At 67.4% G+C, this 55,753-nt stretch carries 58 protein-coding genes and 1 tRNA gene (2 of these 59 cut by a window edge); 23 read left to right on the forward strand and 36 right to left on the reverse strand.

Annotated features, from left to right (window positions below; translation table 11 throughout):
* The 3 genes in view from AC3WS6_RS11895 to AC3WS6_RS11905 are tightly spaced (at most 31 nt apart) and all read right to left on the reverse strand, a layout consistent with a single transcriptional unit that may run on beyond the window.
* On the reverse strand, nt 1-333 hold the 5' portion of the coding sequence (locus AC3WS6_RS11895; protein ID WP_492501210.1) for a cupin domain-containing protein. The gene continues 102 nt to the left of window position 1, outside the view; 333 of the gene's 435 nt are visible here — the first part of the coding sequence; the start codon lies at nt 331-333; the stop codon falls past the left edge of the window.
* Nucleotides 330-947 carry a pyridoxamine 5'-phosphate oxidase family protein gene (locus tag AC3WS6_RS11900; protein ID WP_492501211.1) on the reverse strand — a complete coding sequence of 206 codons (618 nt, stop codon included), beginning with the start codon at nt 945-947 and terminating at the stop codon, nt 330-332. Before AC3WS6_RS11900 ends, AC3WS6_RS11895 begins: the two co-directional genes overlap by 4 nt.
* 31 nt (nt 948-978) lie before the next feature.
* Nucleotides 979-2,577, reverse strand: a complete 1,599-nt coding sequence (locus tag AC3WS6_RS11905; RefSeq protein WP_492501212.1) for an ABC-F family ATP-binding cassette domain-containing protein — start codon at nt 2,575-2,577, stop codon at nt 979-981.
* 187 nt (nt 2,578-2,764) lie between these two features.
* Between AC3WS6_RS11905 and AC3WS6_RS11910 the strand changes: the two genes are divergently transcribed.
* The 4 genes from AC3WS6_RS11910 (at nt 2,765) to AC3WS6_RS11925 (ending at nt 6,742) form a co-directional block, all read left to right on the forward strand.
* A complete protein-coding gene (locus tag AC3WS6_RS11910) occupies nt 2,765-3,385 on the forward strand; it encodes a DedA family protein (RefSeq protein ID WP_492501213.1) in 621 nt (206 codons plus the stop codon).
* The gene (locus AC3WS6_RS11915; protein ID WP_492501214.1) at nt 3,382-4,647 is read left to right on the forward strand and encodes a sensor histidine kinase; all 1,266 of its coding nucleotides are present in this window, start codon (nt 3,382-3,384) and stop codon (nt 4,645-4,647) included. Before AC3WS6_RS11910 ends, AC3WS6_RS11915 begins: the two co-directional genes overlap by 4 nt.
* Entirely contained in the window at nt 4,644-5,315 is a 672-nt protein-coding gene (locus AC3WS6_RS11920; RefSeq protein ID WP_492501215.1) for a response regulator, read from the forward strand. The genes AC3WS6_RS11915 and AC3WS6_RS11920 overlap by 4 nt, the downstream gene beginning before the upstream one ends.
* A 110-nt stretch (nt 5,316-5,425) precedes the next feature.
* A complete protein-coding gene (locus AC3WS6_RS11925; protein ID WP_492501216.1) occupies nt 5,426-6,742 on the forward strand; it encodes an acyltransferase family protein in 1,317 nt (438 codons plus the stop codon).
* Here AC3WS6_RS11925 and AC3WS6_RS11930 read toward each other — a convergent pair.
* Genes AC3WS6_RS11930 through AC3WS6_RS11940 form a run of 3 tightly spaced genes read right to left on the reverse strand, consistent with a single transcriptional unit; the run spans nt 6,689 to nt 8,548 of the window.
* A complete protein-coding gene (locus AC3WS6_RS11930) occupies nt 6,689-7,282 on the reverse strand; it encodes an energy-coupling factor transporter transmembrane component T family protein (RefSeq protein WP_492501217.1) in 594 nt (197 codons plus the stop codon). The genes AC3WS6_RS11925 and AC3WS6_RS11930 overlap by 54 nt on opposite strands.
* Nucleotides 7,279-7,971: an energy-coupling factor ABC transporter ATP-binding protein gene (locus AC3WS6_RS11935; protein ID WP_492501218.1), complete on the reverse strand. Its 693-nt coding sequence runs from the start codon at nt 7,969-7,971 to the stop codon at nt 7,279-7,281. Before AC3WS6_RS11935 ends, AC3WS6_RS11930 begins: the two co-directional genes overlap by 4 nt.
* On the reverse strand, nt 7,961-8,548 hold the full coding sequence (locus AC3WS6_RS11940; RefSeq protein ID WP_492501219.1) for a biotin transporter BioY: 588 nt from the start codon (nt 8,546-8,548) through the stop codon (nt 7,961-7,963). The genes AC3WS6_RS11935 and AC3WS6_RS11940 overlap by 11 nt, the downstream gene beginning before the upstream one ends.
* 57 nt (nt 8,549-8,605) lie before the next feature.
* Between AC3WS6_RS11940 and AC3WS6_RS11945 the strand changes: the two genes are divergently transcribed.
* Nucleotides 8,606-9,220: a TetR family transcriptional regulator gene (locus tag AC3WS6_RS11945; protein ID WP_492501220.1), complete on the forward strand. Its 615-nt coding sequence runs from the start codon at nt 8,606-8,608 to the stop codon at nt 9,218-9,220.
* On the opposite strand, the gene AC3WS6_RS11950 is transcribed toward AC3WS6_RS11945, so the two are convergent.
* From AC3WS6_RS11950 to sufB, 7 genes are read right to left on the reverse strand one after another with little or no spacing between them, the layout of a single operon-like run.
* Nucleotides 9,175-10,563 carry an MFS transporter gene (locus tag AC3WS6_RS11950; protein WP_492501221.1) on the reverse strand — a complete coding sequence of 463 codons (1,389 nt, stop codon included), beginning with the start codon at nt 10,561-10,563 and terminating at the stop codon, nt 9,175-9,177. The genes AC3WS6_RS11945 and AC3WS6_RS11950 overlap by 46 nt on opposite strands.
* Nucleotides 10,560-11,714, reverse strand: a complete 1,155-nt coding sequence (locus AC3WS6_RS11955; RefSeq protein WP_492501222.1) for a MalY/PatB family protein — start codon at nt 11,712-11,714, stop codon at nt 10,560-10,562. The genes AC3WS6_RS11950 and AC3WS6_RS11955 overlap by 4 nt, the downstream gene beginning before the upstream one ends.
* 2 nt (nt 11,715-11,716) lie before the next feature.
* Nucleotides 11,717-12,046, reverse strand: a complete 330-nt coding sequence (locus tag AC3WS6_RS11960) for a metal-sulfur cluster assembly factor (protein ID WP_201469981.1) — start codon at nt 12,044-12,046, stop codon at nt 11,717-11,719.
* A 10-nt stretch (nt 12,047-12,056) separates the two neighbouring features.
* Nucleotides 12,057-12,827, reverse strand: a complete 771-nt coding sequence (gene sufC / locus AC3WS6_RS11965) for a Fe-S cluster assembly ATPase SufC (RefSeq protein WP_053096451.1) — start codon at nt 12,825-12,827, stop codon at nt 12,057-12,059.
* Entirely contained in the window at nt 12,828-13,154 is a 327-nt protein-coding gene (locus AC3WS6_RS11970) for a non-heme iron oxygenase ferredoxin subunit (protein ID WP_053096453.1), read from the reverse strand.
* Nucleotides 13,151-14,356, reverse strand: coding sequence for a Fe-S cluster assembly protein SufD (sufD, locus tag AC3WS6_RS11975; RefSeq protein WP_492501223.1), 1,206 nt, complete (start codon nt 14,354-14,356; stop codon nt 13,151-13,153). Before sufD ends, AC3WS6_RS11970 begins: the two co-directional genes overlap by 4 nt.
* The gene (sufB, locus tag AC3WS6_RS11980; RefSeq protein ID WP_201469984.1) at nt 14,357-15,775 is read right to left on the reverse strand and encodes a Fe-S cluster assembly protein SufB; all 1,419 of its coding nucleotides are present in this window, start codon (nt 15,773-15,775) and stop codon (nt 14,357-14,359) included. It abuts the gene before it with no gap.
* Nucleotides 15,776-16,006: 231 nt separating this feature from the next.
* On the opposite strand from sufB, the gene AC3WS6_RS11985 reads away from it, so the two are divergent.
* Together AC3WS6_RS11985 and AC3WS6_RS11990 are read left to right on the forward strand one after the other, a co-directional pair.
* Nucleotides 16,007-17,116, forward strand: a complete 1,110-nt coding sequence (locus AC3WS6_RS11985; protein ID WP_492501224.1) for a COX15/CtaA family protein — start codon at nt 16,007-16,009, stop codon at nt 17,114-17,116.
* Between the two features lie 106 nt (nt 17,117-17,222).
* Nucleotides 17,223-17,669: a hypothetical protein gene (locus AC3WS6_RS11990; protein ID WP_492501225.1), complete on the forward strand. Its 447-nt coding sequence runs from the start codon at nt 17,223-17,225 to the stop codon at nt 17,667-17,669.
* Here the strand turns inward: AC3WS6_RS11990 and AC3WS6_RS11995 are convergent.
* A complete protein-coding gene (locus AC3WS6_RS11995) occupies nt 17,615-18,520 on the reverse strand; it encodes a heme o synthase (RefSeq protein ID WP_492501493.1) in 906 nt (301 codons plus the stop codon). The two genes, AC3WS6_RS11990 and AC3WS6_RS11995, sit on opposite strands and share 55 nt — an antisense overlap.
* Nucleotides 18,521-18,639: 119 nt before the next feature.
* Here AC3WS6_RS11995 and AC3WS6_RS12000 point away from each other — a divergent pair, with 119 nt between their 5' ends.
* The 8 genes from AC3WS6_RS12000 (at nt 18,640) to pgl (ending at nt 28,372) form a co-directional block, all read left to right on the forward strand.
* The gene (locus AC3WS6_RS12000; RefSeq protein WP_492501226.1) at nt 18,640-19,176 is read left to right on the forward strand and encodes a hypothetical protein; all 537 of its coding nucleotides are present in this window, start codon (nt 18,640-18,642) and stop codon (nt 19,174-19,176) included.
* A gap of 29 nt (nt 19,177-19,205) precedes the next feature.
* Nucleotides 19,206-20,012 carry a hypothetical protein gene (locus AC3WS6_RS12005; RefSeq protein WP_492501227.1) on the forward strand — a complete coding sequence of 269 codons (807 nt, stop codon included), beginning with the start codon at nt 19,206-19,208 and terminating at the stop codon, nt 20,010-20,012.
* A 260-nt stretch (nt 20,013-20,272) separates the two neighbouring features.
* Nucleotides 20,273-22,369: a transketolase gene (gene tkt / locus AC3WS6_RS12010; protein WP_492501228.1), complete on the forward strand. Its 2,097-nt coding sequence runs from the start codon at nt 20,273-20,275 to the stop codon at nt 22,367-22,369.
* Nucleotides 22,366-23,478, forward strand: a complete 1,113-nt coding sequence (tal, locus tag AC3WS6_RS12015) for a transaldolase (RefSeq protein WP_492501229.1) — start codon at nt 22,366-22,368, stop codon at nt 23,476-23,478. The genes tkt and tal overlap by 4 nt, the downstream gene beginning before the upstream one ends.
* Nucleotides 23,475-25,082, forward strand: coding sequence for a phosphoglucose isomerase-related protein (locus AC3WS6_RS12020; protein WP_492501230.1), 1,608 nt, complete (start codon nt 23,475-23,477; stop codon nt 25,080-25,082). Before tal ends, AC3WS6_RS12020 begins: the two co-directional genes overlap by 4 nt.
* 22 nt (nt 25,083-25,104) lie before the next feature.
* Nucleotides 25,105-26,655 carry a glucose-6-phosphate dehydrogenase gene (zwf, locus tag AC3WS6_RS12025; protein ID WP_492501231.1) on the forward strand — a complete coding sequence of 517 codons (1,551 nt, stop codon included), beginning with the start codon at nt 25,105-25,107 and terminating at the stop codon, nt 26,653-26,655.
* On the forward strand, nt 26,652-27,587 hold the full coding sequence (locus AC3WS6_RS12030) for a glucose-6-phosphate dehydrogenase assembly protein OpcA (RefSeq protein WP_492501232.1): 936 nt from the start codon (nt 26,652-26,654) through the stop codon (nt 27,585-27,587). The genes zwf and AC3WS6_RS12030 overlap by 4 nt, the downstream gene beginning before the upstream one ends.
* Entirely contained in the window at nt 27,587-28,372 is a 786-nt protein-coding gene (pgl, locus tag AC3WS6_RS12035) for a 6-phosphogluconolactonase (RefSeq protein ID WP_492501233.1), read from the forward strand. Before AC3WS6_RS12030 ends, pgl begins: the two co-directional genes overlap by 1 nt.
* A 63-nt stretch (nt 28,373-28,435) precedes the next feature.
* Here pgl and AC3WS6_RS12040 read toward each other — a convergent pair whose 3' ends face one another.
* Nucleotides 28,436-29,452: a DMT family transporter gene (locus AC3WS6_RS12040; RefSeq protein WP_492501234.1), complete on the reverse strand. Its 1,017-nt coding sequence runs from the start codon at nt 29,450-29,452 to the stop codon at nt 28,436-28,438.
* A gap of 43 nt (nt 29,453-29,495) precedes the next feature.
* Here AC3WS6_RS12040 and def point away from each other — a divergent pair, with 43 nt between their 5' ends.
* The gene (gene def / locus AC3WS6_RS12045; protein ID WP_492501235.1) at nt 29,496-30,062 is read left to right on the forward strand and encodes a peptide deformylase; all 567 of its coding nucleotides are present in this window, start codon (nt 29,496-29,498) and stop codon (nt 30,060-30,062) included.
* 120 nt (nt 30,063-30,182) lie between these two features.
* Nucleotides 30,183-30,698 carry a septum formation family protein gene (locus AC3WS6_RS12050; RefSeq protein WP_492501236.1) on the forward strand — a complete coding sequence of 172 codons (516 nt, stop codon included), beginning with the start codon at nt 30,183-30,185 and terminating at the stop codon, nt 30,696-30,698.
* 169 nt (nt 30,699-30,867) lie between these two features.
* Here the strand turns inward: AC3WS6_RS12050 and AC3WS6_RS12055 are convergent.
* The 5 genes from AC3WS6_RS12055 to dusB form a co-directional block, all read right to left on the reverse strand.
* A tRNA-Asn gene (locus AC3WS6_RS12055) sits at nt 30,868-30,943 on the reverse strand.
* Between the two features lie 97 nt (nt 30,944-31,040).
* Nucleotides 31,041-31,814: an ATP-binding cassette domain-containing protein gene (locus tag AC3WS6_RS12060; RefSeq protein WP_492501237.1), complete on the reverse strand. Its 774-nt coding sequence runs from the start codon at nt 31,812-31,814 to the stop codon at nt 31,041-31,043.
* Between the two features lie 36 nt (nt 31,815-31,850).
* Nucleotides 31,851-33,725: a DNA primase gene (dnaG, locus tag AC3WS6_RS12065; RefSeq protein ID WP_492501238.1), complete on the reverse strand. Its 1,875-nt coding sequence runs from the start codon at nt 33,723-33,725 to the stop codon at nt 31,851-31,853.
* The gene (locus AC3WS6_RS12070) at nt 33,725-35,119 is read right to left on the reverse strand and encodes a deoxyguanosinetriphosphate triphosphohydrolase (RefSeq protein ID WP_492501239.1); all 1,395 of its coding nucleotides are present in this window, start codon (nt 35,117-35,119) and stop codon (nt 33,725-33,727) included. Before AC3WS6_RS12070 ends, dnaG begins: the two co-directional genes overlap by 1 nt.
* A complete protein-coding gene (gene dusB, locus AC3WS6_RS12075; protein WP_492501240.1) occupies nt 35,109-36,263 on the reverse strand; it encodes a tRNA dihydrouridine synthase DusB in 1,155 nt (384 codons plus the stop codon). Before dusB ends, AC3WS6_RS12070 begins: the two co-directional genes overlap by 11 nt.
* Before the next feature lie 59 nt (nt 36,264-36,322).
* On the opposite strand from dusB, the gene AC3WS6_RS12080 reads away from it, so the two are divergent.
* Both AC3WS6_RS12080 and AC3WS6_RS12085 read left to right on the forward strand, forming a co-directional pair.
* Nucleotides 36,323-36,817: a glutathione peroxidase gene (locus AC3WS6_RS12080; protein ID WP_492501241.1), complete on the forward strand. Its 495-nt coding sequence runs from the start codon at nt 36,323-36,325 to the stop codon at nt 36,815-36,817.
* A gap of 36 nt (nt 36,818-36,853) precedes the next feature.
* Complete coding sequence (locus AC3WS6_RS12085; RefSeq protein ID WP_492501242.1) at nt 36,854-37,603, forward strand: phosphotransferase; 750 nt, start codon at nt 36,854-36,856, stop codon at nt 37,601-37,603.
* On the opposite strand, the gene AC3WS6_RS12090 is transcribed toward AC3WS6_RS12085, so the two are convergent.
* A complete protein-coding gene (locus tag AC3WS6_RS12090) occupies nt 37,600-38,298 on the reverse strand; it encodes a DsbA family oxidoreductase (RefSeq protein WP_492501243.1) in 699 nt (232 codons plus the stop codon). The two genes, AC3WS6_RS12085 and AC3WS6_RS12090, sit on opposite strands and share 4 nt — an antisense overlap.
* A gap of 53 nt (nt 38,299-38,351) precedes the next feature.
* Here AC3WS6_RS12090 and AC3WS6_RS12095 point away from each other — a divergent pair, with 53 nt between their 5' ends.
* Nucleotides 38,352-38,963: a P-loop NTPase family protein gene (locus tag AC3WS6_RS12095; RefSeq protein ID WP_492501244.1), complete on the forward strand. Its 612-nt coding sequence runs from the start codon at nt 38,352-38,354 to the stop codon at nt 38,961-38,963.
* Here AC3WS6_RS12095 and AC3WS6_RS12100 read toward each other — a convergent pair.
* Nucleotides 38,903-39,706: an isoprenyl transferase gene (locus AC3WS6_RS12100; protein ID WP_492501245.1), complete on the reverse strand. Its 804-nt coding sequence runs from the start codon at nt 39,704-39,706 to the stop codon at nt 38,903-38,905. The genes AC3WS6_RS12095 and AC3WS6_RS12100 overlap by 61 nt on opposite strands.
* Nucleotides 39,703-40,449: a DNA repair protein RecO gene (gene recO / locus AC3WS6_RS12105; protein WP_492501246.1), complete on the reverse strand. Its 747-nt coding sequence runs from the start codon at nt 40,447-40,449 to the stop codon at nt 39,703-39,705. The genes AC3WS6_RS12100 and recO overlap by 4 nt, the downstream gene beginning before the upstream one ends.
* Nucleotides 40,450-40,483: 34 nt before the next feature.
* On the opposite strand from recO, the gene AC3WS6_RS12110 reads away from it, so the two are divergent.
* Complete coding sequence (locus AC3WS6_RS12110) at nt 40,484-41,170, forward strand: trimeric intracellular cation channel family protein (RefSeq protein ID WP_492501247.1); 687 nt, start codon at nt 40,484-40,486, stop codon at nt 41,168-41,170.
* A gap of 340 nt (nt 41,171-41,510) precedes the next feature.
* Here AC3WS6_RS12110 and leuA read toward each other — a convergent pair whose 3' ends face one another.
* Nucleotides 41,511-43,265 (reverse strand): 2-isopropylmalate synthase, encoded by a 1,755-nt coding sequence (leuA, locus tag AC3WS6_RS12115; RefSeq protein ID WP_492501248.1) that lies wholly within the window; start codon nt 43,263-43,265, stop codon nt 41,511-41,513.
* Nucleotides 43,266-43,458: 193 nt separating this feature from the next.
* On the opposite strand from leuA, the gene AC3WS6_RS12120 reads away from it, so the two are divergent.
* Nucleotides 43,459-44,103: a hypothetical protein gene (locus AC3WS6_RS12120; protein WP_492501249.1), complete on the forward strand. Its 645-nt coding sequence runs from the start codon at nt 43,459-43,461 to the stop codon at nt 44,101-44,103.
* Nucleotides 44,104-44,109: 6 nt separating this feature from the next.
* Here the strand turns inward: AC3WS6_RS12120 and AC3WS6_RS12125 are convergent, their stop codons facing one another.
* Genes AC3WS6_RS12125 through hrcA form a run of 11 tightly spaced genes read right to left on the reverse strand, consistent with a single transcriptional unit; the run spans nt 44,110 to nt 53,194 of the window.
* On the reverse strand, nt 44,110-44,589 hold the full coding sequence (locus AC3WS6_RS12125) for a hypothetical protein (protein ID WP_492501250.1): 480 nt from the start codon (nt 44,587-44,589) through the stop codon (nt 44,110-44,112).
* Complete coding sequence (locus tag AC3WS6_RS12130; protein WP_492501494.1) at nt 44,586-45,566, reverse strand: hypothetical protein; 981 nt, start codon at nt 45,564-45,566, stop codon at nt 44,586-44,588. The genes AC3WS6_RS12125 and AC3WS6_RS12130 overlap by 4 nt, the downstream gene beginning before the upstream one ends.
* A 5-nt stretch (nt 45,567-45,571) precedes the next feature.
* Nucleotides 45,572-46,087: an RNA polymerase sigma factor gene (locus AC3WS6_RS12135; RefSeq protein ID WP_492501251.1), complete on the reverse strand. Its 516-nt coding sequence runs from the start codon at nt 46,085-46,087 to the stop codon at nt 45,572-45,574.
* Nucleotides 46,088-46,138: 51 nt separating this feature from the next.
* Nucleotides 46,139-47,035 carry a GTPase Era gene (gene era / locus AC3WS6_RS12140; protein WP_492501252.1) on the reverse strand — a complete coding sequence of 299 codons (897 nt, stop codon included), beginning with the start codon at nt 47,033-47,035 and terminating at the stop codon, nt 46,139-46,141.
* Complete coding sequence (locus AC3WS6_RS12145; RefSeq protein WP_492501253.1) at nt 47,028-48,323, reverse strand: hemolysin family protein; 1,296 nt, start codon at nt 48,321-48,323, stop codon at nt 47,028-47,030. Before AC3WS6_RS12145 ends, era begins: the two co-directional genes overlap by 8 nt.
* Entirely contained in the window at nt 48,320-48,778 is a 459-nt protein-coding gene (gene ybeY, locus AC3WS6_RS12150; RefSeq protein WP_492501254.1) for an rRNA maturation RNase YbeY, read from the reverse strand. The genes AC3WS6_RS12145 and ybeY overlap by 4 nt, the downstream gene beginning before the upstream one ends.
* Nucleotides 48,779-48,794: 16 nt before the next feature.
* A complete protein-coding gene (locus tag AC3WS6_RS12155; RefSeq protein ID WP_492501495.1) occupies nt 48,795-49,820 on the reverse strand; it encodes a PhoH family protein in 1,026 nt (341 codons plus the stop codon).
* Between the two features lie 46 nt (nt 49,821-49,866).
* A complete protein-coding gene (locus tag AC3WS6_RS12160) occupies nt 49,867-50,214 on the reverse strand; it encodes an HIT domain-containing protein (RefSeq protein ID WP_492501255.1) in 348 nt (115 codons plus the stop codon).
* Nucleotides 50,215-50,271: 57 nt separating this feature from the next.
* Nucleotides 50,272-51,000 (reverse strand): 16S rRNA (uracil(1498)-N(3))-methyltransferase, encoded by a 729-nt coding sequence (locus AC3WS6_RS12165; RefSeq protein ID WP_492501256.1) that lies wholly within the window; start codon nt 50,998-51,000, stop codon nt 50,272-50,274.
* 10 nt (nt 51,001-51,010) lie between these two features.
* On the reverse strand, nt 51,011-52,126 hold the full coding sequence (gene dnaJ / locus AC3WS6_RS12170; RefSeq protein ID WP_492501257.1) for a molecular chaperone DnaJ: 1,116 nt from the start codon (nt 52,124-52,126) through the stop codon (nt 51,011-51,013).
* A gap of 36 nt (nt 52,127-52,162) precedes the next feature.
* A complete protein-coding gene (hrcA, locus tag AC3WS6_RS12175; RefSeq protein WP_492501258.1) occupies nt 52,163-53,194 on the reverse strand; it encodes a heat-inducible transcriptional repressor HrcA in 1,032 nt (343 codons plus the stop codon).
* 91 nt (nt 53,195-53,285) lie between these two features.
* Between hrcA and AC3WS6_RS12180 the strand changes: the two genes are divergently transcribed.
* The gene (locus AC3WS6_RS12180) at nt 53,286-54,701 is read left to right on the forward strand and encodes a carboxylesterase/lipase family protein (RefSeq protein ID WP_492501259.1); all 1,416 of its coding nucleotides are present in this window, start codon (nt 53,286-53,288) and stop codon (nt 54,699-54,701) included.
* A gap of 15 nt (nt 54,702-54,716) precedes the next feature.
* Here the strand turns inward: AC3WS6_RS12180 and hemW are convergent, their stop codons facing one another.
* Nucleotides 54,717-55,753 carry the 3' portion of a radical SAM family heme chaperone HemW gene (hemW, locus tag AC3WS6_RS12185; protein ID WP_492501260.1) on the reverse strand. It continues 181 nt past the right edge of the window, so the window shows 1,037 of its 1,218 coding nt (coding positions 182-1,218); its start codon lies off the right edge, out of view; the stop codon is at nt 54,717-54,719.

Genomic DNA, 55,753 nt, shown 5'->3' on the forward strand with positions numbered 1-55,753 from the left:
TCCCGCGCTGTCGGGACGGCAGCGCCAGGTGCGGGCCACTCCCTGACCGACTCGGATCACCGTGCCCGGCCCGACCTCCACGACCTGGTCATCGAGCCCCATCTGACCGCGTCCGTCGAGGAACACGTAGAGCTCCTCGACGCGCGAATGGGTATGCCAATACCCCGCCTCCTCACCAGGGACGAGTGCATTCGCGGTGAGACCGATGTACTGCATCGTCAGCTCGTGGTCGACGACCCGACGCCCATCACGCGAGCGCGCCGCATCGAAGCCGCCATGGTGCTCGCGCCACTCGTCGAGGGCGCCGATCTCGACGATCTCGAAGGCGCTCATGACGTGCCCCCGACACCGGTCAAGTCGGCAGCTCTGCCGCTGATCGTGTGCGTCCAGCCATCGACAGCGGCCTCGTAGACGAGACGGGTATGACGTCGATCACGCTCGCCCTGCCAGAACTCGATGCGGGACGGGATGACTCGCCACAACACCCAGTCCCCGTCTGCGACGCCTGCCCGCGCAGCGGCCGAACGGGCAGCGAGATCGGCGGCGCTCTCCGCTGCTGTCGCCTCCTCCACGCGGCCGCGCACTCGGACAGCGCGAACCTGCGGCTGCCACCAGAAGTTCAGCGCCGCCGCCGGAGACTGGGCGAGCTGCTCGCCTTTGCGCGACGACCTCGTACTGGCGAATCCCCATCCGCGATCGTCGATCCTCTTCAGGATGAGCGTGCGCGCATCCGGGATACCGTCGGCGCCCACGGTCGCCAGGGTCGCCGTGTGCGGCTCGGCCACTCCCGCCGCAGCTGCCTCGCCCACCCACCGGGCGAAGAGATCGGCAGGATCGTCCGGCAGAGCGCGGGTGTCCCACTCAGGGGCTGTCCCGGTCAGGGCATGCCGCCCTCTCAGCCAGTCGTTGAGGTGGGCAAGGTCGAGATCTGAGTCTTCATGCGTCACACCGTCGACTATGCCACGAGAGCTCCGCGGGTCAGGCGAGCTCGATCAGGTCCTGATACTCCTGGCTCCAGATGTCCTCGACTCCGTCGGGCAGGATGAGCACGCGCTCGGGGTTGAGGGACTGCACGGCGCCCGGGTCGTGCGAGACGAGCACGACGGCCCCCTCGTAGTGTGCGAGTGCCCCGAGGATCTCTTCTCGCGATGCGGGATCGAGGTTGTTCGTCGGCTCATCGAGCAGCAGCAGGTTGGCCGAGGACACGACGAGCGTCGCGAGCGAGAGACGCGTCTTCTCGCCACCCGACAGCACACCCGCCGGCTTCAGGACATCGTCACCGGTGAACAGGAACGAGCCGAGCACCTTGCGCGCTTCCATCTCGGTGATGTGCGGCGCCGCCGACACCATGTTCTCGAGCACCGAGCGGTTGACGTCGAGGTTCTCGTGCTCCTGCGCGTAGTATCCGACCTTGAGCCCGTGTCCCGGCTCGAGCTGCCCCGTGTCGGGCTGGTCGACGCCGGCGAGCATCCGAAGCAGAGTCGTCTTTCCCGCACCGTTCAGACCGAGCACGACGACCTTGGATCCTCGGTCGATCGCGAGATCGACATCCGTGAAGATCTCGAGCGAGCCGTACGACTTCGAGAGTCCCGTCGCCATCATCGGCGTCTTCCCGCACGGCGCCGGCTTCGGGAAGCGCAGCTTCGCCACCCGGTCTTCCTGGCGCACGTCGTCGAGACCGGCGAGCAGCTTCTCGGCACGAGCGATCATCTGGTGAGCGGCTGCGGCCTTCGAGGCCTTCGCGCCGAAGCGGGCTGCCTGCAGCTGCAGGGTCGTCGCCTTCTTCTCAGCGTTGGCGCGCTCCTTCTTGCGGCGCTCCTCATCTGCCACCCGCTGGCGCAGATAGTTCTTCCAGTTCATGTTGTACGTGTCGATGATCTGGCGATTGGCGTCGAGGTAGAACACACGGTTCACGGTCTCGCCGACGAGCTCGACATCGTGGCTGATCACGATCAGCCCGCCCTTGTAGTTCTTGAGGAACTCGCGCAGCCACACGACGCTGTCGGCGTCGAGGTGGTTGGTCGGCTCATCGAGGATCATCGTCTCGGCGTCGGAGAACAGGATGCGCGCGAGCTCGATACGCCGACGCTGACCTCCGGAAAGGGTCGAGAGCGGCTGGTCGAGAATGCGGTCAGGCAGCGACAGGTTGTTGGCGATGGATGCTGCCTCGGCCTCAGCGGCATAGCCTCCCTGCGCTTCGAACTCCTCGGTGAGACGCGCGTAGCGCTTCATCGCCTTCTCAGCCACCGCGGGGTCGTCCGAGCCCATGGCCATCGAGGCCTCGGTCATCCCCAGGTTGAGCTGGCCGAGCCCACGCGCGTCGAGGATGCGCGTGCGCGCGAGATCCTCGGGGTTCCCGGACCGCGGATCCTGCGGCAGGTAACCGAGCTCTCCGGACCGCGTGACGCTGCCGCCGGAGGGAAGGACATCGCCGGCGAGCACCTTCGTGAGGGTGGTCTTGCCTGCACCGTTGCGTCCGACGAGACCGATCTTGTCTCCGTCGCTCACACGGAACGACACGTTCTCCATCAGGAGGCGTGCGCCCACGCGGATCTCGAGTTCGTGCACGGCAAGCACAGGCGGGATGTCCGTTCTTTCAAGGGGATTCGGGCCGAGGGGCCAAACTCCCAGTATAGATCGCCCGGCTGGGTGTTCAGTCGACGTGCGGGCCCCGGGGGCGATCCGCGCATCTACCTCTGCGGGGGGATGCGTTCGATACCTCAGGGTGATGCCCCACGGGCGCTCGACTTTCTAGCCTTCTGGGGTGGATGTCATCAACGAGCTCATCATGCAGACCGTCGCCTCGCCCTGGCTCTATCTCGTGCTGCTCGCGGTGACGGTCATCGACGGGTTCTTCCCACCGATTCCGAGCGAGACCGTGCTGGTGGCGGCCGCAGCGGTGCTGGCCTCTTCCGGTGATCTCTGGACGCTTGTTCCTCTCGGGCTCGTCGCCGCCGTCGGTGCGACGATCGGCGACAACATCGCCTTCGTGCTCGGGCGTCGGCTCGGCACCACTCGCTGGTCCTGGATGCGTCGCCCTCGCATCGCCTCGGCGTTCGACCACGCCGAACGCGCGCTCGCTCAGCGCAGCGCGGTGCTCATCCTCGGCGCTCGCTACATTCCTGTGGGTCGTGTCGCCGTGAACATGTCGGCCGGCGCGCTGGGCTTCCCCTGGCGGCGTTTCGTTCCTCTGAGCATCGTCGCGGGTCTCAGCTGGAGCGCACTGAGCCTGGCGATCGGAGGTCTCGCCGGGTCCTGGATCTCAGATCAGCCGCTCGTCAGCGCCGGAATCGGCATCGGAGTCGCGCTGCTCATGGGCCTCGTCATCGATCGCGTCGCCGCCGCCCGGCGTCGACGCGCCCCAGTCGTGCAACTGGCAGGATGACAGTCATGGTACGTCGTCGGCCGCGCACGGCGCGCGCTCCCCGCATCAGCCGTCGCACGGCCGCCCTGGCGGTCGTCGGTGTGGTGAGCGTCACACTCTTCGCCGTGCTCGTCCCGGTCCAGACCGCGCTGTACGGCACCGCATTGCCGTTGTCGTTCATCCTGGGAGCCGCTCTGTGCACCGCGCCGATGCTCTCGCTCCGGCATCCGCGGTGGGCGATCGCGGTGTTCTGCGCAGCCGCGTTCGCTCTCCCTCTGCTGGTCGTCTCGGACCAGGCGACCGAGGCGCCGTGGCCGTGGTCGGTACCGGCGCTTCTCACCTTCGTGCTCTTCGTCGGAATCGTGACCTTCGTGCATGGCGCACGTCTGGGCGCGGTCCCGCTCGCCATCGGCGCGCTGCTCTCACTCACGGCTCCGCTGCTGCGCCCCGAGATCGTCTCCACTCCCCCTACCGCAAGCAGCGCCACCGCCGACCTGATCGTGACGACATCGGTGGCCGCCGCCATGTTCCTCGTCGCCGTGCTGGTCGCAGGACGGGTGAGGGTCTCGGCGGAGCTCACGAAGGAACGCGAGCACTCTGCGCTCGAGGAATCCCGCCGAGTGCTCGTCGAGGAGCGCACCCGAATCGCCCGCGAACTGCACGACGTGATCGCCCACAGCATGTCGGTGATCCAGGTGCAGGCGTCGACCGCTCGCTATCGACTCCCCGAGATCGGCGACGCCGCGACTTCGGAGTTCGAGAGCATCGCGGCCACCGCACGGGAATCCCTGACCGAGATGAGACGGATGCTCGGCGTGCTGCGCACCGAGGATCAGACGGCCGAGCTCGCACCGCAGCAGCGGATCGACGATATTCCGGCGCTTGTCGAGACCATCCGCCGCGCCGGCGTGACGGTGGGGCTCGAGATCACCGGTGCCGTCGCCGACACGCCGCCGGCTGCGCAGATCGCCGCCTTCCGCATCGCGCAGGAGGCGCTCAGCAATGCCGTGCGGCACGCGTCCGGCGCTGCCGTCACGGTGCGCGTGCAGGCCGACCCGCGCGTGATCGGCATCCGCGTCCGCAACGGTCGGGCCGCGGGCCCGCCGGCGGCTCCCGGCGGGGGCTATGGACTCCGCGGCATGCGCGAGCGCGTCGAGCTCCTCGGCGGGTCCTTCACCGCCGGCCCCACGTCCGACGGCGGGTGGGAGGTCGCTGCCTCCCTGCCGGTGCATGAGAGTCGGTCGAGCGCGACCACCACCCCGATCACCGAGGAGAACCCGTGACCATCACCGTGCTCATCGCCGACGACCAGGCGATGGTCCGCGCCGGCTTCGCGGCGCTGCTCGACGCGCACGAGGGAATCCGGGTCGCCGGCCAAGCCGCCGACGGAGCCGAAGCGATCACCCTCGCTGCCCGCCTCGATCCCGACGTGATCCTCATGGACGTGCGGATGCCGCAGATCGACGGCATCGAAGCCACACGACGCATCCTCGGCCCTGGCTACCCTGCGGCGCATGTGCCGAGGATCCTCATGCTCACGACCTTCGACATCGACGACTACGTCTACGACGCGCTCGAGGCCGGCGCGAGCGGATTTCTGTTGAAGGATGCGCTTCCCGAGGAGCTCGTGCACGCGGTTCGCGTCGTCGCCGCAGGCGATGCACTGCTCGCCCCCAGTGTGACCCGGCGCATGATCGAGCAGTTCGCCGGACGACGGCCGCGCACCGCGAAGGCGGCGACCGCTCTCGCCGGGCTGACAGACCGGGAGCGCGAGGTGCTGGTGCTCATCGGGCGCGGCCGGTCGAACGGCGAGATCGCGTCCGATCTCTTCATCGCCGAGCAGACCGTGAAGACGCATGTCGGAAAGGTGCTCGCGAAGCTGCAGCTCCGCGACCGCGTGCACGCCGTGATCCTCGCCTACGACACGGGCCTCGTCGAGCCTGCATCCTGAGGCACGGCCGTGGATCACACCACGGTAGGGGTGCGGACAAGCCCCGAGTGTGATCCCCCGATCCGCACCGCGTCCATACGCTCCTCGGACACCCATCCGAGGAGGAATCCATGGCCATCGTCGAGGCACCGCCCCGCACTGCTCACCTCGCACCGCTGCCAGGGGCACGCGACGACGGGATCGACCTGCTGCGCGCGGTCTGCGTCGTGGGAGTCGTGGTGCTCCACGCGCTCATGGTCGGCGTGACCGTCGCCGACGGGAGCCCTGTGTTCGCGAACGCGAGCGAGGGCGCCTGGTGGATCATCCCTGTCAGCTGGGTTCTCCAGGTCATGCCTCTGTTCTTCATGATCGGCGGCTTCGCAGGCTACGTCTCCTTCCGACGGTCGGAGGCACGGGGAGCCACCGCCTCCGCGTTCATCGCCGCTCGAGTGCATCGGCTGCTGACACCCGCGCTTTTCGCGGTCGCGCTCGTCGGCGTGTCACTCGCGGCGCTGAGTATCGCCGGTGTTCCTGCCGAGGTCATCGCGATCGCGGGCTTCCGCTACAGCCAGCCGCTCTGGTTCCTCGGAGTCTTCCTGGCGTGCCAGGCTCTTCTCCCCCTGCTCGCACAGGCGCACGCGCGCAGGCCGCTGCTGACAGTGGCCGCGCTGGTGACCGCATCGGTCGCCGTCGACGCCGCGCGGGCGAGCAGTGCGATCGATGCCCTGGGCTTCGTGAACCTCGCATTCGTGTGGCTCGCGCTGCAGCAGATCGGATTCTTCCTTGCGGACGGCTCGGTCCACCGGCTGCCCAGAGCAGTGCTCGGGACTGCCGGCGCGATCGCGCTCGCGGCGCTCGCAGCCACCTTCGTGACCGGGATGTACTCGCCCGACCTCATCGCCAACATCAACCCGCCCACCGCAGCCCTGCTCCTCGTCGGGGTCGTGCATCTCAGCGCCGTCTCGCTGCTGCGTGGCCGCATCGAGACCCTCAGTCGCCGCGCGGCTGTCGCAGCCTTCTCGGCGTTCGTGAACCGTCGCACCATGACGATCTACCTGTGGCACATGCCGGTACTGCTCGCGATGGCGGGGATCTCGGCCGCGCTCTCGCTCGCTTCCGGGATCGTCCTGCCGGAGCCGAGCGGCTTCAGCTGGTGGGTGTCGCGCCCGCTCTGGCTCGCCGTCGCGCTGGCTCTGACGGCCGCGATCTCGGTCGCCCTCGCCCGCCTCGAGGCGCGGAGAGCGCCTCTGGCCACCGACTCGTGCGGCAGGACCGTCGTCGCCGCTGTGATCGGCGTCGCCTCGATCGTCCTGCTTCTGGTCGCGGGCACGACGATCCTGACGGCAACCGTTGCGGTCGCCGCAATGGTGCTGTCGCTTCGCCTCGCCCGCCGATCAGACCAGACCGCGGGCGGCGAGAGCGTCACCGACCTCGTCCGCGTGGCGTAGCGTCCGGACCAGGAGCGGCACGGTGCCTCGAACGCCGAGGCGGAGGCCTCGTGCGCGCTGGGCCTCGCGCACCGCGTGGGCGAAGCCGGCCACAACGGGGACCATCGTGAGGGTCAGCGAGATCGTCATCGCCACGGCGTCGGCGTCGACACCGACGCGACGCAGCGGTCTCAGCATCCGATGCAGCACGGCGAGCAGGTCGCCCATCGGGGTGGTGATCGTGAGCAGAGAGGCCAGCAGCAGCAACGAGGTCACCCGGGCCGTGCTCACCCACGCCATGAGCGGTGAAGCGAAGATCCACAGTGCTGCACCGAGCACGGCGATGAGCCAGCGCAGTCGCCACACCTCGGCCAGCAGACGCGTGACCGGCAGACCGGCGATGAAAGAGAGCGCGCACACGATGCCAAGCGAGACCGTCACGCTCATTCCATCGTGCGGGAGTGCAGATGAGACGAGCGCGAGCACCGCGAAGAGCCCGAGCTTGAGCCCTGCGGGCAGTCGGTGGACGATGCTGGTGCCGGGCCGGTACGACTGGATCATCCGCACAGCTCGCGATACTCGGCCACGACGTCTGCCGGATCGCCCGAGGCGACGAGCGCACCCTCCTCGAAGAGCACCGCCTGGTCGCATCTGGCGGCCAGATCGAGGTCATGGGTGACGATGACGACCTGCGACGGCAGCGCGAGCAGCAGATCCGAGATCCGTCGTGCGTTGCGCAGGTCCAACAGCGTCGTCGGCTCATCTGCCACGACGAGCTGCGGCTCCGTGATCAGGACCGACGCGAGCGCCAGCATCTGCTTCTGCCCTCCCGACAACTCGGACGCGGGCACCTCCGCCCGATCGGTCAGCCCGTGCTCGCGCAGAGTCTCGGCGACGCGCCTGTCGACCTCCCCTCGCGGCGAGCCCCTCAACGACAGCGCGAGGTCCTCGGCCGGTGTCGGCATCAGTATCTGTGACTGCGGGTCGGCGAACACGAAACCCACTCGCCGTCGCAGCGCCTTCACATCCCGGCGTGAATCGAGATCGTGCACCGTGACGCGCCCTGCATCAGGGAGCACGAGTGCGTTCAGCAGGCGCGCGAACGTCGACTTGCCCGAGCCGTTCGCCCCGATGACGGCGATCTTCGGGGCGGCGAGCTCGATACTCACATTCCGCAGGATCGACCGCCCGTCCCGCTCGACCGTGACGCCGTCGACCGAGATCGATCCGACGGTCGTCTCAGACCGCACGGACAGTCGCGGCCACTGATGCGGGACGCATGCCGAAAGCACGGGGGTAGGCCCGCCGCAGCGCCAGAACCATGGCCGTCGCCGCGGCCGCCTTGAGCAGATCGCCCGGGAGGAACACGAGACTCGCGAGCGCGGTCGGACCGAGGTCGACACCGAGCACGAGGGCTGTGACCGGGACGCCGCACAGGTACACCACGACGATGCCGCCCACGACGACCCCGAGAGCGACCCGCCACCAGCTCATCCGACCGCTGCGCACGATCAGACCGATGACGATGACGCCGACGACCCATCCCAGAAGATATCCGGCGGTGGGACCGGCGAAGACCGCGAGACCGCCACGACCGCCCGCGAGCACCGGGAGTCCGATGGCGGCGAGAACCAGCACCAGGAGAACCGAGAGCGGCGCCAGACGGGGGCCGAGCACGGCACCTGCGAGCATCACCCCCAGAGTCTGCGCGGTGATCGGCACCCCGCCGGGGATCGGGATCGTCACCATGCCGAGAACCACGATGAGGGCGGCGAACAGCGCCACTCTGGCCAGTTCGCGACCGAGGTCGTGTGTGTGATCACCCATTTGTCGAATGCCTTCCTGAACAGCGTTCACCTGAACGGTGTTCACTATACTCAGAGCATGAGCCCGGAACACAACTCGACCCGTCACGACCGCGACGGTGTCGCGCGTGCTGCTCTCGCGCTGCTGGACGAGGTCGGCCTGCCCGACCTGTCGATGCGGCGGATCGCCGGCCGGCTCGACGTGCAGCCGAGTGCCCTCTACTGGCACTTCTCGAGCAAGCAGGAGCTGCTCGCAGCGCTGGCAGACCGCATCACCGAGCGGATCCCCCGCGGCGATGCGGATGTGCTGACCACTGCCCGCAGCATCCGCGACGCGCTCTTCACGTATCGCGACGGAGCCGAGCTCGTGCTCAGCACCTACGCTCTGCGGCTCGGCTCGTCCTCCGCACAGACCGCTCTCGAGGGGGCACTCGCGCGTAGCGGTCGGTCAGATGCCCGCGAACGCGCGGCAGCCCTCATGCACTTCGTGCTGGGCCACGCGACACTCGTGCAGCAGCGCATGCACGCCGACAGTCACGGCGCAGCGCTCGACGACGGCACGGCCGATGTCACGGCCGGACTCGACAGGGTATTCGATCTGGGCGTCGCTTCCCTCGCAGGTGACTCGCCTGACGCAGCGCCCGTGCTTCACTCGGCCGCAGACGACTCGGCCGCAGACGACTCGGCCGCGTGACCCAGCCTGAGACCCGGCACGAACGCGAGCAGCACCAGACCGAGGCAGAAGACGAAGACGACCCCGAACGCACTCGTCTGTCCGCCCAGACTTGCGACGGCGAGACCCGAGAGGGCGATCACGACCGCGGCCCCCGTGGAGTCGGAGATCGACAGCGCTGACGAGTTGAACCCCTGGTTGCCGTCGTTCGAGTACGCGAGCGTCAGAACGGTGAGCCGAGGGTAGAGCAAGCCCATACCGCCACCCGCGAATGCCCATCCGATCACGACGAGCAGCGGCGACAGCCCCCACAGCGCTGCCAGGAGCACGAAGACCAGCGCGCTCACGAGCAGCGACAGACTGATCGCCGTGATCCGGGCGTTGCCGAGACGATCGCCGAATCGCCCCTGCAGTGCGGATGCGCCCGCCCAGGCGAAGGCGGCGAGCATCAGCGCGATACCGGCCCAGGTCGCGCTGAATCCGAACTTCTCCATGAGCAGGTACGGGATGTACGCTTCAGCGGCGAAGAATGCGCCGGCGACGATGCCGCGCATGAGCACCACGCTCGGCAGTCCCCGGCCGGCGCGCAGAGTACGTCGCGGAAGCAGCGGAAGGACCGCGACGGCGATCACCGCCACCGATCCCAGCGCGACGGCCCAGCCGACACCCTGCGGCATCTCGGCGGTGAAGCCGATCAGCACGGCGAACACCGCGACCATGACGGCGAGTCCCAATCGGATGACGAGGGATCGACGATCCTGCGGTTCACCGTGCCCGAGCTCGACGCCGCGCAGGCGCACGGCGATCATCACGAACGCGGCTGTCGTCAGCACCGCGACACCGAGGAACGCCCACCGCCAGTCGAGGTGCTCGGCGACCGCTCCGGCGAGGAAGGGACCGATCATCGACGGCACGACCCACGCGGCCGCGAACGCCGCGAAGACCGCGCCGTGGAGCTGAGACGGGTACAGCCGCGCCACGACGACATACAGCGCGACCGTCTGCCCGCCGGCCCCGAGCCCCTGCACCAGACGCCCGATGAGGAACTGGTCCATCGTGACAGCCAGCCCCGAGAGCAGCAGACCGGCGATGAAGAGCGACACGGCCGCATACAGAGCGCCACGGGGTCCGCGCGCGTCCGACCATGCCCCTGCCGCGACCATGCCGATCACGCTCGTCGCGAGAGTGCCCGCGAACGCCACGGCGTACAGCTCTCGCCCGTCGAGCGCCTCGCTGACGATCGGCATCACCGTCGTGACCGCCAGCGCCTCGATCGCCGCCAAGAAGATCAGCGCGACCGCGCCGGCGGTGACCCAGAGTCGTTCCCGGTCCCAGATCGAGGGCGTCGGTCGAAGGGTCGTCATCGGTCCACGAGCGCCGCGATGCGCTCGATGGCCTCGGAGATGATCTCAGGACTCGTGCCGAAGTTCAGCCGAACGAATCCCTTCCCCTGCTCGCCGAAGGCGGGGCCAAAGTGCAGGGCCACCCGCGCGTCCTTGAGGATCCGACGCGCGGGATTGTCGCCCCACCCGAGACCCGAGAGGTCGATCCACCCGAGGTATCCGGCGTCGGGAATCCGATAGCGAGCGCCGGGGAGCTTCGATGCCAGCAGGTCGGCGAGCAGCACTCTGTTCTGATCGAGAGTCGCCAGCAGGCCATCGAGCCATTCGTCGCTCTCGTCCGAGAACGCCGCGACAGCTGCGATCAGACCGAATTGGCCCGTACGCCATTCGACTTCGATCGGAAGCCCCCGCACGACCGCGCTGGTGGAATCCGATGCGGTCACCATGAGCGCGCACTTGAGGCCGGCGAGATTGAACGCCTTGCTGGCGCTCACGACGGCGTAGCCCACGCGCCCGGCCGCCTCACCCGCGTCGAGGAAAGGCGTGTAGCCCGATCCCGGCTGGGCGAGCGGCGCGTGGATCTCGTCCGAGATGACTGCGGCGCCGAATTCGTCGGCGATCTCGGCGAGGGCTGTGAGCGTCTCCCGGCTGTGCACTGTGCCGGTCGGATTATGGGGGCTGCAGAGCAGCATCGCGGTCGCCCCGTCTTCGAACGCCGCGCGGATCCCGTCAAGATCCAGTTCCCATGCCGACCCGGTGTCGACCAGCGGCACCCGCTCCACCTCAGCACCGGCCTCGGAGACCAGGTCGTAGAAGGGCGGATACACGGGCGGGGTGACGACCACTCGCTCCCCCGGCTGCGTGACCCGGCGCAGGATCTCGACGATCCCCATGCTCACATCGGCCGTGGTGCGCATCCGCTCGGGATCCGGCTCCCAGCCGAACCGACGGCGCGCGAACGCGGCATACGTGGTGGGCAACGGCGTCCGCGAGGGGATGTACCCGGTGTCACCCAGGTCGACGGCGCGCCGCAGAGCATCCGAGATGGCCGGAGCAAGCGGGAAGTCCGTCTCGGCGACGAAGAGCGGAAGGACATCGGCGGGATACTCCCGCCACTTCTCACTGCTGCGCTCTCGAAGTTGCGCCAGCGGCAGAGCCGTGACCTCGAGCATCCTCAGATCGCGAAGCCGAGAGCGCGCATCATGTCGCGACCGTCGTCGGTGATCCGCTCGGGACCCCACGGCGGCATCCACACCCAGTTGATGCGGAAGCGATCGACGACGCTGTCCAGAGCCTGGGCGGTCTGGTCTTCGAGCACGTCGGTCAGCGGGCAGCCTGCACTGGTGAGCGTCATGTGGATGACGAGAGCATCGTTCTCGTCATCCCACGCGAGGTCGTAGATGAGTCCGAGGTCGACGACGTTGATCCCGAGTTCCGGGTCCATGACGTCTTTCAGAGCCTCGGTGACCTCGTCGTACTTCGCGTCGGTGAGCGTGGCTGTCATGCCGTTCAGCCTACGCCTCGATGGGAGCTGCAGGGTCGAGGAAACGGTCGTATCCCTCTTCCTCCAGCCGGTCTGCGAGCTCGGGGCCGCCCTCTTCAACGATCTTGCCCGCGACGACCACGTGCACGAAGTCGGGACGGATGTAGCGGAGGATGCGGGTGTAGTGCGTGATCAGCAGAACGCCGAGCCCGGTCGACTCCTTGGCGCGGTTGACGCCCTCGGAGACGATCTTGAGAGCGTCGACGTCGAGACCGGAGTCGGTCTCATCGAGGATCGCGAACTGAGGCTTGAGCACCTCGAGCTGAAGGATCTCGTGACGCTTCTTCTCGCCGCCGGAGAAGCCCTCGTTGACGTTGCGCTGAGCGAACTTCGGGTCCATGCGGAGGTTCGCCATGGCCGCCTTGACGTCCTTGGTCCAGCCACGGATCGCCGGCGCTTCGCCGTCGAGTGCCGTCTTGGCGGTGCGGAGGAAGTTCGTGACCGTCACCCCGGGGATCTCGACCGGGTACTGCATCGCGAGGAACAGTCCCGCGCGCGCACGCTCGTCGACGCTCATCGCGAGCACGTCCTGGCCGTCGAACGTGATCGAGCCCGAGGTCACGGTGTACTTCGGGTGACCGGCGATCGTGTAGGCGAGCGTCGACTTGCCCGAGCCGTTGGGGCCCATGATCGCGTGCGTCTCACCGGTGTTCATGGTGAGGGTGATTCCGTTGAGGATCGGGGTGGTCCCCGCCTCGGTCTCGACCGTCACATGCAGGTCGCGGATTTCGAGAACAGACATTCAGACTTCCTTCGTCACAGTCGGGTCGATGAGCACGTCGTCGCCGTCGATCTCGACGACGTAGACCGGAACGGGCTCATAGGCAGGGAGATTCTGGGGCTTGCCGGTGAGCAGCGAGAATGCGGAGCCGTGGGCCCAGCACTCGACCGTGTCACCCTCGACGAAGCCTTCGGCGAGAGAGATGTCACCGTGCGTGCAGGTGTCGCCGATCGCGTGGATGACGCCCTCGGAGTCCTTGATCACAGTGATGGGAACGCCGTTCGGCTCGACGCGGATCGGCATGTCCTGCTCGAGTTCCGCGACGCCGCACACGCGCTCGGCGCTCACGCGTTCACCTCGGCGAGCTCCGCCTCGATCGCGTCGAGCAGTTCGGTCTCGAGCGCCGGGATTCCGAGGCGCTGCACGATGTCCGTGAGGAATCCGAGCACGACGAGTCGGCGGGCTTCCTCTTCGGAGATGCCTCGCGCCTGCAGGTAGAACAGCTGCTCGTCGTCGAAGCGCCCCGTGGCACTCGCGTGACCGGCACCCAGGATGTCGCCCGTCTCGATCTCGAGGTTCGGGATCGAGTCGGCGCGCGCGCCCTCGGTGAGCACCAGGTTGCGGTTGGCCTCGTAGGAGTCGGTCCCGGTCGCATCCGCGCCGATCAGCACGTCGCCGATCCAGACGCTGTGTGCGCCCTGTCCCTGGAGCGCACCCTTGTAGAGCACGTCGCCCTTCGTGTGCGGGCCCTTGTGGTGCAGGTAGACCTGGCTCTCGAGGTGCTGTCCTGCATCCGCGTACGACAGACCGTAGAGGTAGCCCTCTGATCCGGCACCCGCGAGCTCGACGCTCGGGTTCACGCGCACGACTCCGCCGCCGAAGCTGATCACGAAGTGCTTGAGCGTGGCATCCGCATCGACCCTGGCCTGATGCGCAGAGGTGTGCACGGCCTCGTCCTGCCACTGCTGCAGGCTGATGACAGTGAGCTTCGCGCCATCGCGGACGATGATCTCGACGTTCTGCGAGTACTGCGCGGCTCCGGTGTGCTGGAGCACGACGGTGGCCGAGCTGTGCTCGAGGGCCTCGATCACGATGTGGGCATCGGCGCGCAGTTCGGCGCCGAGGCCCTCGATCGAGACGAGGATCGGCTCAGCGACCTCTTCTTCGCGCGGGATGCGGATGTGCAGCGCCTCGGACGAGCCCTGCCAGGCGACGGCCGCCGTGATGTCCTCGGCCAGGAAGACCTCACCTCGCGGTGCGGCATCGGCAGCGAGGGGTGATGCCACGTACTTCTGGCCCTCGTCGAAGGAGTAGCTCACTCCGTCGTTCGACCCGGCGACCTCGAAGAGAGGGGCGAGCTTCGCGACCGGAGTGTGCTTCCAGTTGACCTCGCGGCCGCTCGGCTCACCGAAGTCGGCCGGCTCGAAAGAGTGCGGACGCTCCGAGCGGGTCTGCACCGGCACGAAGCCGGCATCGGAGACCTGAGCTGCGGGGTCGATGTGCGCGTTCGTATGCTGCGCCTCGCTGGGCGCTGTCGTCGAGGCCGCCATTTAGCCGACCGATCCTTCCATGCCCATTTCGATGAGCTTGTTCAATTCCATCGCGTACTCCATGGGCAGTTCACGCGCGATCGGCTCGATGAAGCCGCGCACGATCATCGCCATCGCCTCGTCCTCGGGCATGCCACGGGACTGCAGGTAGAAGAGCTGCTCCTCGCTGACCTTCGAGACGGTGGCCTCGTGGCCGAGCTGCACGTCGTCGACGCGGATGTCGATCGCCGGGTAGGTGTCGGAGCGCGACTTCGTGTCGACCAGCAGCGCGTCACAGCGCACGGTGTTGGCGGAGTGGTGCGCGTTCGCGTCGACCCGCACCTCGCCGCGGTATCCCGCACGGCCGCCGCCACGGGCGATCGACTTCGAGACGATCGACGACTGCGTGTACGGAGCCATGTGGATCATCTTGGCGCCGGCGTCCTGGTGCTGCCCCGGACCCGCGAACGCGACCGAGAGGGTCTCGCCCTTGGCGTGCTCGCCCATCAGGTAGATCGACGGGTACTTCATCGTCACCTTGGAGCCGATGTTGCCGTCGACCCACTCCATGGTCGCGCCCTCATGCGCGACAGCGCGCTTGGTGACCAGGTTGTAGACGTTGTTCGACCAGTTCTGGATCGTCGTGTAGCGAACGCGGGCGTTCTTCTTCACGATGATCTCGACGACGGCCGAGTGCAGCGAGTCCGACTTGTAGATCGGTGCCGTGCAGCCCTCGATGTAGTGGACGTAGCTGTCCTCGTCGGCGATGATCAGGGTCCGCTCGAACTGGCCCATGTTCTCGGTGTTGATGCGGAAGTACGCCTGCAGCGGGATCTCGACGTGCACGCCCTTGGGGACGTAGACGAACGAACCTCCCGACCACACGGCGGTGTTGAGCGCGGCGAACTTGTTGTCGCCGGCCGGGATCACGGTGCCGAAGTACTCCTCGAAGAACTCGGGGTGCTCGCGCAGAGCCGTGTCGGTGTCCATGAAGATGACGCCCTGCTCCTCCAGGTCCTCGCGGATCTGGTGGTAGACGACCTCGGACTCGTACTGAGCCGCGACGCCCGCCACGAGGCGCTGGCGCTCGGCCTCGGGAATGCCGAGGCGCTCATAGGTCTCGCGGATCTCAGCCGGGAGGTCCTCCCACGACTGCGCCTGCTTCTCGGTGGAGCGCACGAAGTACTTGATGTTGTCGAAGTCGATCTCGCTGAGGTCTGCACCCCAGGTCGGCATCGGCTTGCGCCCGAAGAGCTGATAGCCCTTGAGACGGGTCTTCAGCATCCATTCGGGCTCATGCTTGAGCGCCGAGATCCCGCGAACCACCTCTTCGGAGATTCCACGCTTGGCGATGGCTCCGGCGGCATCTTCGTCATGCCATCCGAATTCGTACACCCCCAGGCTGTCAAGCTCCGGCCGGTCGATCAGCACATCCGACATCACACACTCTCCTCACAGGTCCCAAACGGTGTCATCCGCCCCGACACACCTGATCCCCGTCGAGTCTGCGGGAGCGGGTGCCGTTGGTGGGCCCTCATCACCGGCGCTTCCATCGCGCCTAAACTGTTAGTGATGGTGCAGCGCGGTCAGCGCTCATCACAACAATCCGATTCTACAGGTTCCGCCTGAAGACAGGGCCGCTCGCCGTGTCCGCTGCGGTTCGGAGAGACTATGCCCGAGACGACGATCTCCTCCCCCACGATCACATCGACCCCGTCGTCGACCCACGCCGCTCTGTGGGGACGCGCATTGCGCGTCTTCGCGTGGCTGTCGTTCCTCGCCCAGACGATCATCATCGGCACCGGCGGCGCCGTGCGGCTGACCGGTTCGGGGCTCGGATGCTCCGAGTGGCCGCTCTGCACGCCCGAATCGCTCGTGCCGATCTATGCCGATCAGGGAATCCACGGCATCATCGAGTTCGGCAACAGGGTCATGACGGGCGTCGTCGGCATCATCGCCCTCGCGGTGCTCCTGCTGGTGCTGGCGCGTGTGGGCGGCAAGCGCCTCGTGTTCTCGGCACTGCGCTTCGCGGCATCGGGCATCGTCGCCGCCGGCATCGTGTTCTTCGTCGTCTCTGCCCTCGAGCTTCCGGCGACTCCCTTCGCGATGGGCGCCCTGCTCATCACGGTGATCGCCGCGATCGTCCGCTCAGTCCGGCTCACCGCCGAGCGGCGCGACCTCGTCATCCTGGCCTGGGTGGTGCTGGCAGGGGTCGTCGCGCAGGCACTCGTCGGCGGCATCACCGTGCTCACCGGGCTAAACCCGTTCATCGTCGGGTTCCACTACGTCTCATCGCTGCTGCTCGTCTGCGTCACCGCCGCCTTCCTGGTGCGGCTCTACGCCCCGGCGCTGCCCCGCGAGCGGGCCGTGCCCACGTGGTTCGCGATCCTCACGCATGTCACCGGTCTCGCCCTCGCCGTCACGATCGTGTTCGGCGTGCTCACCACCGGATCGGGGCCGCACTCCGGCGATGCCGACGTGCTCCGGCACGGGTTCGACGCCACCGTCCTCGCGCACGTCCACTCGTGGCCCGGTTACATCCTGGCCGGGCTCGTGCTCGTGCTCACCGTGTCTGCGTGGGCCCTTCGTCTCGAGCCGCGACGTTGGCTGCTGGTGCTCGTGATCGCGATCCTGGTTCAGGTCGCCGTGGGCGTCTGGCAGGCTCGCGAAGGCCTCCCTCCCGTACTCGTCGGCATCCACATGGTGCTGGCCTCACTGTCGGCCGCCGCGTACACGGTCGTTGCACTCCACCTGAAGAAGCCTGTCGGCGCTCGCGACTGATAGCGCTCCCGCCCGCTGCGGTCACGCCGCACCCAGGCGGCCGCACACAGTGGATGCATAGCTGCGACATCACAGCCTCATCAGTTCGTCATGCAACGTGGCGGGCATGAACAAGTCACTCACACGCAGCATCGGCTTCTGGCTCCTCCTCGTCCTCTCGCTCGGCTCCGCGGGAGTCGGCGGCTGGCTCATCGCCGGACAGATCGGCACGATGACGAGCACACTGCTCGACGGAACAGCGACAGGCATCGAGGTCTACGTCGGCCAGTCGCTCGTCGTCGTCGGAGCGGCTCTGCTGGGCGCCGGAGTACTCGGCATACTGCTGGCCGTCGCCCTCACCGCCGTCCGCGCGCTGCTGCCTGCAGCGGAGCCGGTCGTCGTGGAGCCCATCGATTGGACGTCGGAGTCGGAGCCGACCGATGAGACCGAGCCGACGGTCGATGACCGCGCTGCGTCGCACACAGGGGTCGCTGAGGCGACCGCGTCAGATGTCGAAGCTCAGAACGGCAGCAGCGGGTCGACCGCGACGGCCACGAAGATCAGCGTCAAGTAGGTGATCGAGGCGTGGAAGACTCGCATCGGCCGCGCCTCGTTCCCTCGCACCGCCCGATTGTAGAGGCGGTGCGATTCGTAGATGAACCATCCGCCGAACACTGCGGCGGAGACGCCGTAGACGAGACCCATGTTCGCGATCGGGATGAGCAGCAGTGAGCAGGCGACGGTCGCCCACGCGTAGAGGATGACCTGGAGCCCCACCTGCGAGGCGTTGCGTGTGACACCCAGCATCGGAACATCGACGTCTTCGTAGTCGTCCTTGTACTTCATCGACAGCGGCCAGTAGTGAGGCGGCGTCCAGAGGAAGATGAGCGCGAAGAGGATGAACGCCGGCCAGTCGAGCGATCCGGTGACCGCGGCCCAGCCGATGAGAACGGGGAAGCACCCTGCGATGCCGCCCCAGATGATGTTCTGCTCGGTGCGACGCTTGAGGATCATCGTGTAGATCACGACGTAGAAGAAGATCGCGGATGCCGACAGCGTCGCGGCCAGCCAGTTGGTCGTGAACCAGAGCCACACGGTCGAGACGACCGCGAGCGTCCACGAGAAGATGAGCGCTCCTCGGGGCGTGATCTCCCCGGTGACCAGCGGACGGTTCTCAGTGCGGTGCATGTGCGCATCGATGTCGCGGTCGAGATACATGTTGAACGCCGCGGCGGATCCCGCGCTCAGCGAGCCGCCGATCACGGTGGCCAGCACGAGCAGCATGTCGGGAAGCCCGCCCTGCGCGAGGAACATCACCGGGACGGTGGACACCAGCAGCAGTTCGAGGACGCGCGGCTTGGTGAGGGCGACGTACGCCTTCACGGTACGACCGATGGACTTCTTCACAACGGTCTGATCAGACATCGTCGAGATCTCGATCGCCTCCTCCGCACGCGTCACGACAGCTTTTCCAGTCTAATGCACAGCGGTGCTGTGGATAACGCGCCCGCCACCCTGACGATCGCGGCTACCGTGACCGGGTGATGCCGCTCCACCGCCCTGCGCTCCCCCTCGCGGCGGTCGTCGCGCTCTCCGTTCTCCTGCTCGGCGGGTGTGCACCCGAGCCGTCCCCGGCACCCACGCCCACACCGGCGTTCGCGACGGATGCCGAGGCATTCGCCGCGGCGGAAGAGGTGTACCGGGCGTACCTCGACGCATTTAACGCCATCGATCTGAGCGATCCGGCGTCGTTCGAGCCCGTGTTCTTTCTCACGACCGGCGATTTCCAGACAGCGGATCGAAGAACGCTCTCCGAGCTCCATGCAGAGGGATACGTATTCACCGGATCTACTGAGATGGTCTACTTTTCACCTCTCGACATCTCGACCGAGTTCGAAACGCTGACCGCGATCATCTGCGTAGACGTGAGCATGTCCGACGTGACGGGTTCCGACGGTTTGTCGGTCCTGCCGGATTCACGGCCCGACGTCAACCCGCTGCGCGTCACTTTTGTCGCGATCGACGGCGCTCTCCTCATCGAGCATGCCGACCGCGATCAGGAATTGCCATGCTCCGGGTAGCGACAACGCTAGCCTTCGTCGCGCTGCTGATGGCATCGGCGGGGTACACCGACGACAGCGGTGTCGGAGGTGCAGACATCGTCATAGGAAGCGACGGTGGCTCTTCGCTGACGGTCTCCGGCACACAGCAGCGCCCCGGCTCGCCAGCGGTGCCGAACACCCCGGGTACGCCTGAAGACCGCGACGCCACACCCGCCGCACCGGACGCGCCCGCAGCACCCGCGCCCCCGAGCGACCACGCGATCCGGCTGGCCGCGTGTCTGGACGATGGCGGCACTGTGCGGTGCTCGACACTGACCACCCCGACCGAGGCATCGCCAGACGCCCCGATCGACCCGTCAGCTCCCGCGACACCGACCATCACCCTCGCGGACCTCGCGCGCTTCGCACCCGCGCCCACCGACGCGAGCGCCGAACCGGGCAACGTCGGCATCGCCGGCCTTCCGGCCAACTTCACCACCGCGGCCGACGTCCACACCCGGTCGGGCAAGATCTTCGGCATCCCTCTCACCGTGCGCTTCACCCCCGTGACCTATCTCTACGACTACGGAGACGGCGCTGTCGTCACACTCTCGGCGCCCGGCCGAACCTGGGAGGAGCTGGGGCAGCCCCAGTTCACCCCCACTCCGACCTCTCACGTCTACCGCGAACGCGGCGAGTACACCGCGCACGTCGACGTCCACTACAGCGTGGAGATCGACCTGGGCACCGGATGGGTCCCGGTCTCGGGGCAGATCACCACGGCCGGCGCACCCCAGACCATCCGCATCCTCGAAGCACACACGGCGCTCGTCGCGCACACCTGTGCGGAAGACCCCGGCGGTATCGGGTGCTGACGCCTCCGCCAGGGTTGCGGCTCGCCGTCTGACACCCCGTTCCGCCACTCATGAGCCCTGGTTTCAGGGTCGCTCACACCGATACCTGCAACAGGGAATTACACGCCCGACCGCGCGTTGTAAAGGGAGGTAACGGGTCGGACCACAGCGCTATGCTGAAAAGACTCGCGTGCCCGGCGCACATCACATTCCATCCGTAATGACGCGGACATCGATGCTGCTCTCCGGGTGCTCTCGAACTGTCTGAGAAGGGCTTCACCGTGTCGGAACTGCAGTGGGAAGAAATCGATCGGCGCGCGGTGGACACCGCTCGTCTGCTGGCCGCCGACGCGGTCGAGAAGGTCGGCAACGGCCACCCCGGCACCGCGATGAGCCTGGCTCCGGCCGCGTATCTCCTGTACCAGCGCGTGCTGCGGCACGACCCGACCGACACCGACTGGCTCGGCCGCGACCGCTTCATCCTCTCGGTCGGACACTCCTCGCTCACGCAGTACGTGCAGCTCTACCTGGGCGGCTTCGGCCTCGAGCTCGATGACCTCAAGGCGCTGCGCACGTGGGGGTCGCTCACTCCCGGCCACCCCGAGTACGGTCACACCAAGGGCGTCGAGATCACCACCGGCCCGCTCGGTCAGGGACTCGCGTCTGCGGTGGGCTTCGCCTACGCCGCTCGCTACGAGCGCGGACTGTTCGATCCCGAGGCAGAGGCGGGCACCAGCCCGTTCGACCACTTCGTCTACGTGATCGCGGGTGACGGTGACCTGCAGGAGGGCGTCACGAGCGAGGCATCCTCGCTCGCCGGCCACCAGGAGCTCGGCAACCTCATCGCGATCTACGACTCCAACCAGATCTCGATCGAGGACGACACCAACGTCGCTTTCACCGAAGACGTCGCCAAGCGCTACGAGGCCTACGGCTGGCAGGTGCAGGTCGTCGACTGGAAGAAGACCGGCGAATACGTCGAAGACGTCGCCGAGCTGCACGCGGCCATCGAGGCCGCGAAGGGCGAGACCTCCAAGCCGTCGCTCATCATCCTGAAGACGATCATCGGCTGGCCGTCGCCCGGCAAGCAGAACTCCGGCAAGATCCACGGATCCGCTCTGGGAGGCGACGAGCTCGCCGCGACCAAGAAGGTCCTCGGCTTCGACGCCGACGAGCACTTCGCGATCGCCGACGACGTGATCGCCCACACGCGCGGTCTCGCCGACCGTGCCGCCGAGACCCGCGCCGAATGGCAGAAGTCCTTCGACGCCTGGGCCGAGGCGAACCCCGAGCGCAAGGCTCTGCTCGACCGTCTCGAGGCGCAGGAGCTGCCCGCTGACATCACATCCGCACTTCCCGTCTTCGAGAGCGGCAAGGACGTCTCGACGCGTGCCGCTTCCGGCCAGGTCATCAACGCTCTGGCCGCTGAGCTTCCCGAGCTCTGGGGCGGTTCCGCCGACCTCGCCGAGTCGAACCTGACGACGATCAAGGACTCGAAGTCGTTCATCCCGGCCGAATGGTCGACCCACGAGTGGTCGGGCGACCCCTACGGTCGTGTGCTGCACTTCGGCATCCGTGAGCATGCCATGGGCGCGATCGTCAACGGCATCGTGCTGCACGGCCCGACGCGCGCATTCGGCGGCACGTTCCTGATCTTCAGCGACTACATGCGCCCGCCGGTGCGTCTCGCCGCACTGATGAACGTGCCGAGCATCTTCGTCTGGACCCACGACTCGGTCGCTCTCGGCGAAGACGGCCCGACGCACCAGCCGGTCGAGCAGATCGCGACGCTGCGCGCCATCCCGAACTTCACGCTGGTGCGCCCGGCTGACGCCAACGAGACCTCGGCCGCGTGGCTCGAGATCCTCCGCCGCCACGAGGGACCTGCCGGCATCGCGCTGACGCGTCAGAACATCCCGGTGTTCGAGCGCGGCCAGGGCACCGCCGAAGGCGACGTCTTCGCTTCGACCGACGGCGTCTCGAAGGGCGCCTATGTGCTCGCCGAGGCTCCGAACGGCGCGCCCGACGTGATCATCATCGCGACCGGCTCCGAGGTCCAGCTCGCCGTGGATGCGCGCGCAGCACTGGCAGACGAAGGCATCAACGTGCGCGTCGTGTCGGCACCGTCGCTCGAGTGGTTCGAAGAGCAGGACGAGGCGTACCGCGAGTCGGTCCTGCCGAAGGCCGTCACTGCCCGCGTCTCGGTCGAGGCCGGCTCTGTCCTCAGCTGGCGCGGCATCGTGGGCGACCGCGGCCGTTCGGTCGGCATCGACCACTTCGGCGCCTCCGCCGACTACAAGACCCTGTTCCAGAAGTTCGGCATCACCACCGAGGCCGTCATCGCGGCCGCACGCGAGACCATCAAGGAGAACGCATGAGCACCCCCACCGCAGACCTCGCCGCCGCCGGAGTCAGCATCTGGCTCGACGACCTTTCGCGCACCCGCATCTCCTCTGGCAACCTGGCAGAGCTGATCGAGACCCGCAATGTCGTCGGCGTCACCACGAACCCGACGATCTTCGCGAACGCGATCACGGACAAGAACAACACGTCGTACGACGCGCAGGTCTCTGAGCTCGCAGCGTCCGGCGCCACGGCCGAAGAGGCCGTCTTCGCCGCGACCACGCAGGACGTCGCTGCAGCGCTCGACGTCTTCCGCCCCGTGTGGGAGAAGTCGGGTCACGTCGACGGTCGCGTCTCGATCGAGGTCTCCCCCGATCTCGCACACGACACCGAGGGAACAGTTGCCTCCGCCAAGGAGCTGTGGGCCAAGGTCGACCGTCCCAACCTGCTGGTCAAGATCCCCGCCACCAAGGCCGGTCTTCCTGCGATCGCCGAGGCGATCGGCGCGGGGATCAGTGTCAACGTGACCCTGATCTTCAGCCTCGAGCGCTACGCCGAGGTCATCGAGGCGTACCTGACCGGTCTCGAGACCGCGAAGGCCGCGGGCATCGACCTGTCGGCCATCCACTCCGTCGCCTCGTTCTTCGTGTCGCGCGTCGACACCGAGACCGACAAGCGTCTCTCCGCGATCGGCACCGATGAGGCCGAGGCACTCAAGAGCAAGGCAGGGCTTGCGAACGCCCGTCTCGCCTACGAGCTGTACGAGCAGAAGTTCGCCGAGAAGCGTGCGCAGGACCTGATCGCGGCCGGTGCGAACGCTCAGCGTCCGCTCTGGGCGTCGACCGGAGTCAAGGACCCGGCTCTGCCCGACACCCTTTACGTCACCGAGCTGGTGGCGAAGGACGTCGTCAACACGATGCCCGAGAAGACGCTCGAGGCGACGTTCGACCACGGCGTCGTCACCGGTGACACCATCACCGGCGGCTACGAAGAGGCACGCGCCGTGTTCGCCGGCCTCGCCGACCTCGGCATCGACTTCACCGATGTCACACAGGTGCTCGAGGACGAGGGCGTCGCGAAGTTCATCGACTCTTGGCACGACCTTCTCACCCAGGTCAGTGAAGGGCTCGAGGCGCAGCGATGACGTTCGCGATCCACGCATCGGGCGCAGCCCGGGCGGCGATCGACGACACCGTGCCCGCGCTCGTGCACGATCTCGTCGCGTCGCGCATCACGGGTGGCGACGCCACTCTGTGGGGCCCGGATGCCGAGGCCGAGGCGTCGATCCGCCTGGGCTGGGTCGAAGCGGTATCGGTCTCGCGCCCTCTGGTCGCGGAGATCACCGCCCTGCGCGACGAACTGCAGGCGAAGGGCATCACGCGAGTCGTGCTCGCTGGCATGGGCGGCTCGTCGCTCGCGCCCGAGGTGATCGCGCAGACGAGTGGCGTGCCGCTGACGATCCTCGATTCCACAGCGCCCGGGCAGGTGCTCGCCGCCCTCGACGAGGGCTTGGAGAACACGGTCCTCGTCGTGTCCTCGAAGTCGGGATCGACGGTGGAGACCGATTCGCAGCGCCGCACGTTCGAGGCGGCGTTCCGCGATGTCGGCATCGACCCTGTGGATCGCATCGTCGTGGTGACCGATCCCGGATCACCCCTCGACAGCTCGGCCCGTGAGGCGGGATACCGCGTCTTCAACGCGGACCCGAACGTCGGCGGACGTTATTCCGCGCTCACCGCGTTCGGGCTCGTGCCGTCAGGTCTCGCAGGCGCCGACATCGACGAGCTGCTGAACGAGGCTGAAGCGTCGCTGCTGGAGGTCGCCATCGATTCGGCCGACAATCCTGCTCTGCGCCTCGCCGCCGCGATCTCCGCGACCGTGCCTCGACGCGACAAGCTGGGGCTCATCACCGACGGCACGCACATCAACGGCCTTCCCGACTGGATCGAGCAGCTCATTGCGGAGTCCACGGGGAAGTCGGGCACGGGAATCCTTCCCGTCGTCCTCCTCCCCGTCTCCCCCGAGCTCGATTCGAAGCCGCTCGATCTGCAGATCGTGCGTCTCGTCGACGATGCGAACGAGTTCCACCTCCGCGAGCGTCACGAGGGCGAGATCCTCGTCAGCGGTTCGCTCGGAGCGCAGCTGATCGTCTGGGAGTACGCCACGGCGATCGCAGGGTATCTGCTGGGGATCGACCCGTTCGATCAGCCCGATGTCGAGTCCGCGAAGGTCGCCGCACGGGGCCTGCTCGATGCACGCCCCGCCCCGACTGAGCCGGCGTTCGTCGAGAACGGCGTCGAGGTCCGCGTGTCCGACCCCGCTCTCGCGGCTTCGGGCACCGTCGAAGGCGTTCTCGACGCGCTCTGGGCGCGGCTGTCCGACGACGGCTACGTCTCGATCCAGGCGTACGTGAACCGGCTCGACGTGCCGCAGCTGCAGGGCATCCGCGAGCTCGTCGCGGCAGATTCAGGGCGTCCGGCGACTTTCGGATGGGGGCCGCGTTTCCTTCATTCGACAGGCCAGTATCACAAGGGCGGCCCCGAACAGGGCGTCTTCCTGCAGATCCTGGAGCGCACGGATGTGGATCTGGAGATCCCGGGACGACCGTTCACGTTCGGTCAGCTCATCGAGGCTCAGGCCGCCGGCGACGCCGGTGTCCTCGCCGAGCACGGCCGACCGGTCGTGTCACTGACGATCACCGATTCGTCGGCCGACGTCCTCACCCTCTTCGAAGCAGCACAGAAGTAACAGCCAGGAGAATCCCCCACCGATGTCTGTTCCCATCTCGCGCGGGCACAACCCGCTGCGTGACCCCGATGACCGCCGGCTCAACCGAATCGCGGGGCCCAGCGCCCTCGTGATCTTCGGCGTCACGGGCGACCTGTCACGCAAGAAGCTCATGCCCGCGGTCTACGACCTCGCCAACCGCGGCCTGCTCCCGCCCGGATTCGCGCTCGTCGGCTTCGCCCGCCGCGACTGGGAGGATCAGGACTTCGCCCAGGTCGTCTACGACGCCGTCAAGCAGCACGCTCGCACTCCGTTCCGCGAAGAGACCTGGGCGCAGCTCCTGCAAGGCATCCGGTTCGTGAGCGGCGAGTTCGACAACCCCGATTCGTTCCGCAAGCTCCGGGAGACGGTCGACCAGCTCGACGTCGAACGCGGCACCATGGGCAACCACGCGTTCTACCTGTCGATCCCGCCCAAGTCGTTCGCCGTGGTCGCACAGCAGCTCAAGGACTCCGGTCTCGTCGGCGCGAACGACGATGACGAAGAGCGCTGGCGACGCGTGGTGATCGAGAAGCCGTTCGGCCATGACCTCGAATCGGCTCGTGAGCTGAACGCCGCTCTCGAGGTGGCTTTCTCCGCAGACTCGATCTTCCGCATCGACCACTACCTCGGCAAGGAGACGGTCCAGAACATCCTGGCACTGCGCTTCGCGAACGAGCTGTACGAGCCGATCTGGAATCGCAACTACGTCGACCACGTGCAGATCACGATGGCCGAGGACATCGGTGTGGGCGGCCGCGCGGGCTACTACGACGGCGTGGGCGCTGCCCGTGACGTCATCCAGAACCACCTGCTTCAGCTGCTCGCGCTCACGGCGATGGAGGAGCCCATCTCGCTCTCCGCCGAGCACCTCCGCGCCGAGAAGGAGAAGGTCCTCGCGGCCGTGCATGTGCCGGACGACCTCTCGCTCGCGACCGCCCGCGGTCAGTACGCGGGCGGCTGGCAGGGCGGCGAGCAGGTCACCGGCTTCCTCGACGAGGACGGGATGAACCCCGAGTCGGCGACCGAGACCTATGCCGCCATCAAGCTCGAGATCGACACCCGCCGCTGGTCGGGAGTGCCGTTCTACCTCCGCACCGGCAAGCGTCTGGGACGTCGTGTCACCGAGGTCGCTGTCGTGTTCAAGAAGGCGCCTGAGCACCTGTTCGGCAGGTCGAACACGTCTGAGCTCGGCCAGAACGCACTCGTGATCCGCGTGCAGCCCGACGAGGGCGTCACGATCCGCTTCGGCTCGAAGGTGCCCGGCAACGGCACCAACGTCCGCGACGTCACGATGGACTTCGGCTACGGCCATGCGTTCACCGAGGCCAGCCCCGAGGCGTATGAGCGTCTGATCCTCGACGTCCTCCTGGGCGACCCGCCGCTGTTCCCGCGGCACGAAGAGGTCGAGCTCTCGTGGAAGATCCTCGATCCTGTAGAGAAGTTCTGGGCTGCCGAAGGCGGTCCGGTCGACCAGTACGCACCGGGTTCGTGGGGACCGGCATCCGCCGACGACCTCCTTGCCCGCGACGGACGAGTCTGGAGACGCCCGTGATCATCGACCTTCCCGACACGACTGTCAGTCAGGTCGCCAAGCAGCTCGTCAAGGTGCGTGAAGACGGCGGCGCCGTCGCCCTCGGGCGTGTGCTCACATTGATCATCTCGGCGCGTAACGGCGTGGCCGAGGCAGCGATCGATGCCGCGAACGACGCCTCGCGCGAGCACCCGATGCGTGTCATCGTGCTGACCACCGGCGACGGTGACGCCCGTCTCGACGCGCAGATCCGCGTGGGCGGCGACGCCGGCGCGAGCGAGGTCGTGGTGCTCCACGCCTACGGCGACGCGGCGAGCAACGAAGAGAGCCTCGTCACAGGTCTGCTGCTGCCCGACGCTCCCGTCGTCGCCTGGTGGCCTGAAGAGGCTCCTGCTTCTCCCGCCAACTCTCCGTTGGGGAAGATCGCGCAGCGCCGGATCACCGATGCAGCGACGGCTCCCGACGTGCGTGACCGGCTCGCGCTGCTCGGCGAGACGCATGCGCCCGGCGACACCGACCTGGCGTGGACCCGTCTCACGCACTGGCGCGAGCAGCTCGCAGCCGTGCTGGATCAGCCTCCGTTCGAAACGGTCGACGCGGTCGAGGTGCGTGGCGGTTCGGCGTCACCGTCGACAGCTCTGCTCGCCGCCTGGCTGCAGATGGCGCTCGATGTGAAGGTCACGTGGCACTACGAAGACGCGGAGCATTGGCAGGAAGGCATCAAGTCGGTGCGCCTCACCCGCGCCTCCGGTGACATCCTCCTCGAGCGTCCCGAGCCGGGAGTCGCGGTCCTCACCCAGCCCGATCAGCCCGATCACGACCTGCACCTGCCGCGACGCACGCTGCGCGAGTGCCTCGCTGAGGAGCTGCGCCGCCTGGATCCCGACGTCCTGTACGGTCGAGTGATCACCGAGGGCTGGGAAAAGCTGGGCCCGCCCGAGACAGGAGAATGATGTCGACGCAGCCGACTCCCGCAGAGAAGCGGGTCGTGGTCGAGAGCACCCCCGGGGCTGTGGCGGCGCGCGTGGCCGACCGCTTCCTCACGCGGCTGCGAGCTCGAACACGCAATGGCCGCATCGCCCATATCGCCCTGACCGGGGGCTCGATGGGCAGTGCGGTCTTGCGTGCGACGCTCGATGATCCCCGCTCCGACGACATCGACTGGTCGCTGGTGCACTTCTGGTGGGGTGACGAGCGCTTCGTCGCCCGCACAGACGCTGACCGCAACGCCGTGCAGTCCCGCGCCGCACTGCTCGATCACATTCCGGTGCCCCCGGAGAACGTGCACGAGGTCGCCGCGGCAGACGAGGGCCTGACTCTCGATGAGGCGGCGGCGGCCTACGCAGCGGAGCTGGCCCGATTCGGAACCGACGAGCACCCGTGGCCGTCGTTCGCCGTGTGCTTCCTCGGCGTCGGACCGGACGGCCACATCGCGTCGCTGTTCCCCGATCGTCAGGAGGTGACGGTGACCGACGTCGCAGCTCTTCCTGTTCGCAACTCCCCCAAGCCGCCGCCCGAGCGCGTGACCCTGACGCGCCCCGTGCTGAATGCATCCAAGCGCGTCTGGCTCGTGCTCACCGGCGCAGACAAGGCATCTGCCCTGGGGCTGGCTCTCGCGGGGGCGAGCTACACCAGCGTGCCTGTGGCCGGCGCGAAGGGGCGCAAGCGCACGGTCTTCTTCGTCGACGAGGCAGCAGCATCCGAGGTCTCTCCCGACCTCATCGACCAGTCGTACTGAGCGAACACGTCAGAAGGCGCCGATCCCGTGTTCGGGTTCGGCGCCTTCTGACGTATCGGGCTCTCAGACCTCGGAGTCTTTCGGACCCTGGTCGGTGGGCCGCTCCGCGCTGCCGCGGGTGATGCCGAGCTCCTGGCTGTCGCTCAGAACCTGCGGGTGATACCGAGCCAGCCCGACGACACCCCATACGGCGATGGCGCCCGCGATTCCGAAGATGACCAGCACCCATGGCGGGGCGGCAGCCGCCTCGCCGAGGATCGTCATGCCGATGATGACGGCGACCAGAGGATCGACGACGGTGAGACCGGCGATCACCAGGTCAGGCGGCCCCGAGCTGTAGGCGGTCTGCACGAAGTAGGCACCGACGGCGGCGGCAGCGATCAACGCGATCACGCAGACGATCGTGATCCACTCGAAGTCGCCGGCCTGCACGCGCTTGATGACCACCTTGGCCAGCGTGGCGACGAAGCCGTAGAGGATGCCTGCGCCGATGACGTAGAAGAGCGCGCGCATGCGCTGGCGGAGGACGAGCCAGCATGCGCCGAGGATGATGATCACGACCAGCAGGATCGCCAGGATCGTGAAGAGCTCGGTGTCGGTCACGTCCTTCTCGGTCGCGAAGATCGCCGCGAAGAAGACGAAGAGGAAGATGCCCCCCACACACGCCACGATCGGCGTGATCGACTGTCGGGTGGGTGAGTGCCCCGAGATGCGCGCGTTCAGCAGGGTGGTGATGACCAGTGCGATCGCGCCCAACGGCTGCACGACGATGAGCGGCGCCTGCACGAGGGCGGCGAGCTGACAGATGACGGCCAGGCCGAGCATCAGGGTGCCGGCGATCCACGAGGGGCGGGTCAGCAGAGCCCTGACCTGCGCAAAGCTCAGCCCGCTGGTGCCCGTCGACCCGCTCAGGCGCTCGACCTTCTCGACGCCGCGATGCTGATACTGCGCACCGAGCGACATGAAGACGGCTCCCGCGAGGGCGAGGGGGATGCCGAGGAGCAGGCCGGGGTTCTGGAATGCACCGACCAGCTGCTCGGTGACGTCTTCCGTCCCGGCCGTCCATACGGAAATGCTCACCCTACGACCCTACCCGGCGACATGCGCCGAGTAGGGTTATGGCGTGGCTGTACTTCCTATTCGCATCATGGGCGACCCTGTCCTGCACTCCCCCGCTTCGGTCGTCGAGGAGATCACCGACGACATCCGCACGCTTGTCGCCGACATGTTCGAGACCATGGACACGGCTCCGGGCGTCGGTCTCGCCGCACCTCAGGTCGGTGTTCCGTTGCGCCTCTACACCTACTCGTATGTCGATGACGATGATGAGCCGTGGCGCGGTGTGATCATCAACCCGGAACTGTGGATGGTGCCGCTCGAACCCGGCACTCCGGATGACGACCTCGAGTCCGAAGGCTGCCTGTCGTTCCCGGGAGAGCGCTTCGCTCTGCGCCGCTCCGAGCGAGTCCGCGTCACGGGCACCGACCTCGACGGGCATCCGGTCGAGATCGCAGTGGACGGCTGGCGAGCCCGCATCATGCAGCACGAGTTCGATCACCTCGACGGCATCCTCTACATCGACCGACTCTCCGACGGCGACTGGAAGACCGTGCAGAAGATCGCCAAGAAGCGGGGCTGGGGTCGACCGGGAGCCGCCTGGATGCCAGGGGTCGACGACCTGGAAGGGTGACCTTACCTTTCAGCCTGCTCAAAGACTCCTCCGAGTTGCATCACAGACTCGGAGACGGCTAGCGTGCTGGAGGCGGGCCTCTCAGCGCCCGCACACGAAAAGGCTCTGGAGGGGAACATCATGATGAAACTGCGCACACGACGCGCGCTGGCACTTGCGGGTGCGGCAGTGGCGCTGTCGGTCGCTCTGACCGGCTGTAGCGCACTCGACGGGATCCTGGGTGGCGGCGCGGGAGACGCCGACCGCGACGAGGACACCGGGCAGGTCACCGAGAGCGCCAACATCGACATCTTCTCGCTCAAGCTGGGTGACTGCACGATGGACAGCGGCACCGGCCAGCTCGAGGACATCGATGTCGTGCCGTGCGACCAGCCGCACGACATGGAGGTCTACCACGAGATCACCATGGACGACGGGGAATTCTCCGACGAGGCCGTGGACGCGGCATCCGAGGAGTGCATCGGCGACGCGTACACGGCTTTCGTGGGCGTCGGTTACCAGGACTCCGCGCTGCAGGTCACCACGATCACACCGACCCAGCAGACCTGGGACGAGCTGAACGACCGCGTCATCCAGTGCATCATCTTCGACGAGGCCGGACAGACGACCGGATCCCTCAAGGGCTCGGCGCTCTGATCTGACACACGCTGTAGAAGGGGACCTCGCCCACGGGCGGGGTCCCCTTCTTCGTGCGCGGGGTCGCGGCCGCGAATCCGGGCGAAGGAGACGGCGCTCGATCGTGCACCGGCCCGTCTCAGCCCGGGGAAGGGAAAACCCCCGACCTTCAGACGAAGGTCGGGGGTATTGGCTCCCCGGCTTGGACTCGAACCAAGAACCTGCCGGTTAACAGCCGGCTGCTCTGCCAATTGAGCTACCGAGGAATGTGCTCCGCTGCGCGGGCAACTCGTCAATCGTAGCAAACTCCGACGGGTGCTCGTGACATCGGCAGGACATCGGGCGTGTCGCTCGCAGCCGCGATCACGGCTGCGAATCAGCCTCGGCATTCGGCGCCCAGAGCAGGTCCTTCCCGACCCCTCGCGCAACGACGTGGCCGGATCGCAGCATCAGGGTCTCGGCGTTGAGCTCGCGGATGAAGTCGGCGTCGTTCGTCACCAGCAGTGCCCCCATCCCCTCTTCCTTGCGGCGTCGAGTGATCGCATCGAAGACGACGGGACGTACCTCGAGATCGAGATTCGCGAGTATCTCGTCGGCGATGAGCACACGGGGTTCGAGAACGAACGAGCGAGCGATTGCGACGCGCTGCCGCATGCCCGCGCTGAGCTCGTACGGGAACTTCGACGCGAGTCCGAGCGGAAGGTGGAGTTCATCGAGCAGCGTCGCGACCCGGATGGAGAGCGCTGTGGCGTTGACGCGCTTCTCGCGGATCAGAATGGGCTCGGCGATGACCTCGCTGACGGTGAGCTGCGGCGGCAGATCGGCTCCGGCGCCCTGGGGCACGAATCCGGTGCGGTACGTGAGCACCCGGTGCCGGCGACCCGGGCGACGCACGTCGACTCCGCACACCTGCGCGCTGCCGCCGACGACGCGCACGGAGGCGTCCGTCGACCCTGCGAGAGCGGCCACGAGCGTGGACTTTCCCGAACCGGTCGGACCCGCGACGCAGATGAGGCCGCCGGGCGCGAGAGAGAACGTGACTCCGTCGATCGCGCGGGTCGGCCCGCTGTGTCCGATCCGGTCGATCACCAGGTCGGAGCACTCGATCGCGTTGGTGGATTCGATCCGGGCAGACATGTTTCCATCCTGCACCGCCGAGACAGGTGCAGCTCGTTACGACTCGGTGAAGCGCTGACGCTCGACGTCGATATCCCGCAGTCTCATGCGCAGCGCGCGGCCGCCATCCGAGTCCGCGGGCACACGCTGCACTGCGCCGAGCAGCTCCTGCTTCTCGTGCTCGAGACCGCGCAGGATCAGGCGGCGGGCGAGATCGGTCGTCGAGACGACTGCGCCTTCTTCATTGCGCGCGGGGAAGGGCATCATCAGCAGCTCGCCGGCGAGCGAACGATAGGGCTCGCGCACGGAGTTGACGGCTTCTGTCACCCAGCCGGCTCTCGTTCGATCGGGGGCTGCTGCCACCGCCTCGCGCACGGCGTCGAGCCCGGGCGTGCGGAACGGCTGTTCCAGCGCACGGGTGAGCAGTACCTGATCTATCCGATGACCGTACTGCAGCGCTCCCATGAGCGCATCCCGTTCCACCGCGACATCGGCGGTGCGAGGAAGGCTCGCCAGCGTGATCGCGGCGACAGCGGATCCGCCGCCGGCCGGTTGTGGCTCGTCTCGAGCGCTCTCGTGGCGACCCGTCTCGGGCCGAGCGCCCTGTGACGGCATCCGCGCCGCGCGCTCGACCTCGCCGTGCACCTCAGTGGGGTCCATTCCGAGACGACGAGCGAGGACGCGCTCGTATCCGGGCCGCAGCAGGCGATCGCGGATCTCCGCGACGATCGGGGCCGCGGCGCGCAGGGCGCCGACGCGGCCTTCGACCGTCGACAGATCGAAGCCGCCGAGCCGGCGGTCGATGGCGAACTCGAACATCGGCTGCTTGGCGTCCATGAGCGACCGCACGGCCGAATCTCCGCGCTGCAGACGCAGATCGCACGGGTCCAAGCCGTCCGGGGCGACAGCGACGAAGGTCTGCGCATTGAAGCGATCGTCCTCCGTGAACGCTCGGAGCGCCGCCTTCTGCCCCGCCTCGTCACCGTCGAAGGTGAAGACGACCTCGCCCGAAGCGTTGTCATCGCCCATCACGCGACGCAGGACCTTGATGTGATCTGCGCCGAACGCCGTTCCACAGGTCGCGACGGCGGTGGTCACGCCGGCCAGATGACAGGCCATGACGTCGGTGTATCCCTCGACGACGACCACCCGGCGCGGATCGCCCCGCGCGATGTCACGCTTGGCCAGATCGAGGCCGTACAGCACCTGAGCCTTCTTGTAGATCGGGGTTTCCGGAGTGTTGAGGTACTTGGGGCCCTGGTCATCATCGAAGAGCTTCCTCGCACCGAACCCGATCGTCTGACCGGAGACGTCGCGGATCGGCCACACCAGGCGTCCGCGAAAGCGGTCATAGACCCCGCGCTGCCCGGTCGACACGAGCCCCGCGGTGCTGAGCTCCTCCCGGGTGAAACCCTGCGCGGTGAGGGCCTTGAGCATCCCGTCCCATCCGCGCGGGGCGAACCCGACCCCGAAGTTGGCCGCGGCTCCCGCATCGAAGCCTCTCTCGCCGAGAAAGCGTCGCCCCGCCTCGGCATCCGGGGTGAGCAGCTGCCCCCGGAAGAACTCCGCCGCAGCGGTGTTCGCCGCGTAGAGGCGACTGCGTCCGCTGGTCTCCGGCGCCGACCCGCCGTCTTCGTAGTGGAGCGCATACCCGAGGCGTCCAGCCAGGCGCTCGACCGCCTCGGTGAAGCTGACGTGGTCCATCTCGCGGAGGAACGAGTAGACATCGCCGGATTCCCCGCACCCGAAGCAGTGGTAGTACCCGACCTGGGGTCGGACGTGGAAGCTCGGACTCTTCTCGTCATGAAACGGGCAGAGACCTTTGAGCGACCCGACGCCGGCGGACTTGAGCGCGACGCGCTCCCCGACGATATCGGCGATGTTCGTGCGGGCCTTGACCTCGTCGACGTCTGCCTGGCGGATGCGGGGCATCAGCCGGCCCCTTCGACGACCGCCTGTCGCGCCGCATGTGCGCGCGCTCCGGGGCGCGCATGGCGCGGATTCCAGATGCCGACCTCGGCAGGATCGATCTCTCCGACGAGCCGGTTGTGCCAGTCGATTGCGCTCTGGTCGGTGAGGCTCGCGATCTGGTCGACGACGACGCGCGCCCGTTCAGCATCGTTCGCGGCGGCGACGAAGTCCGCCGAGAACGCGGGCTCCAGCACATCGGCTCCCGCCGACCACAGTGCATCTGTCGACCAGAGGGCGTCGGCGAGACGGGTGAGCACGCGTCGTTGCTCCTTGTAGACGCCCTTGCGGGCATCGATCGTCACGATGGCCTGACCCATGATGCCCTTGAGCACCGCGATCTCGGCCTCGACGACGCGAGGCACGACGACATGGGCGTTGTAGCGCACCAGCGCCGGCCCTGCGTAGGCCTCGCGCGTGGCCGAGACCGCGGCGCGCGCGAAACGCCCGATGAAGTCGCTCGTGAGGTTCTTGAGGCGCGCGAGATCATGGCGCGACCTGTCGAACGATGTCAGCCACATCGGCTGGGAGGCGAGTCTGTAGAGCGCGTCGGCCAGCTCATCCCTGGTGAAGTCGTACCCCACCCACTGCTGGATACGGTCGATCAGAGAGTCGTGCGCCCGAGGGTCGGACAACTGAGCCACGTCGACGTAGCCGTTGACGATCGCATCCTCGAAGTCGTGCACCGAGTATCCGATGTCGTCCGAGAGGTCCATGATCTCGGCCTCGATGCAGCGTAGGCGACCGGTGGCACCCTCGCGCATCCAGCGGAAGACGGCCTCGTCTTCGGGGTACACGCCGAACTTGAGCCGACCTCCAGGATCCGGGACCGGGCTGTCGACGGTCCACGGGTACTTGCATGTCGCATCGAGACTGGCCCTGGTGAGGTTCAAACCCACCGACTGCCCGGAATCGTCGATGACCTTCGCTTCGAGGCGCGTCAGGATGCGCAGCGATTGCGCATTCCCCTCGAAACCGCCGATGTCGGCTGCCCACTCGTTGAGCGCCCGCTCGCCGTTGTGGCCGAAGGGCGGGTGCCCGAGATCATGGCTGAGACACGCGGTGTCGACGACGTCGGCAGAGACTCCCAATGCCGTGGCGAGCTCGCGACCGACCTGCGCGACTTCGAGCGAGTGCGTCAGGCGGTTGCGAGCGAAGTCCGCCGTGCTCGCGGGGCTGAGCACCTGCGTCTTCGCAGCCAGACGGCGAAGAGCCGCGGTGTGCAGCACGCGAGCTCGGTCGCGCGCGAAGTCGTCTCGTTCGGAGCGGTGGGTCTCGGCGAAGAATCGCTCCGCGTCGCGCGGGTCGTAGCCGTCGGCGCGATCGCGATCGCGGCCCGTCTGAGGATCAGCCACCACTGTTCTCGATCTCCGCCCCTCGCATCATCTCGGAGGCCGATGCCGCGAGCTCGCGCGACTCCAGCCACTTGTCCGGCAGGGCCGGACGCTTCGGCCGACCCGAGCGGCCGCGCTGCCCCTCGGCGTCCGCACCGGGGTACGGCGCCGAGTGGTCGAGCTGTCCGAGGAGTTCGTCGATCTCGGCGAGGCTCGACGCCGTGGCGAGCCCGGTGCGGATGTCGCCACCGACCGGGTAGCCCTTGAAGTACCAGGCGACGTGCTTGCGCACATCGCGGCATCCGCGATCCTCGTCCTCGAAGAATTCGACGAGCAGCTCGGCGTGACGACGGAAGGCGTCGGCCACGAAGCCCAGAGTCGCGTCGACCGGGTGCGATTCGGCACCGAAGGCCGCCGCGAGCTCACCGAAGAGCCACGGGCGACCGAGGCATCCGCGCCCGACGACGACGCCGTCGCAATCGGTCTGCTGCATCATGCGCACGGCGTCGTCAGCCGACCAGATGTCGCCGTTGCCGAGCACAGGCACGCTCGTCACGGCCTGCTTGAGCTCGCCGATCGCGTTCCAGTCGGCGTGCCCCGAGTAGAACTCGCTGGCGGTGCGGGCGTGCAGAGCGATCGATGCGACGCCCGCATCTTCCGCGGCGCGACCGGCATCGAGGAAGGTGAGGTGGTCGGGATCGATCCCCTTGCGCATCTTGATGGTCAGCGGGATGTCACCGGCCGCCTTGACCGCCTGCGTGACGATCTGCGAGAAGAGCGAGCTCTTCCACGGCAGTGCCGCTCCCCCGCCCTTGCGCGTGACCTTGGGCACCGGGCACCCGAAGTTCAGGTCGATGTGGTCGGCGTGGTCTTCGGCGACGATGATGCGGACGGCCTCGGAGATGGTGTGCGGGTCGACACCGTAGAGCTGGATCGACCGGGGCGTCTCGGACTCGTGGTGGCGGATCAGACGCATCGTCGTCTCGTTGCGCTCGACCAGCGCGCGCGAGGTGATCATCTCGCTCACATAGAGGCCCGCGCCGTATTCGCGGCACAACCTGCGGAACGCGGTGTTGGTGATACCCGCCATGGGTGCGAGGACGACCGGCACGTCGAGGGCGATCGGACCGATGTTCAGGGTGCGAGCGGATGCGGTGGCGAGAGTCATGTCCTCTCCATTCTCCCAGACATGGAGCCGGTCTCGGCGCATCGACCTAAGCTGTGAATATGACCGATCCCGCAGTGCGTTCCATCCCCTTCACAGACGCCGACGGCAACGAGAAGACCCTCGACGATCTGGGCGCCGATGTCGTGCTCGTCGTGAACGTCGCCTCGAAATGCGGCCTCACCCCGCAGTACGAACAGCTCGAAGAGCTGCAGCGTCTGTACGGCGACCGCGGGTTCAGCGTCGTCGGGTTCCCGTGCAACCAGTTCTTCGGCCAGGAGCCGGGTTCGGTCGATCAGATCCTCGAGTTCTGCTCCACCACCTACGGGGTCACCTTCCCCATCAACGACAAGGTCAAGGTCAACGGCAAGAACGCCACGGATCTCTACAAGACTCTCAAGGAGACGCCGGATGCCGGCGGCAAGGCCGGTCGCGTCGAGTGGAACTTCGAGAAGTTCCTCGTGCTGCCCGACGGAGAGGTCGTGCGCTTCCGTCCGAAGCAGAAGCCGAACGACCCCGAGATCGTCGGCGCGATCGAAGCCGCGCTCATCCGCTGACCTGCGGCCTCGGCTCGCCCTGGATGGTGTCGACGGATGGACCACGAGCACGCGCTTCCCGGCGGCAACGCGAGCGGTCCCGTCGTCAGGGTCGGCGACACCGTGCGCAAGCGCTGGACGGCTGCGACCCCCGCCGTCCACGCCTTCATGTCGCATGTGCGCGACCATGGCGTCGATGTCCCGTCATCTCTCGGGCAGGACGACGACGGGCGTCAAGTCATCGAGTACGTCCCCGGGAGACTCGCGATCGATGCACCCCCGCTCAGCCGCGGTGACTTGCACCGGGTCGGAGCGACTGTCCGGACGATCCACAACGCCAGTGCGAGTTTCGCGGCGCCCTCCGATGCCCGGTGGGAGACGGCGATCACGGCACCGGGCGAAGAGATCGTCTGTCACAACGACCTCGCACCCTGGAACCTCGTCATCGGCCAGCGGTGGGTGTTCATCGACTGGGACGCTGCGGCGCCGAGCACGAGGCTCTGGGATCTCGCGTACGCGGCGCAGGCATTCGCTCTCTCCGACGTCGATGCGCCCGTCGAGCGTGCGGCCGGCGAGCTTCGTGCCTTCGTCGACGGATACGGTGCTGACCTCGCGCTCCGCGAGCAGCTGCCGTCAGCGATGCAGCGCCGTTCCGAGGCGATGCTCGAGCTGCTGACGACCGCCCACGAGGAACAGCGCGAGCCGTGGGCATCCATGTTCTCGGATGGCCACGGCTCGCACTGGACGGCTGTCCTCGATCATGTGCACGCCCACCAGGCCCGCTGGCTGAACGCGCTGACCCGCTAGACCGCGGCGGACTCGGTCTCCGGCTCGGGCTCGGTCTCGCCGCGCTTGGCCCAGAGGTCACGCAACACGTTCTCGAACGCAGCGGGCGGCTGTGCTCCGCTGATGCCGTACTGTCCGTCGATCACGAAGAACGGCACACCCTGGATACCGTAGGCCTGAGCCTGAGCCTGATCCTGGCGGACATCCGCGAGGTGCCGCGAGGACACGAGCGCATCACGGGTGTCGTCGGGGTTGAGTCCGACCTCGACCGCGAGCTCGACCAGGTCGTCAATGCGTCCGACGTGCTTGCCCTCCGTGAAGTAGGCGGACATGAGCCGCTCCTCCATCTGGTGCTGCACGCCCTGCTCCTTCGCGAAATGCAGCAGCTCGTGCGCCTTCACGGTGTTGGTGTGCTGGAGGAGGTCGAACCGGTACTCGAGCCCCGCGTTCTCGGCGACGCCGGTGACGTGAGAGAGCATCTGCTCGACCTGATCACGCGGCATGCCCTTGTGGCCCGACAGGAAGTCCACCTCGTCGCCGTCGAAGTCGACCGGGGTGTCGGGCGAGAGTTCGAACGAGTGGAACGTGATGTTCACCTGCGGGGCATCGTCGTCGCCGGACACGGCTTCAAGTCCCTTCTCGAGGTTGCGCTTGCCGATGTAGCACCACGGGCAGGCGATGTCGGACCAGATGTCGATCGAGATGGCTTCACTCACACTGACATCCAACCGCATGCACCTCTGGGCTATTCCGTCGTTAGTATTCTCACGTGCTCTCTGCCGTCGATCCGCTGCCGATCCGGCCCGAGCGAGTGCTCATAGCCGGCGTCACAGGGTCAGGGAAGACGACTCTCGCGCGTCGCATCTCGGGGCTCTGGAGCCTGCGTCACGTCGAGATCGACGGGCTGTTCCACGGAGAGAACTGGACGCCGCGCCCGTCATTCCTCGACGATGTGCGCGCGTTCGCCGCAGAGGACCACTGGGTCACGGAGTGGCAGTACACCAGCAAAGGCACCGACGACATCCTCGCTCCACGCGCTCAGCTCGTGCTCTGGCTGGACTACCCCTATCGCGTCGTCCGCTCGCGGTTGCTGCGGCGGACGATCGGTCGCAGCATCCTGCGCACCCGGATGTGGAACGACAACGTCGAGAAGCCGCTGTGGCGCATGTTCTCGAGGGATCCCGAGGAGAACATCCTCGCCTGGCAGACGAAGACCTTGCACAAATGGGCGGACCGCATGCCTGATCTCCCGCGCGAGCACCCGCACCTGTTCATCGTGCGGCTGCCGCACCCGCGTGCGACCGAACAGTGGCTGCGAGCTCAGGCCGAGGCGTCGGGCGCGTCGATCGCTCCGCCGAAACGGCGATCACGCGACAGGTAGACCCCGATCGCGCGCCAGAGCTCTTCACGCGAGAAGTCGGGCCAGAGCGTGTCGAGGAACACCATCTCGGCATACGCCGCCTGCCAGAGCAGGAAGTTCGACGTGCGCTGCTCGCCCGAGCTCCTCAGGAAAAGGTCGACGTCCGGCATGTCCGGAACATAGAGATGACGGCGGATCATCTTCTCGCTGATCGCGTTCGGCTTGACGCGACCGGCCGCCACATCGGCCGCGATCGCGCGCATGGCGTCGACCAGTTCGATGCGGCCGCCGTAATTCACGCACATCGTCAGGGTGAGCACGTCATTGTCACGCGTGAGCTGCTCCGCATACTGGAGCTCTTTGATGACGCTGCCCCACAGACGAGGCTTGCGGCCGGCCCATCGCACGCGCACACCCCACTCGTTGAGCTGATCGCGTCGGCGGTGCAGCACGTCGCGGTTGTAGCCCATGAGAAAACGGACCTCTTCGGGTGAACGCGCCCAGTTCTCCGTCGAGAACGCGTAGACGGAGAGGTGCTTGACCCCCGCCTGGATCGCACCGGCGACAACATCGAGAAGCACCTCCTCCCCCGCTTTGTGCCCCTCGACGCGGTTGAGACCGCGACGATTCGCCCATCGCCCATTCCCGTCCATGACGATCGCCACGTGTTCCGGCACTGCCCGGAAGTTCGGCGGGTACGTCCCCGTCCAGTCGAGCGGCCTGTACGCGACAGCGTCCTTGTGGGTGTAGGGCTTGGGGCTCACCGTGCTCCTTCTCGAGGTTCGTCGGCCACGAGGTGCGCGAGCGAGCGGATGCCGCGCTCCAGATGCCATTGGGCGTAGGCGGCGACCAGACCCGAGGCTGCCGCGGTGTCGGCATGCGGGGCCTGGTCGATGACGTCCCATTCGCCGGCCATGAGCGAACGCAGCAGCGACAGGGTCCTGTCCGCGACCTTCGGGCTTCCCGCAGGCGCGCAGTTCACGCACACGGCGCCGCCGAGTTGTCCGACGAAATGAGCGTGGGGTCCCGGTTCAGCGCATCGAGCGCAGTCGCCGAGCGAAGGTGCCCAGCCCGACAGCGCCATCACACGCAGGAGGTAGGAGTCGAGGATGCTTCGCGGCGAATGCTCTCCCCGTGACAGTGCGCGCAGACCACCCACGAGCAGGAGATACTGCTGGGGCGTGGCCTCGGAGTCGCTGAGCCGATCGGCGGTCTCGACCATCGCGTTGGCCGACGTGAACCTGTCGTAGTGCGCGGCGATGTCGGATCCGTACGAGCCGAGCGACTCTGCCTGCTGGACGATGTCGAGCGAGCGGCCCTGGTAGAGCTGCACATCGGCCACCATGAAGGGTTCGAGGCGCGACCCGAACTTCGACGAGGTGCGCCGCACGCCCTTGGCCACGGCACGGATCTTGCCGTGGCCGCGCGAGAGCATCGTGACGATGCGATCCGCCTCACCCAGCTTGTGGGTGCGCAGGATCACCGCTTCGTCTCGGTAGGTGGGCACTCCTCGATTATCCTCCGTACGGGAGAATGGAGGGGTGACCGAACCGCTCTTCATCATTCCGCTCTGGGCGGACCTTCTCGGTGTCGGCCTCGGAGGGGTGCAGGGAGCGATGTTCGCCTCGGGATTCCAAGGCCAACGCCGGCTCGACTGGCTCGGCGTCGCGATCATCGGGATCATGATCGGCATGGGTGGCGGCCTCATCCGCGACATCCTGCTCGGTCAGACTCCGGCCACCCTTCAGAACAACTGGTACCTGCTCACGGCGACGGGCGCCTCGCTGCTCGGCATGCTCCTGGCCGGCCTGTTCAACCGCCTCAACAAGGTCATCGTCGTGCTCGACGCCGTCGTGATCGGCATGTTCGGCGCCTTCGGCACCAGCAAGGCGATCGCGTTCGGCATTCCCCCGGTTCCTGCTGTCTTCATCGGTGCATGCGCTGCAGTCGGGGGCGGCGTGCTCCGCGACATGCTCATGGGCCTCCCGACCGCGATCATGCACGTCGGGTCGCTGTACGCGGTCGCCGCGGGAGCCGGATGCACGTTCATCGTGATCGCGAACGCCTTCGGAATGCCGATCCCGCTGGCGGCGCTCCTCGGAATCGTGCTCACCGCCGTCATCCGGGTGCTCGCGGTCAGCTTCGATGTCTCGCTCCCCGAACAGCGGCGGCTGTATCGCCGCAAGGTGGCCGCGGAGACCGGTGTGATCCCGATCATCAAGCCGTGATGCCCGGTCGTTGAGCGAGGAGCGAAGCCTCACCCCTCGCCGGTCGTCGAGCGAGGAGCGAAGCCCCGCCCCTCGCCGATCGTTGAGCGAGGAGCGAAGCCTCACCCCTCGCCGGTCGTTGAGCGAGGAGCGAAGCCCCGAGACGAAACGTGGTGACCTGTCCGACGTACCTCACCGCGTTTCGTCTCGGTCGGCTCCGCCGTCCTCGCTCAACGACCCGGGACGCCCCTCGCCTCCGCCGTCCTCGCTCAACGACCCGGGACGCCCCTCGCCTCCGCCGTCCTCGCTCAACGACCGGGGACGCCCATCGGCTCCGCCGTCCTCGCTCGACGAGGGGGAATCAGACCGCTGCGAGCTCCCGCTGACGCGTGCGGATCGAACGGTTGACGCCCGACACGATCGCCTTGAGGGATGCCGTCGAGATGTCACCGTCGATGCCGACGCCCCACAGCCGCTGGTCGCCGACCTGCAGCTCGACGTAGGCGGCAGCCTGCGCGTCACCGCCGGCACTGAGCGCGTGCTCGACGTAGTCGTAGAGCGTGATGTCGAAGCCCTGGGCGCGCAGCACCTCGATGAATGCCGCGATCGGTCCGTTGCCGTTCCCGGCCAAAGCGACCTGCTGGTCGTCGTCGCGCAGCGTCACATCGAGCACCACGTCGCCCGACATGTCGCTGCGGGTCTGCGTCGAGAGCAGCTCGAACCGGCCCCACTTGGACTCGGTGTCTGCTGCCGGCAGGTACTCGTCGTTGAAGATCGACCAGATCTGCTCGCTCGTGACCTCGCCGCCCTCGGCATCCGTCTTGGTCTGCACGACCCCCGAGAATTCGATCTGCAGCTTGCGCGGCAAGTCGATCGCGTGATCTGCCTTCAACAGGTAAGCGACGCCGCCCTTGCCCGACTGCGAGTTCACGCGGATCACGGCCTCGTACGAGCGACCGAGGTCCTTCGGGTCGACGGGCAGGTACGGCACAGCCCACTCGATCTCGTCGACCGTCACGCCCTCGGCGTCGGCTCGGGCGGCCATCGCCTCGAAGCCCTTCTTGATCGCATCCTGGTGCGATCCGCTGAACGCGGTGAAGACCAGGTCTCCCGCCCAGGGGCTGCGCTCGGGTACCGGCAGCTGGTTGCAGTACTCGACCGTGCGCTTGACCTGGTCGATGTCGCTGAAGTCGATCTGCGGGTCGATGCCCTGAGTGAAGAGGTTGATGCCCAGCGCCACGATGTCGACGTTGCCCGTGCGCTCGCCGTTGCCGAACAGGCATCCTTCGATGCGGTCGGCGCCGGCCATGTAGCCGAGCTCTGCCGCGGCGATGGCCGTGCCCCGGTCGTTGTGCGGGTGCAGTGACAGGATGACGTTCTCGCGGTGCGCGAGGTGGCGGCTCATCCACTCGATCGAGTCGGCGTAGACGTTCGGCGAAGCCATCTCGACGGTGGCCGGCAGGTTGATGATGACCTTGCGGTCAGGGGTGGGCTCGAAGACCTCGATCACCTGGTTGCAGACGTCGACGGCGAACTCGAGCTCGGTGCCGGTGTAGCTCTCGGGCGAGTACTCGTAATAGACCTGCGTGTCGGGGATCGTCTTCTCGTACTGACGGCACAGGCGAGCGCCCTCGAGCGCGATGTCGATGATGCCCTGCTTATCGGTGCGGAAGACGACCTCGCGCTGCAGCACGCTCGTCGAGTTGTACAGGTGCACGATGGCCTGCTTGGCGCCGGCGATCGACTCATAGGTACGGGCGATCAGGTGCTCGCGCGCCTGCGTCAGCACCTGGATCGTGACGTCATCCGGGATCAGGTTCTCCTCGATCAGCTGACGCACGAAGTCGAAATCGGTCTGGCTCGCCGACGGGAACCCCACCTCGATCTCCTTGTAGCCCATGCTGACGAGCAGCTCGAACATGACGCGCTTGCGCTCGGGTGACATCGGGTCGATCAGGGCCTGGTTGCCGTCGCGGAGGTCGACTGCGCACCACCGGGGCGCCTCGGTGATGCGGGCGTCCGGCCAGGTGCGGTCGGGGAGGTTGACCGTGATCTGCTCGTGGTACGGCCGATACTTGTGGATCGGCATCGCAGACGGGCGCTGAGTGTTCTGCATGATGGGGCTTCTTCTCTTCGTCAGAAATGTGAACGGGCCAACACAAGCGCCGCGACGAGGAAGGCCCTAGCTTTAGGACTCGTCGCGGCAGCTAAGAAGAAGCAGACCGCCGAAAGGCATGCGGCCATGGTAGCAGCAAGAGGCGCAGTGATCGCACGGTGAGACGATCACGGGACGCACGACACTAGGGAGTATGACGATCTCGCGCTCTCTCGCGTCAGCCGCCGCCACAGTCACTGTGACCGCGCTCCTCGTGCTGTCGGGCTGTGCAACGGATGCGGGCTCCTCCCCCGCCCCGACGAGCGCGCCGGCGGGGCTTCCCGCGTCTCCGCCCCTCGTCACTCCACCCGAGGGTCCGGTGACCGCGGCCGGCATGGTGATCGATGCGGCCGGTGACGTCGAGATCTGCCTCGGCACCGTGATGGAGTCCTACCCACCGCAGTGCGTCGGCGTGCCGGTCGACGGGTGGACGTGGGATCACGTCGAAGGCAGCGAGTCGAGCGGTGAGGTCAGGTGGGGCTCTTACGCCGCTCGGGGTACGTACGACGGCGAGCGATTCACGCTCACCGATCCACCGGTCCTGCTCGCCCTGTACGACCCAATGCCGATCGAGGACCCCACGCGAGGAGTGCCGGGGAACAGCACCGATCGCGAGTTGTCGCTCGTGCAGGACGAGGTCTTCCCCTGGCTCGGCACCAACGCGCTGACAGCAGGGCCGGAACGCGGCTACGTGTGGGTGCAGGTCGTGTGGGACGACGGTACGCTGCAGGACGCCGTGGATGACGCGTACGGCGACGGCCTCGTGATCATCACATCGGCACTGCGGGCCGAGCGATAGGACGAATCAGAGGATGCAGCGGACGTTGTTCGCCGTGCCCGACACGTTGGCCCACCCGTTCGCGGGTGCCGTGGCGAGCACCGTCGAACCGTTGCGCGCCTGGAGCGATCCGCTGGATCGGGCATCCGCGATGGACCTCGTGACGAAGCTCGACGGGATCGTGTGCGTCGAGCACGTGGTCCAGCTGAGCTTCGCTCCGGTCACCGAACCGCCCGTGAATGCGCAGACCTGACCGGTCGCGCATGATCCGACCGCCGCCCGCAGCCCGATCTCGCCCCGGCTGGGCACGGTCAGCGTCATCCCGAGTTCGGGCCACACCGCATGGTTGCCGTCGATGACGATGCCGCCGGGCACCTCGTCCATGACTTCGACGATGAGAGGGGCGGTCTCTTCCTCGCCGAACCCCTCGGCGTACGCGGCTCCCCCGAGACCACCCGAGAGCAGCACGCCGATCGCGATCCCTACGGCGATCCGACCGGCTTTCATCGGATCAGGCTCTCGTCGACATCCCAGAGCGTGTACGACACCACCGCGCCCGCGTCGATCACGTCGGTGTCCTCGAGGTTCGTGCGTTCGATCCCGATGATGCGACCCGTGTCGCCCGAGACGAGCACGACGTCACTCGCGGAACCGTCCGTCGACACCACCCGCAGGCCGGATGCCGGTCGGCCGAGACGATCCACCGTCGTCCCCAGACCTTCTGCATCCCCTGTCGCTTCCAGGATTCCGAGGAGCTGCGACTGTTGCGCGTTGGTCAGCGTCCACTGCTGCAGCATCGTGGTCATGGCCGTCAGCACATCTGCTCCCGAGGGGTCGGCCGGCATCCCGAATGCCGTGAGTGCCGCTTCCACGTCGCTCTCGCTGCTGCCGAACGCCTCAGGAACAGGCGTCGAGAACTGTCCGGCCTCGATCGGCAGGTCGACGGCGACCTCGCCCGAGCTGCTCACCTCGGCGTCCATGTTCGCGGCGGCGTCGGCCGGGTCATAAGGCACTCCGAGGATGCTCGTCATCCGTCCTGAGAGATCGGCTTCCCATCTCAGGAGCGTCAGCTGCGGAACCACCTCGGTCTCACCCGTACTGCCGTTGATGTCGAATGCCCAGCTGGCCGAACGCACGAGTCGCTCGGGTGCGGTCGGACCCGAGGCCGACGCCAGCGCATCCTGCGCACTCGCGACCGTGGTCGACGCGCTCTCCGCAGACGAGAAGTCGAGCGGGTCGAGCCCGTCTGCCACCGCTTGCCCCTGCGGCACGAGCACCGCGACCGCCACCACGGCAGCAGCCGCGGCCGTCGCGAGGCCGGCGGCCCAGCCGAAGACCACGGCGCGGCGGAGGCGCGGCGCGCGGGCATTCCGGATGATCCGGTCGCGCACCATCAGGGCGGCCGCATCGGGATGCGCATCGCGCGGCGTCCGCGCAGGGTCCGCATCCGTCAAGACCCGGTCAAGCACCGCGTGGTCTCCCATGGGCGTCACCCCGCCTCCTCCAGTCCGAGCGCCGAACGCAGCTTCTGCTGTGCGCGGCGCAACCTCTTCCTCACTCGGATCCGCGGGCTGCGCAGCATCTCAGCGATCTCCCCCACTGCGAGCCCATCCCAGTATGTCAGCATGATGATACGCCGCTCGGTCCGGGAAAGGACACCCAAAGCTGTGAGCACCCGCACGCGCATGGTGAGGTCGGCGGCACCCTCTTCACCGGACATGCCCTGATGCACAGCGTCGAGAGCAGTGCGTCGAGTGACTGCTCTGGCAGAGCGGGAGCGCAGCACACGGTCAGCCGCTCGCAGGAGCCACAGGCGATCCATCGGCTTGGCCGGATCGAGGCGTGACCACGCCACGAGGAAGATCTCCGACACGATCTCCGTCACTTCGGCGTCGTCGTCGACGACTCCCTCGACGTGATGGCGGACGCGCGCCCAGTTCGCATCGAACACAGCACTGAAGGCGGCATCCTTCTTCTTCTCGGCATCGTCGCCGCGGGTGCTCATCTCAGTCGTCCGGTGGAGCACCCGACCCGCTCTGCGCGTCGGTCCTCCATGTCAGAAGCCGAGTCGACCGAGCTGCTTCGGGTCGCGCTGCCACTCCTTGGCGACCTTCACGTGCAGGCCCAGGTACACCCGCGTGCCGAGGAGCTCCTCGATGCCCGCGCGCGCCCTGCGGCCGACATCCGCGAGTCGCTTGCCCTTGTGACCGATGATGATCGCCTTCTGGCTGTCGCGCTCGACCACGATCGATGCGTGCACGTCGGTCAGGTCGCTGTCTTCGCGAGGCGCGATGTCGTCGATCACGACGGCGATCGAGTGCGGAAGCTCATCACGAACACCATCGAGCGCTGCTTCGCGGATCATCTCGGCGATGCGGTCCTCCTCCGACTCATCGGTCGTGACGCCCTCGCCGTACAGAGCCGGCCCCTCGGGCATGAGTGAGAGCACCTCGTCGGCGAGAACCTCCAGTTGATCGCGCGTCAGCGCCGACAACGGGATCACCGCCGCCCAGTCCTCACGCAGAGCGTCGACCTCCATCAGCCGTTCTGTGATCTCATCGCGTCCGGCAGCATCCGTCTTCGTCACGATCGCGACCTTCTTCGCGCGCGAGTACCCGTCGAGGGACGCGGCGATGCGTCTGTCGCCCGGGCCCACCTTCTCGGTCGCAGGAACGCAGAACCCGATGACGTCGACATCACCGAGCACCTGCTCGACGAGATCGTTGAGACGTTCGCCGAGCAGCGTCCGCGGCTTGTGGATACCCGGCGTGTCGACGATCACGAGCTGGCCCGCGGGGCGGTTCACGATCCCACGGATCGCCCGGCGGGTCGTCTGCGGCTTCTCACTCGTGATCGCGATCTTCTCGCCCACGAGCGCGTTGGTGAGCGTCGACTTGCCGACGTTCGGGCGCCCGACGAAGGTCACGAACCCGCTTCGCATCTGCTCAGTCATCGTCCTGGTCTCCTTCGTGACCTGCTTTGGCAGGATCGTTCGCGGCGCGCTCGACGAACACCGTCGCGATTCCTCGCCCGCGCCCTCTCGATGCGCCGCCCGTGAGGGTCAGCCCATCGACGGTCGCCATCGCTCCCGGCTGCGGAACCTGGCCCAAGGCCTTGCCCAGCAGTCCGCCGATGGAGTCCACGTCGTCGTCCTCGAGTTCGAGTCCGAACAGATCGCCGACGTCCTCCAACGAGAGTCGGGCGCTCACGCGGTATCGTCCGTCGCCGAGCTCGACGACTTCTGCTGCCACTCGATCGTACTCGTCCGAGATCTCGCCGACGAGCTCCTCGATGAGGTCCTCGAGCGTGACGAGTCCCGAGATGCCGCCGTGCTCGTCGATCACGAGGCACACGTGCACCGCATCGCGCTTCATCTGCTGCAGCAGTGTCTCGGCGCGCATCGACTCGGGAACGAACGTCGCGGGTCGCGCGATCGGACGGATCGACGCCGCGCGCCAGGCACTGTCGTCGCGATACGCGAACTGCACGAGGTCCTTCAGATACAGCACCCCGACGACATCATCCGCGTCGTCGTCGACCACGGGCATGCGCGAGACACCTCGCTGCAGGAAGAGCGTCATGGCCTCGTCGGTCGTCGCTGTCGCATCGACCGTCACCATCTCGGTGCGCGGCACCATGACGGCACGGACGAACTGGTCGGTGAAGTCGAACACGGAGTGGATGAGGTCACGGTCGTCCGCCTCGATGAGGTCGTTGGACGCGGCCTCGTCGACCATGCTGAGCAGCTGTTCCTCCGATGTGAAGGAACTGCGTCCGGTGCCAGGGGTCACCTTGTTGCCGAGGAGCACGAGTCCCTGAGCGATCGGCCCCAGGAACATGCGCAGCCCGCGCACGATCCCGGCGTTGGCGCGGAGGATGCCGTCTGCGTGCTGACGGCCGAACGACCGAGGGCTCGCGCCGACGAGCACGAAAGTGATGCCGGTCATCAGCACTGCGGCGGCGAGCATCGCCCACCAGATGTTGTCGAACAGGATGCTGAAGGCCACGGTCACGAGCACGGCGGCCGCGGTCTCGGCGAGAACGCGGATGAAGGAGACCGAGTTGACGTGCGCATCGGTATCGACCGCGATCCGTGCGAGCTGCCGGGCGTTTCGTCCTTCCGTGCCCATCTCCGCGATGTCGGAGCGCGAAGTGACCCCGAAGGCCGCATCGATCGCCGCCATGAGGCCGCCGAAGGCGACCAGCAGCACAGCCCCCGCGAGAAGGAGTGCCGCGGTCATCGTCGACGTTCGACGGCAGCGAAGCCCTGGATGAGCTCCTTCTGCAGTCCGAACATCTCACGCTCCTCGTCGGGTTCTGCATGGTCGAAGCCCAGCAGGTGCAGCAGCCCATGCGTGGTCAGGAGGATCAGCTCGTCCATCAGTGTGTGGCCGGCGGCCTGCGCCTGCGTCTCGGCGACCTGCGGGCACAGCACGATGTCGCCGAGCAGACCGGGAGCCGTCGGCCGGTCTTCGGTGCCCGGGCGCAGCTCGTCCATCGGGAAGCTGAGCACATCTGTGGGGCCCGGCTCATCCATCCACTGCACGTGCAGTGCTTCCATGGCTCCCTCGTCGACGAGCACGATGGCGACCTCGGCATCCGGACTCACATGCAGCTGAGCCAGGTTGAAGTCGGTCAGGCGCTGCAGCACGGTCTCGTCGACGTCGATGGCCGACTCGTTGTTGATCTCGATCATGGCTGTGCTCGTTTCATCAGGAGAGGCCTCGTTTCGGCATCCGGTCGCGAGGTCCGGGTCTCTGCGCGCCTCGGCGGTCGGCCCGGTTCGCGAACTCGGCCGCCTGCTCGCGTTCATGGCGCTGCGCCGTGCGGCGCTCGTCATACTCGCTGTAGGCGTCGACGATGCGGCCGACGAGAGAATGGCGCACGACGTCGTCGCTCGTGAGACGCGCGAAGTGGATGTCGTCGATGCCGTCGAGCACCCGCGTCACGAGGCGCAACCCCGACGACCCCTGCGGGAGGTCCACCTGGGTGATATCGCCGGTGACGACCATCTTCGACCCGAAGCCGAGGCGGGTCAGGAACATCTTCATCTGCTCGGGAGTCGTGTTCTGCGCCTCGTCGAGCACGACGAAGGAGTCGTTGAGAGTGCGCCCGCGCATGTATGCCAGTGGCGCGACCTCGATGGTGCCGGTGGCCATCAGGCGCGGCACGATCTCGGGGTCCATCATCTCGTTCAGCGCGTCGTAGAGCGGACGCAGATACGGGTCGATCTTGTCGGTGAGCGTTCCGGGCAGGAACCCGAGGCGCTCCCCTGCCTCGACGGCGGGGCGGGTGAGGATGATCCGAGTGACCTCCTTGCGCTGCAGCGCCTGCACGGCCTTCGCCATGGCGAGGTAGGTCTTGCCGGTACCCGCGGGACCGATGCCGAACACGATGGTGTTCTCTTCGATCGCGTCGACGTACTCCTTCTGGCCCAGCGTCTTCGGGCGGATGACCTTGCCCCGGGTCGAGAGGATCGCCTCGCCCAGCACCTCGCTCGGGCGGGGGCCTCCGTCGTTGCGCAACAGGCGCGCAGAGCTGGAGACATCGCTGGGCGCGAGATCATGCCCTGCCTTGGTCATGGTGAGCAGCTCGTCGACGAGATCCTTGGCCTTCTGCACCGCTTCCGCAGTGCCGGTCAGGGTGATCTCGTTACCGCGCACGAGCACCTGCACGTCGCGATGCTCCTTCTCGAGCATCCGGAGCAGGCGGTCCTGCGGGCCGAGCAGCTGCACCATCGCCACGCCGTCGGCGTAGACGCGTTCGGTGATGATGTCTTGATCGTCAGAAGCCAACGAGCTTGTTCTCCTCGATATTGCCGAGCACATGGGCGTGCACGTGGAAGACGGACTGCGCAGCACTCGCGCCGTTGTTGAAGATGAGGCGGAACTCGCCGTTCGCGTGGTCGTCGGCGAGCCGCTTGGCCACCGTCACCATCTCAGCGAGCAGACCCGGGTCTCCGGCGGCCAGCTCGGCCACGTCGCGATAATCCTCGGTCTTGGGGATGACCAGCGCATGCAGAGGCGCCTGCGGGTCGATGTCACGGATCGCGAAGACCCGGCCGGTGTCCAGCAGGATCTCGCCCGGGATGTCGCCGTTCAGGATGCGCGTGAAGATCGAGGGCTCGGACATGCACTCAGTCTACTGACAGGGCGCTGCCGCGCGGCGGTGAGGCGACCTCGATCCGCATCACCATCGTCCGAGCGCGACCGACAGCACGGCGATCGCCGCCGGACCCGCCGTCGATGTGCGCAGCACGGTGTCACCGAGCAGCACACGCTCTGCACCGGCGTCGACCAGACGCGACAGCTCGTCGTCGGAGATGCCGCCCTCGGGTCCGACCACCAGCACGATGTCCCGCCCGTCGGGCTGCAGGTCCGAGAGTCTCGACGGAGCAGTCGGATCGAGCAGGAGCACGCGCTGTCGGGATGCCCGTGCCGCGAGCTGCTTCGTCGTCACCGCTGTCGCGATCTCGGGAACCCATGCCCGATGCGCCTGCTTGGCCGCTTCGCGCACGATGCTCGCCCAGCGCTCACGCCCCTTGATCGCCTTGGCACCGTCCCAGCGCGACACGCTGCGACTCGCCTGCCAGGGAACCACCTCGTCGACGCCGAGCTCACACGCGGCCTGCACCGCGAGCTCGTCGCGATCGCCCTTCGCGAGCGCCTGCACCAGGACGATCCGCGGACTCGGCGCCGGTTCGACCGTGCGCTGCGCGACGCGAACATCGACGCGGGTCGGCGAGACCTCCTCGGCCACGCCGCTGAGCCAGACGCCGGCTCCGTCGCCCACCGTGACCGATTCGCCGACGCGCAGTCGACGCACCACCGCGGCGTGCTTGGCCTCGGCCCCTGTCAGCGTGACCGTGTCGCCGACGTCGGCATCCGACGCGGAATCGACCAGGAAGTGCAATGCCATGCGATGCCGATCAGTGCGAGCGGAAGCGATCGCGGAACTTCGAGAAGAGCCCCTGCTGGAACTGCGCCAGCGCGGGCGCGGGTGCCTTGGTCTTCTTCGCGAAGTCCTCGATCAGTCGGCGCTGCGCCGAATCGATCTTGGTCGGGGTCAGCACCTGCACGCCGACGCGGAGGTCGCCGCGCTGGTTTCCGCGCAGCGGGGTGATCCCTCGACCCTTGATGGTGAGCACATCGCCGGATTGCACGCCGGGCCGGATCTCGAGGTCCACCTCGCCGTCGAGTCCCTGGATGGTCGTCTCGGTGCCGAGGATCGCATCGGTCATCGCCACCTCGAGGGTGGCCAGCAGGTCATCGCCGTCGCGACTGAATGCCGGATGCGGGTTCACGGTGACCTCGACGTACAGGTCGCCGTTCGGACCGCCCGCCTTGCCGACCTCGCCCGACCCGGGCAGCTGCAGACGCAGGCCGGTCTCGACACCGGCCGGGATGTCGAGCGACACCGTCCGGCGCGAACGGACACGCCCCTGTCCTCCGCATGTGCCGCAGGGATACGGGATCGTCGTGCCGTATCCCTCGCAGGTGCCGCAGGGCTGAGAGGTCACGACGTTGCCGAGCAGGCTGCGCACCTGGCGCTGCACGTGACCCGAGCCGCCGCAGATGTCGCACGTGACGGGCGATGTGCCCTCCTGACAGCACGACCCGTTGCACGTCTCGCAGAGTACGGCCGTGTCGACCTCGATGTCGCGGTGCGCTCCGAACACCACATCGCCCAGGTCGAGAGTGACTCGCACCAGAGCATCCTGGCCGCGCTCGCGGCGAGACCGCGGTCGCGCCCCTCGCCCGCCGCCCTGTGCCGCTCCGAAGAACGTCTCGAAGATGTCGCCGAAACCGCCGAAGCCGCCGAAGTTGCCTGCGGCTCCATCGCCTCCGCCCATGTCGTAACGGCGCCGCGAGTCGTCGTCGCTGAGCACGTCGTAGGCGTGGGTCACGAGCTTGAACTTCTCGGCAGCATCCTCACCCGGGTTCACGTCCGGGTGGAGCTGACGTGCAAGACGTCGATACGCCTTCTTGATCTCGTCGGTGGAAGCGTCGCGCGAGACGCCGAGTACCTCGTAGTGATCCGCCACAATGGCCCTTCTGCGTGTTGTGTCAGGGCGCCCGCGTCAGCGGGCGGCCTCGTCTTCGTCGAGCATCCGCGAGAGGTAACGGGCCACAGCCCGCGCCGCCGCGAGGTTGCTCGGATAGTCCATGCGGGTCGGCCCCATCACTCCGACTCGAGCAGTGCCGCTCGGGGCGGCGTAGTTGCTCGCGACGATCGATGCCTCGCCGAGCCCGAACGATGCGTTCTCCGTGCCGATGCTCGCCGCGAGACCGTGAGAATCGGTCTCCATCTCGCTCATCAGCCGCAACAGGGTCACCTGCTCTTCGATCGCCTCGAGCAACGGATGGATGCTGCCGCGGAAGTCCTGCTCGCGTCGGGCGAGCGTCGCGGCACCGGCCATCACGAGACGCTCCTGCCGGAACTGGCCGAGCTCGTCGATGATGATGGTCGCCAGCGCACGGAGCACCTGGTCGCCCGCATGCTCGTCGTCCGCGAGAAGCGATTTCAGTCGGTCGGCGGCATCGCTCACCGCCCGCCCGGTGATCAACGCCGCCAGTCGGGCGCGGAGCACCGCCATATCGGCCTCATCGACCACAGCGGGCAGGGGCGCCATGCGCTGCGACACTCCTCCGGCGTCGGTGACCAGGACGATCAGCAGACGCGTCGGGGCGAGAGCGACGAGTTCGATGTGGGTGAGGTTCGCCCGAGCGAACGACGGATACTGAGCCAGAGCGACCTGACCGGTGAGCTGAGTGAGAACCCGCACGGTGCGCGCCATGAGGTCGTCGAGATCGGCGGGATCGGTGAGGAACGACTCGATGGCCGTTCGCTGTGCGCCCGAGAGAGGCCGCAGCTGGGCGAGGTGGTCGACGAAGACCCGATAGCCCTTGTCTGTGGGAACGCGACCGGACGAGGTGTGCGGCGCCGCGATGAGCTCTTCGTCTTCGAGCAGCGCCATGTCGTTGCGGATCGTCGCTGCCGACACGCCGAAGGAGTGGCGGTCGACGATCGATCTGCTGCCGACGGGCTCATGCGTCTCGACGTAGTCCTGCACGATCGCGCGGAGGACCTGAAGGCCTCGTTCGCTGACCATCGCATCTCCTCCCTCTTGGCACTCACTGACTTCGAGTGCCAATTCTACCGGTCAGCGGGGGCGTCGCGCTGATCGCCCTACGATGGGCACCATGAGTGTCGCGCCGCAGGTCACCGTGTCCGCCGGGATCGTGCGCGGCGAGACATCGGACGGTGTCCACCGCTACCTCGGCATCCCCTACGCCGCCGCTCCGTTCGGGGCGAATCGCTTCCGAGCGCCGCGTCCGCCGGCCCCCTGGGACAGCGTGCGCGATGCCACGTCTTTCGGAGCGACGGCTCCTCAGCATCCGTACCCGGGTGCGATCGGTGAACTGCTCGGCTCCGTCGAGATCCCGGGCGACGAGATCCTCACCGTGAACGTGTGGGCGCCCGAAGAGGCGAGCAACGCACCGGTCGTCCTCTGGATCCACGGCGGCGCGCTCGAGCGAGGCGCGGCCGCTCTCCCCCTGTACGACGGTGCGGCGTTCGCCCGCGCCGGCATCGTCTTCGCTTCGCTCAACTACCGCCTGGGAAGCGAGGGCTTCTCCGTTCTGGACGACGCTCCCCGGAATCTCGGACTGCAGGATGCGGCAGCAGGCCTTGCCTGGGTCCACCGCGAGATCGCCGCATTCGGGGGCGACCCCGCGCAGATCACCGTGATGGGCGAATCAGCGGGCGGTGCGATCGTCGCGGCACTGCTCGCGAACACACCGTCACGTGCGCTGATCGCGCGCGCGATCATCCAGTCGGGTCCGCTCGAAGCGCAGAGCGCGAAGAAAGCCGGGCGTGTCACGGCGCAGATGGCGAAGCTGCTCGGCACCCCGGCAGACCGCCGGGGGTTCGCGGCGATCTCGCCGCAGCGCCTGCTGAACGCCAGACGTCAACAGGCGGCCGAGTCCTCTCCGCTCGGCGGCGCTCCGGGATTCCAGCTCGCCCTGGATGCCGCATCCCTCCCCCGTTCGCCGCACGAGGTCATCGCCGACACCGACGTCCCTCTGCTCATCGGGAGCAACACCGACGAGTACCGGCTGTGGTTCCCACCGGCGGCGCTGTCTGCGATCAGTGAGGCGAACCTCCTGTTCGCTCGTCTGGCGCTGCGGATCCCCCGCAAGGCCGTCGTCGCATACCGCTCGGCATTCCCCTCCTCATCGACAGGCGAGATCTTCGGTCAGCTCGCCACGGATCTCCTGCTTCGCGCACCCCTCACCCGCGTCGCCAGAGCACGCACCGCACCGACGTACGTCTACGAATTCGCATGGCAGAGTCCGGTGCGCGACCTCCGCGCCGCCCACGCTCTCGAACTGGGATTCGTGTTCGATCGACTCGGCGATCCCGAGACCGAGCGCCTCGCGGGACGCGACGCTCCCCAGGCCCTCGCGGACGAGATGCATGAGGCGTGGATCTCGTTCATCAGGTCCGGTGACCCGGGGTGGCCCGCCTACGGTTCCGCGCGCACGACCCGCCTGTTCGACGCCGAGACATCGACGGTCGCGCAGCGTCGCGCCGCGGCACTGGATCTGCTTCCGTAGCGATCCGAACCGCGGTCAGTCCGTGAGCTCGCGCACCACGGCGTCAGCGAGAAGACGGCCGCGCAGAGTGAGCTGCACCCGCCCGCGCATCGCGGCAGCAGGATCGACGAGGCCGTCCGCGATCAGACCGGCGACGCGCGGACGCTTGTCCGGCTGCAGGTCGGCGACCGCGATCCCCTCGCGGATGCGGCTGAGCAAAAGGACACGCTCGAGGGTCCGCGACTCCGCATTCGGTCGTTCGGTGCCGGCAGCCGGCGATTCCTCTGCGGCGAGCCGCTGGGCGTATGCGGCAGGGTGCTTGACGTTCCAGAAACGGAGCCCCGCGACGTGGCTGTGCGCGCCGGGGCCGAAACCCCACCAGTCGCTCCCCCGCCAATACGCCAGATTATGGCGGGAGCGCTGCTCGACGCTGCGCGACCAGTTGCTGATCTCGTACCAGTCGAACCCCGCGGCCGCGAGACGCGCATCGGCGAGCTCGTACATGTCGGCCTGCAGATCGTCATCGGGCGCGGGCACCTCGCCTCGGCGGATCTGACGGGCGAGTTTCGTGCCGTCCTCGATGATCAGCGCGTACGCCGAGATGTGGTCCGAGTCGAGAGCGAGCGCCGCATCGAGCGACGCCTCCCAATCGCCCAGCGACTCGCCAGGCGCGCCGTAGATGAGGTCCACACTGACCGCGAGGCCCGCGTCCTTGGCTGCGGCGACCGCCGTCGTCACGTTCTCGGGGCGGTGGGTGCGATCGAGGGCGGCGAGCACATGGGGCACGGCCGACTGCATCCCGATCGACAGCCGGGTGACGCCGGCGTCGGCGAGAATGCGGGCGACCTCGGGCGTCACGGTGTCGGGGTTCGCCTCGACCGTGACCTCGGCGCCGTCTGCCATGCCGAACGCGTCGGTCGCGGCATCCAGCATCCGGGCGAGATCGCCGGCGGGCAGCAGCGTCGGGGTGCCTCCCCCGAAGAAGACCGTGTCCATGGGGCGCAGCGGACCCGCATCCGCGAGAACGCGCTTCGCGAGATCGATCTCCGTGATCAGTGTCGAGGCATAGTCCT

This window comes from Microbacterium sp. EB106-03-03-XG65, from assembly GCF_058791955.1.

Excerpts from the sequence above, each read along its gene's own strand:
- AC3WS6_RS11915 (WP_492501214.1), top strand. The coding sequence starts at position 3,382 with ATGACAGTCATGGTACGTCGTCGGCCGCGCACGGCGCGCGCTCCCCGC.
- AC3WS6_RS11925 (WP_492501216.1), top strand. The coding sequence starts at position 5,426 with ATGGCCATCGTCGAGGCACCGCCCCGCACTGCTCACCTCGCACCGCTG.
- AC3WS6_RS11930 (WP_492501217.1), bottom strand. The coding sequence starts at position 7,282 with ATGATCCAGTCGTACCGGCCCGGCACCAGCATCGTCCACCGACTGCCC.
- AC3WS6_RS11940 (WP_492501219.1), bottom strand. The coding sequence starts at position 8,548 with ATGGGTGATCACACACACGACCTCGGTCGCGAACTGGCCAGAGTGGCG.
- AC3WS6_RS11945 (WP_492501220.1), top strand. The coding sequence starts at position 8,606 with ATGAGCCCGGAACACAACTCGACCCGTCACGACCGCGACGGTGTCGCG.
- AC3WS6_RS11950 (WP_492501221.1), bottom strand. The coding sequence starts at position 10,563 with ATGACGACCCTTCGACCGACGCCCTCGATCTGGGACCGGGAACGACTC.
- AC3WS6_RS11955 (WP_492501222.1), bottom strand. The coding sequence starts at position 11,714 with ATGCTCGAGGTCACGGCTCTGCCGCTGGCGCAACTTCGAGAGCGCAGC.
- AC3WS6_RS11960 (WP_201469981.1), bottom strand. The coding sequence starts at position 12,046 with ATGACAGCCACGCTCACCGACGCGAAGTACGACGAGGTCACCGAGGCT.
- sufC (WP_053096451.1), bottom strand. The coding sequence starts at position 12,827 with ATGTCTGTTCTCGAAATCCGCGACCTGCATGTGACGGTCGAGACCGAG.
- sufD (WP_492501223.1), bottom strand. The coding sequence starts at position 14,356 with ATGGCGGCCTCGACGACAGCGCCCAGCGAGGCGCAGCATACGAACGCG.
- sufB (WP_201469984.1), bottom strand. The coding sequence starts at position 15,775 with ATGTCGGATGTGCTGATCGACCGGCCGGAGCTTGACAGCCTGGGGGTG.
- AC3WS6_RS11985 (WP_492501224.1), top strand. The coding sequence starts at position 16,007 with ATGCCCGAGACGACGATCTCCTCCCCCACGATCACATCGACCCCGTCG.
- AC3WS6_RS11990 (WP_492501225.1), top strand. The coding sequence starts at position 17,223 with ATGAACAAGTCACTCACACGCAGCATCGGCTTCTGGCTCCTCCTCGTC.
- AC3WS6_RS11995 (WP_492501493.1), bottom strand. The coding sequence starts at position 18,520 with ATGTCTGATCAGACCGTTGTGAAGAAGTCCATCGGTCGTACCGTGAAG.
- AC3WS6_RS12000 (WP_492501226.1), top strand. The coding sequence starts at position 18,640 with ATGCCGCTCCACCGCCCTGCGCTCCCCCTCGCGGCGGTCGTCGCGCTC.
- AC3WS6_RS12005 (WP_492501227.1), top strand. The coding sequence starts at position 19,206 with ATGGCATCGGCGGGGTACACCGACGACAGCGGTGTCGGAGGTGCAGAC.
- tal (WP_492501229.1), top strand. The coding sequence starts at position 22,366 with ATGAGCACCCCCACCGCAGACCTCGCCGCCGCCGGAGTCAGCATCTGG.
- AC3WS6_RS12020 (WP_492501230.1), top strand. The coding sequence starts at position 23,475 with ATGACGTTCGCGATCCACGCATCGGGCGCAGCCCGGGCGGCGATCGAC.
- zwf (WP_492501231.1), top strand. The coding sequence starts at position 25,105 with ATGTCTGTTCCCATCTCGCGCGGGCACAACCCGCTGCGTGACCCCGAT.
- pgl (WP_492501233.1), top strand. The coding sequence starts at position 27,587 with ATGTCGACGCAGCCGACTCCCGCAGAGAAGCGGGTCGTGGTCGAGAGC.
- AC3WS6_RS12050 (WP_492501236.1), top strand. The coding sequence starts at position 30,183 with ATGATGAAACTGCGCACACGACGCGCGCTGGCACTTGCGGGTGCGGCA.
- AC3WS6_RS12060 (WP_492501237.1), bottom strand. The coding sequence starts at position 31,814 with ATGTCTGCCCGGATCGAATCCACCAACGCGATCGAGTGCTCCGACCTG.
- dnaG (WP_492501238.1), bottom strand. The coding sequence starts at position 33,725 with ATGCCCCGCATCCGCCAGGCAGACGTCGACGAGGTCAAGGCCCGCACG.
- dusB (WP_492501240.1), bottom strand. The coding sequence starts at position 36,263 with ATGACTCTCGCCACCGCATCCGCTCGCACCCTGAACATCGGTCCGATC.
- AC3WS6_RS12080 (WP_492501241.1), top strand. The coding sequence starts at position 36,323 with ATGACCGATCCCGCAGTGCGTTCCATCCCCTTCACAGACGCCGACGGC.
- AC3WS6_RS12085 (WP_492501242.1), top strand. The coding sequence starts at position 36,854 with ATGGACCACGAGCACGCGCTTCCCGGCGGCAACGCGAGCGGTCCCGTC.
- leuA (WP_492501248.1), bottom strand. The coding sequence starts at position 43,265 with ATGCAGAACACTCAGCGCCCGTCTGCGATGCCGATCCACAAGTATCGG.
- AC3WS6_RS12120 (WP_492501249.1), top strand. The coding sequence starts at position 43,459 with ATGACGATCTCGCGCTCTCTCGCGTCAGCCGCCGCCACAGTCACTGTG.
- AC3WS6_RS12125 (WP_492501250.1), bottom strand. The coding sequence starts at position 44,589 with ATGAAAGCCGGTCGGATCGCCGTAGGGATCGCGATCGGCGTGCTGCTC.
- AC3WS6_RS12130 (WP_492501494.1), bottom strand. The coding sequence starts at position 45,566 with ATGGGAGACCACGCGGTGCTTGACCGGGTCTTGACGGATGCGGACCCT.
- AC3WS6_RS12135 (WP_492501251.1), bottom strand. The coding sequence starts at position 46,087 with ATGAGCACCCGCGGCGACGATGCCGAGAAGAAGAAGGATGCCGCCTTC.
- era (WP_492501252.1), bottom strand. The coding sequence starts at position 47,035 with ATGACTGAGCAGATGCGAAGCGGGTTCGTGACCTTCGTCGGGCGCCCG.
- AC3WS6_RS12145 (WP_492501253.1), bottom strand. The coding sequence starts at position 48,323 with ATGACCGCGGCACTCCTTCTCGCGGGGGCTGTGCTGCTGGTCGCCTTC.
- ybeY (WP_492501254.1), bottom strand. The coding sequence starts at position 48,778 with ATGATCGAGATCAACAACGAGTCGGCCATCGACGTCGACGAGACCGTG.
- AC3WS6_RS12155 (WP_492501495.1), bottom strand. The coding sequence starts at position 49,820 with ATGGTGCAGCTGCTCGGCCCGCAGGACCGCCTGCTCCGGATGCTCGAG.
- AC3WS6_RS12160 (WP_492501255.1), bottom strand. The coding sequence starts at position 50,214 with ATGTCCGAGCCCTCGATCTTCACGCGCATCCTGAACGGCGACATCCCG.
- AC3WS6_RS12165 (WP_492501256.1), bottom strand. The coding sequence starts at position 51,000 with ATGGCATTGCACTTCCTGGTCGATTCCGCGTCGGATGCCGACGTCGGC.
- hrcA (WP_492501258.1), bottom strand. The coding sequence starts at position 53,194 with ATGGTCAGCGAACGAGGCCTTCAGGTCCTCCGCGCGATCGTGCAGGAC.
- AC3WS6_RS12180 (WP_492501259.1), top strand. The coding sequence starts at position 53,286 with ATGAGTGTCGCGCCGCAGGTCACCGTGTCCGCCGGGATCGTGCGCGGC.